This window comes from Streptomyces sp. NPDC058662, from assembly GCF_042716255.1.
Classification (GTDB): Bacteria; Actinomycetota; Actinomycetes; order Streptomycetales; family Streptomycetaceae; genus Streptomyces.
Map to the genome: position 1 here is coordinate 1 of NZ_JBHXRU010000030.1, position 56460 is coordinate 56460.

At 73.6% G+C, this 56460-nt stretch carries 48 protein-coding genes (1 of these 48 only partly in view); 35 read left to right on the forward strand and 13 right to left on the reverse strand.

The window, feature by feature from the left end:
- Positions 1-81 precede the first annotated feature (81 nt).
- Positions 82-1023 carry a DMT family transporter gene (locus tag ACFWUQ_RS13715; RefSeq protein WP_384537190.1) on the forward strand — a complete coding sequence of 314 codons (942 nt, stop codon included), beginning with the start codon at positions 82-84 and terminating at the stop codon, positions 1021-1023.
- A 79-nt stretch (positions 1024-1102) separates the two neighbouring features.
- On the opposite strand, the gene ACFWUQ_RS13720 is transcribed toward ACFWUQ_RS13715, so the two are convergent.
- The gene (locus tag ACFWUQ_RS13720; protein ID WP_384537192.1) at positions 1103-2107 is read right to left on the reverse strand and encodes a Gfo/Idh/MocA family oxidoreductase; all 1005 of its coding nucleotides are present in this window, start codon (positions 2105-2107) and stop codon (positions 1103-1105) included.
- 181 nt (positions 2108-2288) lie between these two features.
- Between ACFWUQ_RS13720 and ACFWUQ_RS13725 the strand changes: the two genes are divergently transcribed.
- The 12 genes from ACFWUQ_RS13725 (at position 2289) to ACFWUQ_RS13780 (ending at position 12378) form a co-directional block, all read left to right on the forward strand.
- Complete coding sequence (locus ACFWUQ_RS13725; RefSeq protein ID WP_384537194.1) at positions 2289-3269, forward strand: sugar ABC transporter substrate-binding protein; 981 nt, start codon at positions 2289-2291, stop codon at positions 3267-3269.
- Positions 3266-4297 (forward strand): ABC transporter permease, encoded by a 1032-nt coding sequence (locus ACFWUQ_RS13730; protein WP_384537195.1) that lies wholly within the window; start codon positions 3266-3268, stop codon positions 4295-4297. The genes ACFWUQ_RS13725 and ACFWUQ_RS13730 overlap by 4 nt, the downstream gene beginning before the upstream one ends.
- A complete protein-coding gene (locus ACFWUQ_RS13735) occupies positions 4267-5160 on the forward strand; it encodes an ATP-binding cassette domain-containing protein (RefSeq protein WP_384537198.1) in 894 nt (297 codons plus the stop codon). Before ACFWUQ_RS13730 ends, ACFWUQ_RS13735 begins: the two co-directional genes overlap by 31 nt.
- Positions 5161-5176: 16 nt before the next feature.
- Positions 5177-6355, forward strand: a complete 1179-nt coding sequence (locus ACFWUQ_RS13740; RefSeq protein ID WP_384537200.1) for an ROK family glucokinase — start codon at positions 5177-5179, stop codon at positions 6353-6355.
- Complete coding sequence (locus tag ACFWUQ_RS13745; protein WP_384537203.1) at positions 6352-6942, forward strand: hypothetical protein; 591 nt, start codon at positions 6352-6354, stop codon at positions 6940-6942. Before ACFWUQ_RS13740 ends, ACFWUQ_RS13745 begins: the two co-directional genes overlap by 4 nt.
- A 32-nt stretch (positions 6943-6974) precedes the next feature.
- A complete protein-coding gene (locus tag ACFWUQ_RS13750; protein ID WP_384537206.1) occupies positions 6975-7607 on the forward strand; it encodes an MBL fold metallo-hydrolase in 633 nt (210 codons plus the stop codon).
- 30 nt (positions 7608-7637) lie between these two features.
- The gene (locus ACFWUQ_RS13755) at positions 7638-8435 is read left to right on the forward strand and encodes an exodeoxyribonuclease III (RefSeq protein WP_384537208.1); all 798 of its coding nucleotides are present in this window, start codon (positions 7638-7640) and stop codon (positions 8433-8435) included.
- 146 nt (positions 8436-8581) lie between these two features.
- Positions 8582-9022 carry a DUF6278 family protein gene (locus ACFWUQ_RS13760; protein ID WP_384537210.1) on the forward strand — a complete coding sequence of 147 codons (441 nt, stop codon included), beginning with the start codon at positions 8582-8584 and terminating at the stop codon, positions 9020-9022.
- 105 nt (positions 9023-9127) lie between these two features.
- Positions 9128-9871 carry an amino acid ABC transporter ATP-binding protein gene (locus ACFWUQ_RS13765; RefSeq protein ID WP_384537212.1) on the forward strand — a complete coding sequence of 248 codons (744 nt, stop codon included), beginning with the start codon at positions 9128-9130 and terminating at the stop codon, positions 9869-9871.
- Positions 9872-9882: 11 nt separating this feature from the next.
- Positions 9883-10833 (forward strand): glutamate ABC transporter substrate-binding protein, encoded by a 951-nt coding sequence (locus ACFWUQ_RS13770; RefSeq protein WP_384537215.1) that lies wholly within the window; start codon positions 9883-9885, stop codon positions 10831-10833.
- A 16-nt stretch (positions 10834-10849) separates the two neighbouring features.
- Positions 10850-11494 (forward strand): amino acid ABC transporter permease, encoded by a 645-nt coding sequence (locus ACFWUQ_RS13775; protein WP_384537217.1) that lies wholly within the window; start codon positions 10850-10852, stop codon positions 11492-11494.
- Positions 11491-12378, forward strand: a complete 888-nt coding sequence (locus tag ACFWUQ_RS13780) for an amino acid ABC transporter permease (protein WP_384537219.1) — start codon at positions 11491-11493, stop codon at positions 12376-12378. The genes ACFWUQ_RS13775 and ACFWUQ_RS13780 overlap by 4 nt, the downstream gene beginning before the upstream one ends.
- A gap of 37 nt (positions 12379-12415) precedes the next feature.
- Here the strand turns inward: ACFWUQ_RS13780 and ACFWUQ_RS13785 are convergent, their stop codons facing one another.
- Both ACFWUQ_RS13785 and ACFWUQ_RS13790 read right to left on the reverse strand, forming a co-directional pair.
- Positions 12416-14002, reverse strand: a complete 1587-nt coding sequence (locus ACFWUQ_RS13785) for a CocE/NonD family hydrolase (protein WP_384537221.1) — start codon at positions 14000-14002, stop codon at positions 12416-12418.
- 155 nt (positions 14003-14157) lie between these two features.
- Positions 14158-15336 carry an Ig-like domain-containing protein gene (locus ACFWUQ_RS13790; protein ID WP_384537329.1) on the reverse strand — a complete coding sequence of 393 codons (1179 nt, stop codon included), beginning with the start codon at positions 15334-15336 and terminating at the stop codon, positions 14158-14160.
- A gap of 267 nt (positions 15337-15603) precedes the next feature.
- On the opposite strand from ACFWUQ_RS13790, the gene ACFWUQ_RS13795 reads away from it, so the two are divergent.
- The 6 genes from ACFWUQ_RS13795 (at position 15604) to ACFWUQ_RS13820 (ending at position 22681) form a co-directional block, all read left to right on the forward strand.
- The gene (locus ACFWUQ_RS13795) at positions 15604-16779 is read left to right on the forward strand and encodes a lipid II:glycine glycyltransferase FemX (RefSeq protein ID WP_384537224.1); all 1176 of its coding nucleotides are present in this window, start codon (positions 15604-15606) and stop codon (positions 16777-16779) included.
- 212 nt (positions 16780-16991) lie between these two features.
- The gene (gene murJ / locus ACFWUQ_RS13800) at positions 16992-18590 is read left to right on the forward strand and encodes a murein biosynthesis integral membrane protein MurJ (protein WP_384537332.1); all 1599 of its coding nucleotides are present in this window, start codon (positions 16992-16994) and stop codon (positions 18588-18590) included.
- 39 nt (positions 18591-18629) lie between these two features.
- Positions 18630-19313 carry a response regulator gene (locus ACFWUQ_RS13805; protein ID WP_384537227.1) on the forward strand — a complete coding sequence of 228 codons (684 nt, stop codon included), beginning with the start codon at positions 18630-18632 and terminating at the stop codon, positions 19311-19313.
- 9 nt (positions 19314-19322) lie between these two features.
- A complete protein-coding gene (locus ACFWUQ_RS13810; RefSeq protein ID WP_384537229.1) occupies positions 19323-20768 on the forward strand; it encodes an ATP-binding protein in 1446 nt (481 codons plus the stop codon).
- Positions 20765-21286, forward strand: coding sequence for a hypothetical protein (locus ACFWUQ_RS13815; protein ID WP_384537231.1), 522 nt, complete (start codon positions 20765-20767; stop codon positions 21284-21286). Before ACFWUQ_RS13810 ends, ACFWUQ_RS13815 begins: the two co-directional genes overlap by 4 nt.
- A 132-nt stretch (positions 21287-21418) precedes the next feature.
- Positions 21419-22681, forward strand: coding sequence for a cytochrome P450 (locus ACFWUQ_RS13820; protein ID WP_384537234.1), 1263 nt, complete (start codon positions 21419-21421; stop codon positions 22679-22681).
- Here ACFWUQ_RS13820 and ACFWUQ_RS13825 read toward each other — a convergent pair.
- Positions 22641-23363, reverse strand: a complete 723-nt coding sequence (locus tag ACFWUQ_RS13825) for a hypothetical protein (RefSeq protein ID WP_384537236.1) — start codon at positions 23361-23363, stop codon at positions 22641-22643. The two genes, ACFWUQ_RS13820 and ACFWUQ_RS13825, sit on opposite strands and share 41 nt — an antisense overlap.
- Before the next feature lie 101 nt (positions 23364-23464).
- Here ACFWUQ_RS13825 and ggt point away from each other — a divergent pair, with 101 nt between their 5' ends.
- Positions 23465-25264: a gamma-glutamyltransferase gene (ggt, locus tag ACFWUQ_RS13830; RefSeq protein WP_384537239.1), complete on the forward strand. Its 1800-nt coding sequence runs from the start codon at positions 23465-23467 to the stop codon at positions 25262-25264.
- Positions 25265-25377: 113 nt separating this feature from the next.
- Here ggt and map read toward each other — a convergent pair whose 3' ends face one another.
- Positions 25378-26145 carry a type I methionyl aminopeptidase gene (gene map, locus ACFWUQ_RS13835; RefSeq protein ID WP_384537242.1) on the reverse strand — a complete coding sequence of 256 codons (768 nt, stop codon included), beginning with the start codon at positions 26143-26145 and terminating at the stop codon, positions 25378-25380.
- Positions 26146-26209: 64 nt separating this feature from the next.
- On the opposite strand from map, the gene ACFWUQ_RS13840 reads away from it, so the two are divergent.
- The 10 genes from ACFWUQ_RS13840 to ACFWUQ_RS13885 all read left to right on the forward strand — a co-directional run bounded on the left by ACFWUQ_RS13840 (position 26210) and on the right by ACFWUQ_RS13885 (position 36595).
- Positions 26210-26461 (forward strand): helix-turn-helix domain-containing protein, encoded by a 252-nt coding sequence (locus ACFWUQ_RS13840; protein WP_384537244.1) that lies wholly within the window; start codon positions 26210-26212, stop codon positions 26459-26461.
- A gap of 49 nt (positions 26462-26510) precedes the next feature.
- Positions 26511-26891 (forward strand): PPOX class F420-dependent oxidoreductase, encoded by a 381-nt coding sequence (locus tag ACFWUQ_RS13845; protein WP_384537246.1) that lies wholly within the window; start codon positions 26511-26513, stop codon positions 26889-26891.
- A 45-nt stretch (positions 26892-26936) separates the two neighbouring features.
- The gene (locus ACFWUQ_RS13850; protein WP_384537249.1) at positions 26937-28889 is read left to right on the forward strand and encodes a hypothetical protein; all 1953 of its coding nucleotides are present in this window, start codon (positions 26937-26939) and stop codon (positions 28887-28889) included.
- 167 nt (positions 28890-29056) lie between these two features.
- On the forward strand, positions 29057-29899 hold the full coding sequence (locus ACFWUQ_RS13855) for a nitrilase-related carbon-nitrogen hydrolase (protein ID WP_384537251.1): 843 nt from the start codon (positions 29057-29059) through the stop codon (positions 29897-29899).
- A gap of 38 nt (positions 29900-29937) precedes the next feature.
- A complete protein-coding gene (locus ACFWUQ_RS13860; protein WP_384537334.1) occupies positions 29938-31191 on the forward strand; it encodes an aspartate aminotransferase family protein in 1254 nt (417 codons plus the stop codon).
- Between the two features lie 8 nt (positions 31192-31199).
- Positions 31200-32600 (forward strand): dihydropyrimidinase, encoded by a 1401-nt coding sequence (gene hydA / locus ACFWUQ_RS13865; protein ID WP_384537254.1) that lies wholly within the window; start codon positions 31200-31202, stop codon positions 32598-32600.
- A 15-nt stretch (positions 32601-32615) separates the two neighbouring features.
- Positions 32616-33614 (forward strand): TIGR03842 family LLM class F420-dependent oxidoreductase, encoded by a 999-nt coding sequence (locus ACFWUQ_RS13870; RefSeq protein ID WP_384537256.1) that lies wholly within the window; start codon positions 32616-32618, stop codon positions 33612-33614.
- 144 nt (positions 33615-33758) lie between these two features.
- Positions 33759-34583 (forward strand): inositol monophosphatase family protein, encoded by an 825-nt coding sequence (locus ACFWUQ_RS13875; RefSeq protein WP_384537259.1) that lies wholly within the window; start codon positions 33759-33761, stop codon positions 34581-34583.
- A gap of 72 nt (positions 34584-34655) precedes the next feature.
- Positions 34656-36074: a phytoene desaturase family protein gene (locus ACFWUQ_RS13880; RefSeq protein ID WP_384537262.1), complete on the forward strand. Its 1419-nt coding sequence runs from the start codon at positions 34656-34658 to the stop codon at positions 36072-36074.
- On the forward strand, positions 36074-36595 hold the full coding sequence (locus ACFWUQ_RS13885) for an O-acetyl-ADP-ribose deacetylase (RefSeq protein ID WP_384537265.1): 522 nt from the start codon (positions 36074-36076) through the stop codon (positions 36593-36595). The genes ACFWUQ_RS13880 and ACFWUQ_RS13885 overlap by 1 nt, the downstream gene beginning before the upstream one ends.
- 30 nt (positions 36596-36625) lie before the next feature.
- On the opposite strand, the gene ACFWUQ_RS13890 is transcribed toward ACFWUQ_RS13885, so the two are convergent.
- The gene (locus tag ACFWUQ_RS13890; RefSeq protein WP_384537267.1) at positions 36626-37102 is read right to left on the reverse strand and encodes an Lrp/AsnC family transcriptional regulator; all 477 of its coding nucleotides are present in this window, start codon (positions 37100-37102) and stop codon (positions 36626-36628) included.
- A gap of 135 nt (positions 37103-37237) precedes the next feature.
- Here ACFWUQ_RS13890 and ACFWUQ_RS13895 point away from each other — a divergent pair, with 135 nt between their 5' ends.
- A complete protein-coding gene (locus ACFWUQ_RS13895; RefSeq protein ID WP_384537270.1) occupies positions 37238-38227 on the forward strand; it encodes a DMT family transporter in 990 nt (329 codons plus the stop codon).
- Entirely contained in the window at positions 38220-39425 is a 1206-nt protein-coding gene (locus ACFWUQ_RS13900) for an aromatic amino acid transaminase (protein WP_384537273.1), read from the forward strand. Before ACFWUQ_RS13895 ends, ACFWUQ_RS13900 begins: the two co-directional genes overlap by 8 nt.
- A 45-nt stretch (positions 39426-39470) precedes the next feature.
- On the opposite strand, the gene ACFWUQ_RS13905 is transcribed toward ACFWUQ_RS13900, so the two are convergent.
- From ACFWUQ_RS13905 to ACFWUQ_RS13920, 4 genes are all read right to left on the reverse strand, one after another.
- Positions 39471-40538, reverse strand: a complete 1068-nt coding sequence (locus ACFWUQ_RS13905; RefSeq protein ID WP_384537276.1) for a trypsin-like serine peptidase — start codon at positions 40536-40538, stop codon at positions 39471-39473.
- 1 nt (position 40539) lies between these two features.
- Positions 40540-41700, reverse strand: coding sequence for a trypsin-like peptidase domain-containing protein (locus ACFWUQ_RS13910; RefSeq protein WP_384537279.1), 1161 nt, complete (start codon positions 41698-41700; stop codon positions 40540-40542).
- Between the two features lie 6 nt (positions 41701-41706).
- Entirely contained in the window at positions 41707-46047 is a 4341-nt protein-coding gene (locus ACFWUQ_RS13915) for a hypothetical protein (RefSeq protein ID WP_384537280.1), read from the reverse strand.
- Positions 46048-46110: 63 nt separating this feature from the next.
- Positions 46111-47163: a hypothetical protein gene (locus ACFWUQ_RS13920; RefSeq protein WP_384537283.1), complete on the reverse strand. Its 1053-nt coding sequence runs from the start codon at positions 47161-47163 to the stop codon at positions 46111-46113.
- A 257-nt stretch (positions 47164-47420) separates the two neighbouring features.
- On the opposite strand from ACFWUQ_RS13920, the gene ACFWUQ_RS13925 reads away from it, so the two are divergent.
- Positions 47421-48272, forward strand: a complete 852-nt coding sequence (locus ACFWUQ_RS13925) for a caspase domain-containing protein (protein WP_384537286.1) — start codon at positions 47421-47423, stop codon at positions 48270-48272.
- A gap of 150 nt (positions 48273-48422) precedes the next feature.
- On the forward strand, positions 48423-50489 hold the full coding sequence (locus ACFWUQ_RS13930; RefSeq protein WP_384537289.1) for a SpoIIE family protein phosphatase: 2067 nt from the start codon (positions 48423-48425) through the stop codon (positions 50487-50489).
- Between the two features lie 97 nt (positions 50490-50586).
- Here the strand turns inward: ACFWUQ_RS13930 and ACFWUQ_RS13935 are convergent, their stop codons facing one another.
- The 3 genes from ACFWUQ_RS13935 to ACFWUQ_RS13945 all read right to left on the reverse strand — a co-directional run bounded on the left by ACFWUQ_RS13935 (position 50587) and on the right by ACFWUQ_RS13945 (position 55930).
- Positions 50587-53400 carry a SpoIIE family protein phosphatase gene (locus ACFWUQ_RS13935; protein ID WP_384537292.1) on the reverse strand — a complete coding sequence of 938 codons (2814 nt, stop codon included), beginning with the start codon at positions 53398-53400 and terminating at the stop codon, positions 50587-50589.
- Between the two features lie 153 nt (positions 53401-53553).
- Complete coding sequence (locus tag ACFWUQ_RS13940) at positions 53554-54702, reverse strand: glycerate kinase (RefSeq protein ID WP_384537294.1); 1149 nt, start codon at positions 54700-54702, stop codon at positions 53554-53556.
- A gap of 205 nt (positions 54703-54907) precedes the next feature.
- A complete protein-coding gene (locus tag ACFWUQ_RS13945) occupies positions 54908-55930 on the reverse strand; it encodes a glycosyltransferase family 2 protein (protein WP_384537297.1) in 1023 nt (340 codons plus the stop codon).
- 180 nt (positions 55931-56110) lie between these two features.
- Between ACFWUQ_RS13945 and ACFWUQ_RS13950 the strand changes: the two genes are divergently transcribed.
- Positions 56111-56460: the 5' portion of an NUDIX domain-containing protein gene (locus ACFWUQ_RS13950; protein WP_384537299.1), read on the forward strand. 151 nt of this gene lie beyond the right edge of the window; 350 of the gene's 501 nt are visible here — the first part of the coding sequence; its start codon is at positions 56111-56113; the stop codon falls past the right edge of the window.

Sequence of the window (56460 nt, forward strand, 5' to 3'; positions counted from 1 at the left end):
GCCATGATCCGCTCCGGTACCGTGAGCGCCCCGTGCGAGCCGCCGAAGCCTCCACCCCGCTCCCGCCGTTGGAGACAGCCGGTGACCGTGACCCCGCCCGACCTCGCCGCCGCCGAAGTACGGGCCCCCGCCCCCGCCCCCGCCGCCCGCAGGGCCTGGCTCGCCGACCTGCCCGTGCTCGCCGTCGCCGTCGTCTGGGGCGGCAGCTACCTCGCCGCCAAGGGCATCACCACCGCCCACACCGTCATCGCGGTGCTCGTGCTCCGCTTCGCGCTCGTGCTGCCCGTCCTCGTCGCGACCGGTGGGCGCCGGCTGCGCGCGCTGACCCGCGCCCAGCTGCGCGGCGCCGCGGTGCTGGGCTTCGTACTCGGCGGGATCTTCCTCCTGGAGACGTACGGTGTCGTCCACACCTCCGCCACCAACGCCGGGCTGATCATCAGCCTGACCATGATCTTCACGCCGCTCGCCGAGTCCGCCGTACGGCGCCGGGCGCCCTCCGCGGCCTTCCTCGGCGCCGCCGCCGTCTCCGTCGCGGGCGTCGTGCTGCTCACCCAGGGGGCCGGGTTCGCCGCCCCCGGCCTCGGCGACCTGCTGATCCTCGGCGCCGCCCTCGCCCGGACCCTGCACGTCCTGCTGATGGCCCGGATCAAGGCGGTCCAGGACGCCGACTCACTCTCCCTGACCACGGTCCAGCTCGGCGCCGCCGTCCTGGTCTTCGCGCTGCTCGCCGCCCTGCCGGGCACCGGCGCCACGCCCTGGGCGGCCGCCGCAGACTTCGGGCCCGCCCAGTGGGCCGGGCTCGTGTTCCTCTCCGTCTTCTGCACCCTGTTCGCGTTCTACGTGCAGATGTGGGCCGTACGCCGCACCTCGCCCTCCCGCGTCAGCCTCCTGCTCGGCACCGAACCGCTCTGGGCGGCCGCCGCAGGCATCGCCATCGGCGGCGAGCACCTCGGCGCGGCGGGCCTCGCCGGCGTCGTCCTCGTCCTCGCGGGCACCGCCTGGGGGCGCCGCGCCGCAGCCTGAGGGTTGTCCGGAACACGTCCCCTGCGTACGCCGTACGCGGGTCTAGGGTGGCCGGATGCCCGCCCGTACACGGGCCTGCTCACAGGTCCGGCAGCTCCTCCAGCCGCACCGGCCGCCGCTCGCGGCGCGAGCGCTCGCACGCCTCCGCCACCCGGAAGGCGGCGAGTGCCTCCCGGCCGTCGCACGGGTTCGCGCCCTCGCCGCGCACCAGGCGCACGAAGGCCGCCAGCTCCGCCTCGTACGCGGGCCCGAACCGCTCCAGGAAGCCCGTCCACGGCTTGCTGGCCTTGGGCGGACCCTGCGGTTCCGTCGAGGCGATGGGTGTGCGGTCGTCCAGTCCGCAGGAGACCTGGTCCAGCTCCCCGGCCAGCTCCATGCGCACGTCGTAGCCCGCGCCGTTGCAGCGGGTTCCGCCGGCCGTGACCAGCGTCCCGTCGTCCAGGCGGAGCACCGCCGCCGCGGTGTCGATGTCGCCCGCCTCCCGGAACAGCGCCGGACCCGCGTCCGAGCCGGTCGCGTACACCTCGACCACCTCGCGGCCGGTCACCCAGCGGACCATGTCGAAGTCGTGCACCAGGCAGTCCCGGTACAGGCCGCCGGAGGTCGCGAGGTAGTCGGCCGGCGGCGGGGAGGGGTCGGCGGTCATGGTCCGCACGGTGTGCAGCCGGCCCAGCGCCCCCGAACGGACCAGGTCGCGGGCCGTCCCGTAGCCCGCGTCGAAGCGCCGCATGAAGCCCACCTGGAGCGTCCCGGCGGAGGCGGTCACCTCGCGCAGGACGGCCAGGCTCCGGTCCAGGTCCGCGGCGAGCGGCTTCTCGCAGAACACCGGGAGCCCGCCGCGCACGGCCCGGACGACCAGCTCCGCGTGGCCCGCGGTCGCGCAGGCCACCACCACCGCGTCCACGCCCCAGGTGAAGACCTGCTCCACGGAGGGCGCGGCGGTGGCCCCCAGCCGGTCGGCGAGGCGCGCCGCCCGCGCCGGGTCGGCGTCGGCGAGCAGGAGCGATCCCGCTTCCGGATGGCGGGCCAGGGCCGCCGCGTGGAAGGAGCCGATCCGGCCCGTGCCGATGAGCCCGATGCGCATGCACTCAACCTGGCCCCGTACGGGGGGCCTGTCAATCCGCGCGCGCCCGCCCCGATGACCCTCCATGGTCCACTGTGGCGGATACTGGGCGGCTGGAACCGGAATGACCGATTGATGACGGACGAGACCGACGAGGGAAGGGCACGGCGACGTGGCTAGGGTTCGGACAGGGGTACGCGTCGTGGGCGCCGTGCTCGCGGCGGTACTGGGAGCCTCGCTCGCGGGCTGCAGCAGCACGGGCGGCAAGCGTGCCGAGGAGCGGGCCAGGGCCGCCGAGCAGGGCCGGCCCGCCGTCTCCACCCCGCGCTGGACCTTCGCGATGGTCACGCACGCGGGCGACGGCGACACCTTCTGGGACATCGTCCAGAAGGGCGCCAAGGAGGCCGCGGCCAAGGACAACATCAACTTCGTCTACGCCCACGACGACCAGGCGCAGCAGCAGGCGCAGTTCGTGCAGAACGCCATCGACCAGAAGGTCGACGGCATCATCGTCAGCCTCGCCAAGCCCGAGGCCCTCAAGGACGTCATCGGCAAGGCCGTGAAGGCCGGCATCCCGGTGGTCACGGTCAACTCCGGATCCGCGCAGTCCGCCGCGTACGGGGCGCTGACCCACATCGGCCAGGACGAGGAGATCGCCGGCGAGGCGGTCGGCGCCGAGCTGACGAAGCGGGGCCGCAAGCGGGCCGTCTGCGTCCTGCACGAACAGGGCAACGTCGGCCACGAGCAGCGCTGCGCCGGGGCGAAGAAGACCTTCGGCGGCACGATGGAGAACCTGTACGTCGAGGGCACCAACATGCCCGCGGTCCAGGCCGCCCTGCAGGCCAAGCTCCAGGCGGACCCGTCCGTGGACGCGATCCTCACCCTGGGCGCGCCCTTCGCGCCCACCGCCGTCAAGGCGAAGGACGCGGCGGGCAGCACGGCCGAGGTGGACACCTTCGACCTGAACGACTCCGTCGCCCGCGACCTGAAGTCCGGCGCGCTGGGCTTCGCCGTGGATCAGCAGCCCTACCTCCAGGGCTACGAGGCCGTCGACCTGCTCTGGCTCCACCGCTACAACGCGGACGTGCTCGGCGGCGGCCGCCCGGTCCTCACCGGACCGCAGATCGTCACCGGCGCCGAGGCGGCGCAGCTGGAGGAGTACATCAAGCGGGGCACCCGATGAGCGCGGTTCCGGACCTGGACGAACGGCTCGCGCCCGCCTCCCTGGCCCGCAAGCTGCTGGGCCGACCGGAGCTGGGCGCGGTGGTCGGCGCCGCCGCCGTCTTCGTCTTCTTCTCCTTCGCCGCCGACAGCTTCCTGCAGGCCTCCAGCCTCAGCACGATCCTGTACTCGGCCTCCACCATCGGGATCATGGCGGTACCGGTGGCCCTGCTGATGATCGGCGGCGAGTTCGACCTGTCGGCCGGCGTCATGGTCACCACCTCGGCGCTGCTCAGCTCGATGTTCAGTTACCAGATGACCGCGAACGTGTGGGTCGGGGTGCTGGTCTCGCTGCTGGTCACGCTGGCCGTCGGCTTCTTCAACGGCTTCATGCTGACCCGGACGAGACTGCCGAGCTTCATCATCACCCTCGGCACCTTCCTGATGCTGACGGGCCTGAACCTCGGCTTCACCAAGCTCATCACCGGCTCGGTGTCCACGAAGACCATCGCCGACATGGAGGGCTTCTCCTCGGCGCGGGCCCTCTTCGCCTCGCAGTGGGACGTCGGCTCGGTCACCCTCAAGGTCACCGTCCTGTGGTGGCTGGTCCTGGTCGCCGTCGCGACCTGGATCCTGCTGCGCACCCGCGCCGGGAACTGGATCTTCGCGGTGGGCGGCGGGGCCGACGCGGCCCGCGCCGTCGGAGTCCCGGTCGTCAAGACCCGGATCGGGCTCTACATGGGGGTCGCCCTGTGCGCCTGGATCTCCGGGCAGCACATCCTCTTCTCGTTCGACGTGGTCCAGTCGGGCGAGGGCGTCGGCAACGAGTTCCTGTACATCATCGCGGCCGTGATCGGCGGCTGCCTGATGACGGGCGGCTACGGCTCGGCCATCGGCTCTGCCGTCGGCGCCTTCATCTTCGGCATGACCAGCAACGGCATCGTGTACGCCCAGTGGAACCCGGACTGGTTCAAGTTCTTCCTGGGCGCGATGCTCCTGCTGGCCACGCTGCTCAACGCATGGGTCCGCAAGCGGGCGGAGGCGAAGTGACCGTGACCGGAGTGACCGTGACCGAAGCACCCGCCCTGGTGAAGCTGACCGGCGTCAGCAAGTACTACGGCAACATCCGCGCCCTCCAGGAGGTTTCGCTGGAGGTCTCGGCCGGCGAGATCACGTGCGTCCTCGGTGACAACGGCGCCGGCAAGTCCACCCTGATCAAGATCATCGCAGGGTTGCACCGGCACGACGCCGGCACCTTCGAGATCGAGGGCCGCGAGACCGTGCTGGCCAACCCGCGCGCCGCCCTCGACCTCGGCATCGCCACCGTCTACCAGGACCTCGCGGTCGTCCCGCTGATGCCCGTCTGGCGGAACTTCTTCCTGGGCTCCGAGCCCACCAGGGGGCGGGGCCCCCTGCGCCGCCTCGACGTGGACCTCATGCGCGACACCACCCGCGCCGAGCTGCTGCGCATGGGCATCGACCTGCGCGACGTCGACCAGCCCATCGGCACCCTGTCCGGCGGCGAGCGCCAGTGCGTGGCCATCGCCCGCGCCGTCCACTTCGGCGCCAAGGTCCTCGTGCTCGACGAACCCACCGCAGCCCTCGGCGTCAAGCAGTCGGGCGTAGTGCTCAAGTACGTGGCCGCCGCCCGCGACGCGGGCCTCGGCGTGGTCCTGATCACCCACAACCCGCACCACGCCCACCTCGTCGGCGACCGGTTCGTGCTGCTCAAGCGCGGCTCCATGGCGGGCAGCCACACCCGCGACTCGATCAACCTGGACGAGCTGACCCGTCAGATGGCGGGCGGCTCCGAGCTCGACGAACTGAGCCACGAGCTGGAGCGGGTGGCAGAATCAGGACCGGACGCCGCGTCCGGCGAGGCCCGCCGGGCCCGCCGCACCACCGAACCATGAGGGACGGCACGACGCGATGAGCACGTACCGGGACTTCACGCTCGCCCACCGGGGGTCGGCGCGAGGCACCGTCCTGCGGACCATCGGGACCCGTGAGCGCCGGTCGCACCTGACCGCCCCGCGCGTTCCGACCGTCGGCATCGACATCGGCGGCACCAAGGTGATGGCGGGCGTCGTCGACGCCGACGGCGTCATCCTGGAGAAGATCCGCACCGAGACCCCCGACAAGTCCAAGAGCCCCAAGGTCGTCGAGGACACCATCGTCGAACTGGTACTGGACCTGTCCGACCGGCACGACGTGCACGCGGTGGGCATCGGGGCGGCCGGCTGGGTCGACGCCGACCGCTCCCGTGTGCTGTTCGCGCCCCACCTGGCGTGGCGCGACGAGCCGCTGCGCGACGCGCTCCAGTCCCGGCTCGCGGTCCCGGTCATGGTCGACAACGATGCCAACACCGCGGCCTGGGCGGAGTGGCGCTTCGGCGCCGGACGCGGCGAGGACCACCTCGTCATGATCACGCTCGGGACCGGCATCGGCGGCGCCATCCTGGAGGGCGGCCAGGTCAAGCGCGGCCGGTACGGGGTCGCCGGCGAGTTCGGCCACATGCAGGTCGTCCCCGGCGGGCACCGCTGCCCCTGCGGCAACCGGGGCTGCTGGGAGCAGTACAGCTCCGGCAACGCCCTGGTCCGCGAGGCCCGCGAGCTCGCCGCCGCGGACTCCCCGGTCGCGTACAACATCATCGCCAAGGTCGGCGGGAACGTCCACGAGATCACCGGGCCGCTCATCACCGAGCTGGCCCGCGAGGGCGACGCCATGTGCGTCGAGCTGCTCCAGGACATCGGCCAGTGGCTCGGCGTCGGCATCGCCAACCTGGCCGCCGCGCTCGACCCGTCCTGCTTCGTGATCGGCGGCGGCGTCAGCGCCGCCGACGACCTGCTGATCGGGCCCGCCCGCGAGGCCTTCCGCCGCCACCTCACCGGGCGGGGCTACCGCCCCGAGGCGCGCATCGCCAAAGCCCAGCTCGGGCCCGAGGCCGGCATGGTCGGCGCCGCCGACCTCTCCCGGCTCGTCGCCCGCCGCTTCCGCCGCGCCACCCGGCGGCGGGTCGAGCGGTACGAGCGCTACGCGCAGCTGGGCCGGCGCGACACCACCGGGTCCCCGGACCCGTCGGACCCCAAGGACACCGGAAGCCAGTGACACCGCCCTCCCTGCCCCACCAGGCCGCCGCTCCCGACGGGGGCGGCGCGCCCGCACCACCGGCCGAGGACCGCAGGCACGTCGTCCGGCGCCGCTGGATCACCGCCATCATCATCCTGCTGCTGGTCGGCGTCCCGGCGGGCTACCTCGCCGTCTCCGCCCAGCAGAGCCGCCAGAGCGGCCGCGACAAGGCCGCCAAGGTCGGCGCCACCAAGGTGCGCCCCGGCTGGCCCTCCAAGGTCCAGCGCAGCATCTACGAGGTGCCCATCCCGGACAAGGCCTGGCGGGTCGGCTTCCTGGAGACGAACAACTGGCGCACCAGCCGGCTGTACACCCAGTTCGCGGTCACGCCGACCGGGCTGGACCGGTTCCTGGCCTCCGTCGGCACCAGCCGGGAGGAGCTGACCCCGGGGGTCGCGATCTCCGAGCACGACACGTCCGTCGCCGGATGGGACTGGACCCCGCACACCGAGTGGGTCGGCACCACCCTGGAGCAGGACGACCCGCGCCCCACCCGGGACGTCACCGTCGACCTGACGGACCCCCGCATCGCCAAGGTCTACGTGGTGTCCTCGACCACTCCCTGACGGACCGCACGGTCCGGGGCTAGCCTTGGATCATGAAGCTCACCAAGCGGCTGCACTCCTGCGTCCAACTGGAGAAGGACGGGCGCACGCTCGTCATCGACCCGGGCGCCTTCAGCGAACCGGACGCGGGCCTCGGCGCGGACGCCCTGCTGGTCACCCACGAGCACCCCGACCACTTCGAGGAGGGCCGGATCCGGGCCGCCCTCGACGCGAATCCGGCGGCCGCGCTGTGGACCCTGCGCAGTGTCGCGGAGCGACTGGCCGCCGCCTACCCGGGCCGGGTGCACACCGTGGGCCACGGCGACACCTTCACCGCCGCCGGGTTCGAGGTCCAGGCGCACGGCGAACTGCACGCGGTCATCCACCCCGACCTGCCGAGGGTCACGAACGTCGGCTACCTCGTGGACGGTTCCCTCTTCCACCCGGGGGACGCGCTGACCGTGCCCGGAGTACCGGTCGAGACCCTGATGCTCCCGGTGCACGCCCCGTGGAACAAGATCTCCGAGGTGATCGACTACGTCCGCGAGGTGAGGCCGCGCCGGGCTGTCGACATCCACGACGCGTACCTCTCCGACATCGCCCGGCCGATCTACGACGGCGCCCTGGCCGCCCTCGGCGGCTCCGACCACAGCCGACTCACCGCCGGGGAAGGCACCGAACTGTGACTGTCGGTGGCGGGCGGTAGGTTGGGACGCATGCGTATCGCCACGTACAACGTCAACTCGATCACCGCCCGGCTGCCGCGCCTGCTGGCCTGGCTGGAGAGCTCCGGCACGGACGTCCTGTGCGTCCAGGAGACCAAGTGCTCCGCGGAGCAGTTCCCGCACGCCGAGCTGCGCGAGCTGGGCTACGAGTCGGCCGTCAACGCGACCGGCCGGTGGAACGGCGTGGCCCTGCTCTCGAAGGTCGGTCTGGAGGACGTGGAGCTCGGGCTGCCCGGCGGGCCCGACTACGAGGGGGTCCAGGAGCCGCGCGCGATCTCCGCCACTTGCGGCGGGGTCCGCGTCTGGTCGGTCTACGTGCCCAACGGCCGTGAGGTCGGGCACGACCACTACGGGTACAAGCTGGACTGGTTCCGCTCGCTGGCCGGAGCCGTCGCGCAGGACGCCGCAGGTGGCCGCCCCTTCGCGGTGCTCGGCGACTTCAACGTGGCCCCCACCGACGAGGACGTCTACGATCCGGCCGTCTTCGCCGGCGCCACGCACGTGACCCCCGCCGAGCGGGCCGCCCTGGAGGCGCTGCGGGCCGCCGGGCTCCACGAGGTGCTGCCGCGCGCGCTCAAGTACGACCGCGCCTACACCTTCTGGGACTACCGGATGCTGGCCTTCCCGAAGAACAGGGGTATGCGCATCGACCTGGTCTTCGGCAACGAGCCCTTCGCCAAGGCGGTCACGGACGCCTACGTGGACCGCGAGGAGCGCAAGGGCAAGGGCGCGTCCGACCACGCCCCGGTCGTCGTGGACCTGGACCTCGCCCTGGACCTCGACCGGTAGGTCCCGCTCCGGGACCTCGACCGGTGGGTCCCGTTCCGGGCCGCCCACGGGGCCCCGGAAGCGGGCGGGGGTGCGGCCCGGGATCCGGGCCGGGACGCAGGCGCGCCCTGTGGCCAGCGGCGGATCCTGGTGCGAGTCTGGTCGGTATGAACATCCCTTTCTTGGGCAACTGGCTGAACCGGCACGAAACGGAACAGGGCGCGGGCCTCGCCGCCGCCCTCGCGGACGACCCCGAGGGCGTCGTCGAGTTGTTCTCGGAGTGCGAGCTGCTGCGCGTCCAGGCGAGGGCGACCGGACTCGAACTCGACGAGACACAAGGGTCGTTGGAGGCGCTCGACCAGCTGATGCCGCGCTGGCGCCGGGATCCGGAGATCGTGCCGTGGCTCGGCAACGACGCCGGCTTCTACCTCGGAACCGTGATCATCCGGACCATCCCCGGCGCCGCCTGGCAGGTGTGGCCGAACGGGCAGCCCGTGATCAGGCTGGCCTCGGGCCGGGAGCTGAACGTGATCGAGTCGGGGGTGTCCTGGGCGATGACGGGCTCCCCCGAACTCAGTCAGGCGTACGCCGAGGCCTCCGAGGGCTGACGCCCGGCGGCTTTATGCCACCTTTAGGCGTGTCGACGCGAAGTGCCTTTCCGTGACTGGATAGTTTGCGCTGACCTCGACACCGACAAGTGGGCAGGGCAGCGCATGGCCGTCGATCCTCTGATCGAGCTGCGGGACGTCAACAAGTACTACGGGCAGTTGCACGTACTCCAGGACATCAACCTCACCGTCGGCCGCGGGGAGGTGGTGGTGGTCATCGGCCCCTCCGGCTCGGGCAAATCGACCCTCTGCCGGGCCATCAACCGGCTGGAGACCATCGAGTCGGGCACGATCACGATCGACGGGAAGCCGGTGCCCGACGAGGGCAAAGAGCTGGCCCAGCTGCGCGCCGAGGTGGGGATGGTGTTCCAGTCCTTCAACCTCTTCGCGCACAAGACCGTCCTGGCGAACGTCTCGCTCGCGCAGACCAAGGTCCGCAAGCGCGGGAAGGCCGAGGCGGACAAGCGCTCGCGCGAGCTGCTGGAACGCGTCGGACTCGCCGACCAGGCGGCGAAGTACCCCGCCCAGCTCTCCGGCGGCCAGCAGCAGCGCGTGGCCATCGCCCGCGCCCTGGCCATGAACCCCAAGGCCCTGCTCTTCGACGAGCCCACCTCGGCCCTCGACCCGGAGATGATCAACGAGGTGCTGGAGGTCATGCAGCAGCTCGCCGCCGAGGGTATGACCATGGTCGTGGTCACCCACGAGATGGGCTTCGCCCGCTCGGCCGCCAACAGCGTCGTGTTCATGGCGGACGGGAAGATCGTCGAGAACCGGACCCCGGAGGAGTTCTTCACCGCCCCCGAGAGCGACCGGGCCAAGGACTTCCTCTCCAAGATCCTGAAGCACTGAGGGGGCGCGCGATGATCCCCGCCCGCACCCCGGCCTCCGCCCGCACCCCTGCCCCCGCCCGCACCCCCGCGCTGGCCCTCGCCCTGGTGCTGCTCCTCGCGGCCGCCGCCGGGTGCGGCAGGCCGGGCAGCCCCCCGGTCAAGGGCCCGCAGCCCGAGGACCTGCCCGCGTACAAGGTGGCGACCGGCTTCGAGCTGCCCGGATCGCCGACCTGGGAGCGGGCCGAACGGCGCGGCCACCTGGTGGTCGGCGCCAAGGAGGACCAGCCGTACATGGGGGAGAAGGACCCCGCCGGCGGCCGCTACTCCGGCTTCGACATCGAGATCGCCAAGATGATGTCGGCCTCGCTGGGCTTCGACCCCGCGACGATCGAGTTCAAGACCATCGCCTCGGCCAACCGCGAGACAGCCCTGCAGAACGGCCAGATCGACTACTACGTCGGCACCTACACGATCAACGACAACCGCAAGAAGCAGGTCGGCTTCGCCGGGCCCTACTTCATGGCCGGCCAGTCCCTCCTGGTCCGGCGGGACGAGGAGGACATCAAGGGCCCCGAGGACCTCGCGGGCAAGAAGGTCTGCTCGGCCGCCGGCTCCACCCCGTACCAGCGGCTCCAGAAGGAGTTCCCGAAGGCGGAGCTCGTCGCCTACGACACCTACTCCGCCTGCCTGGACAACCTCCTGACCTACCAGGTCGACGCCGTCTCCACCGACGACTCGATCCTCCTCGGCTACGCGGCCAAGGTCCCCGAGGAGCTCAAGGTCGTCGGCGAGCCCTTCTCCGAGGAGCCCTACGGCATCGGAGTGCCCCGGGGCGACAACGCCCTGCGCTTCGCCCTAGACGACGCCCTGCGGGCGCAGGAGGAGAACGGGAACTGGAAGAAGGCCTACGAGGCCACGCTCGGCCTGTCCGGCGTGCCCGCCCCGACGCCTCCCGCCATCGACCGCTACCCGGCGAGCTGAGTAAGAGGCCACCGCCATGAACGTACTCACCGACAACTTCGCGCTCTACGGGGAGGGCTTCCTCGGCACGGTCGAACTGACCGTCTACTCCTCCCTCCTCGCCCTGGCGCTGGGCTTCCTGATGGCCTCCTTCCGCGTAGCCCCCGTCGGCTCCTTCCGGGTCTTCGGCACCGTCTGGGTCACCGTCCTGCGCAACACCCCGCTCACCCTGCTCTTCTTCGCCGTGCTGCTCGGACTGCCCCGCTTCGGGCTCGTCCTGCCCTTCCAGCTCTTCGCCGTCCTCGCGCTCGGCTGCTACACCTCCGCCTTCATCTGCGAGGTGCTGCGCTCGGGCATCAACACCGTGCCCAAGGGGCAGGGCGAGGCGGCCCGGAGCCTGGGCATGTCCTTCGGCCAGACCCTGGGCGCGGTGATCCTGCCGCAGGCCTTCCGGTCCGTGATCCCGCCCGTCGGCTCCACCCTGATCGCGCTCGCCAAGAACTCGGCGATCGCCGGCGCCTTCAGCGTCACCGAGCTGCTGGGCACCTACAAGACCCTCAACGAGCTGGGCTACAGCATCATCTGGACCTTCGTCTGGATCGCCGTCGGCTACCTGATCATCACCCTGTCCATCAGCGCGCTCTTCAACGTGCTGGAGAAGCGCTGGGGGATCGCCCGATGACCGCGCACGCCCTCCAGGGGAGCCCGGAGTCCACCGCCCTCTACGACATCCCCGGCCCCCGGGCCCGGCGCCGGCACCTCCTCTACGGGATCGCCTCCACGGCGGTGATCCTCGCCATCGCCGGCTGGATCCTCTACCTATTGTTCGACACGGAGCAGTTCACCGCCGAGAAGTGGGCGCCCTTCACCTACGAGGGCATCCAGGAGCTGCTGCTCACGGGCCTGGGGAACACCCTCAAGGCCTTCGCGTACGCCTCGGTTCTCTCTCTCGCGCTCGGCGCCGTGCTCGCCACCGGCCGGCTCTCGGTGCACCGGCCGGTGCGTTGGACCGCCACGCTGTTCGTGGAGTTCTTCCGGGCCATGCCCGTGCTGGTGATGATCTTCTTCATCTTCGTGGCGCTGAAGGTCCAGCCGCTGCCGGCCCTGGTGGCCGGTCTGACCCTCTACAACGGCTCGGTGCTCGCGGAGGTCTTCCGCACGGGCGTCAACGCGGTGGAGAAGGGGCAGCGGGAGGCGGCGTACGCCCTCGGCATGCGCAAGACGCAGGTCATGTCCTTCATCCTGGCGCCGCAGGCCGTCCGGGCGATGCTGCCCGCCATCATCAGCCAACTGGTGGTGGCACTGAAGGACACCTCGCTCGGATACCTCATCACCTACGAGGAGTTCCTGCACGCGGGCAAGCTCATCGCCTCCAACCTCGACTACGACCTGCCTTTCATCCCGGTCGTGATGATCATCTCCCCGATCTACATCGGGATGTGCATGCTGCTCTCCTGGTTCGCCACCTGGGTGGCCAGGCGGGAGCGGCGCAACCCGAAGACGGTCGCGGTGGAGGTGGCCCCGGCGGCCGGACAGGAGACGGTCCTGCCGGGCGGCCCCCGGTAGCGCCGACGAGCCACCCCCACCCGGCGGCAGCCGTGGATCACTGCTCGCGCAGCGGCACCGAGACGTAACTGGGGTCGTTGCGGGGCGAGGAGAAGGTCAGCTGCGCGCCGGTGGGGTTGTGCTCGATGTAGAGCGGGTCGACGGTGTCGACGACCAGGGCGAGCCGGTGCCCCGCGGGCACGTCGTAGGCGGTCGAGAAGAGCTCCAGGTCCACCCCGAACGCCTGGCCGGGGGCGCGGCCGTGGAAGGTGTACGGGGCGTTGCTGACCAGCTTGCCGATGCCGAGCGGACCGACGTCGTAGAGGTACGCGACGAAGGTGCCGTCGGACTTCGTGGGCGTGACGGTGGTGTGCAGCTTCACCGTGCCGCGGATCGCGCGCGCGGTCGGCTGGCGCTCGGACTGCCAGACGGCGGCGAAGGCGCGGGGCAGGAGGGGGATCGAGGCGACCGGGGGTGCCTGGAAGAACTGGTCGAGGACGCTGGAGAGCAGGACGACGCCGCCGTTGGCGCCGGAGTCGACATTGGCGAACAGGTGCTCGCTGTCGGCGAGCGGGACCTTCAGCGTGGCGCCGGCGCCGACCGACTTCCAGTCGGCGTAGCCCTCGTACCCCCCGTCGCCGCGGGACTTGACCTGCACCGGAGCCTCGGTGTCCACGCCGTTGCGCTCGCCCTTGAGGTAGCGGTCGAACCAGCGGTGGGCATTGGTCCAGGTGTCGTTGGGCAGGCCGAGCAGGCCGGACCCCTCAGCGGTGGCGTGGTCCCCGGGACGGAACTCCAGCCGCTTGGGGCCGGTCAGCCGCTCGAAGAACGCGGCGTACTGGTTGGGCGGGAAGATGGTGTCGCCCCAGGCGTTGCCCAGCATGACCGCGGGGCCGTTGGCGTTGATCCGGTCCACCTGCTCGGAGGCGGAGCGCTTCTTGCCCCAGTCGATCATCTGCTGCTCCCGGTCCAGTCGGGAGCCGAGGAAGTCGCCGAGGATCGACTGGAGTTCGGGACCGGGGCGGCCGGTGAGGAAGCCCGCGGCGCCGAGCAGGCCGGCGGCCTGCAGGTGCTGGGTGCGGCCCGAGTAGATCGACTCGATGAGGTCGGCCCAGCCGCTGAGGGCGACCACGGCCTTCACGCGCGGATCGTGCGCGGAGGCCAGCAGGCTGATGCCCGCCCCGTACGAGACCCCGCCGAGGCCGATCAGGTCCGGGTCGGCGGGGGTGCGGGCGAGGGCCCAGTCGATGACGGCGGAGACGTCGGCGACGTCCGGCGGGCCGGCGACCTCGATCTGGCCGCCGGAGAGCCAGAAGCCGCGCGAGGTGTAACTGACCACGACGTAGCCGGAGTCGGCGAGCTTCTTCGCCTGGACGATGTATTCGATCTGCGGCATGCCCCAGCTGGTCGGGAGCACGATGAGCGGGTACTTCCGGCCGGCCTCGGCGCCCGCCGGGGTGAACACGTTGCCCTTGAGGGTGACGCCGCCGGAGCCGGGGATGTCGTGGAAGCGGAGCTCCGGGGAGGCCTGCTCGGCGACGACCGCCGCGGGGACGGGTGCCGCCTGGGCCTGGTGGGGGGCCAGGCCCAGGGCGGCAGCCGCCAGCACGGCCGCAACGGCCGCGGCGGTGGTGGTGCGTTCCATCTCTCGCTCCTCGCGTGAGCCGGGTTGTCAAAGTGACCCGACGGTAACGGGAGCGTGTTACCGAAAGTAACCCATCGGTAAGTTACGCGCTGGTAACGATTGAACGAAGGTCAGTGAAAGCGGCCGCGGATCCGCTGCCGTACCGAAAGCCGAGGTCAGCCGTTCTGCGGCGCGCCGTGCAGGGCGCTCTTGGCCTTCCACTGGTCCCAGGAGAGGTTCCATTCGCCGTAGCCGTTGCCGATGTCGGCGTTGCCCTTGGAGCCCTCGCCGACCACCTCGAAGGGGTCGCCCACCTGGACCTGCGCGTAGAAGGACGCGGCGTCGGCGTCGCTCATCCCGACGCAGCCCGAACTGGCGTTGGCGCGGCCGAAGTTCGCGGCGTTCCACGGAGCGGCGTGCGCGTACATGCCCGACCATGTCAGCCGCATCGCGTAGTCGACCATCTTGTCGTAGGCGTCGCCCAGGCCCACCGTCTGGGAGTCCATCCGGATGGTGCCCTCCTTCGACATGAGCACCATCTTCCCGGACCACGAGGCCTTCTTGCCGCCCGGTGTGCCGGACGAGACCGGGATGGTCCGGACCGTCTGGCCGTCCTCGACGACCGTCATCCTCTTGGTGTCGAGGCTGACCTCCATCCGGCGGTCCTTCCCGATCCTGAACTCCGTGGTGTAGTCCTTGGCGAAGAGACCGCCGCCCTTCCCGGAGTCCACCCCGTTCAGGTTCATGTCGACCTTCACCTCGGTGCCGGACTTCCAGTACTCCTTCGGCCGCCAGTCCACCCGGTCCTTGCCGCTGTAGTCCTTGAACCAGCCCCAGGAGCCCTCGGTGCTGTTCGAGGTGGTGACCTTCAGCTGCTTCTCGACCTCGGCCTTGTTGGCCACCGGGTTGTCGAAGACGATCGAGACGGGCATGGCCACGCCCGTGGTGCTGCCCTTGGGGATGTTGATCGAGACCTTGTTCACCTTGTCCGCCGCGCCGGTCCTGAACTGCGCCGCCGCGCTCTGGCTGTCGGTGTTCTGGGCCTCGACCCTGTAGTCCGTCCCGGGGGAGGCGTTGCGCTCCGACGTCCAGGTCCTCCCGTCGTCGGCTATCTTCCCGGGAAGCTCCCCGCCCTTGCCGTCGGTCACCTTCACCAGCGCGAGCTTGCCCTCGGCCAGGGTCACGGTGACCGGCTCGCCGGCCTTCACCTGATCACCCGTGAGGTTCACGGCTATCGCCATGTCCGGCTTCGGCTTCATCTCCGCCTCCCCCTTGCCGGTCCCGCTCCCGGCGCCGCCGGACCCGCCCGCGCAGGCGGTCAGGGCGGCGGCCAGGAGCGCGGCGCCCGCCAGCATGGCGTGGCGGCCCCGACGGCGCGGCAGTGCGGTACGGCGTGTGCGGCTCAACGAAACCCCTCCAAGTAATGATCTTTCGCGAATAGAGAGCGAACGGGACGACTCTAGGTTGCGCATTCCGGGGAAAAACTCCTTCTCCCCGTTGTGACGTGGACCGCAGCGAAACGGTCATCGTCCGGTCACAATCGCCGCTCACTCCGGTCATCGACCCCTGTGAAAGTCCTGTGCAGCCACCACCTCGCCCGACGCACAGGAAGGCCGACAGCCATGTGTGCACTGCTCGTGACCACTGCCCGGCAGCACCACTCCCAGGACCGGAACCAGGAGCTGACGGTGCGTGAGCTGTCTGTAGCGGAATACCGGACTTTCCTTTTCCGGCACGGGAGGGCGAGCTTCCTCCAGTACCCGTCCTGGGGCGAGGTGAAGGACCTCTGGCGCTCCCAAAGGGTCGGATGGCACTACCCGGGCGGTGAAGTCATGGGGGCCGCCCTCGTCCTCTACCGCCAATTCCCGGGCACCCGGTTATACTTCGCCTACCTTCCCGAAGGGCCCGTCGTCGACTGGTCCGACCCGCACATAGACCACTGGCTGACCCCGCTGCTGCGCCACCTGCGGTCCGCGGGCGCCTTCGCCGTCCGGATGGGCCCCACCCCCGCCTACCGCCGCTGGGACGCGGCCACCGTCAAGTCCGCGACCGGGCCCGGCCGGCAGCTCTCCGACGTCCTGGCCACCGAGGTCGACCCGGTCGGCTCCGCCCTCGCCGACCGGCTGCGCACCCGCGGTTGGAAGCGCTGCGGCGGCGAGGACGACGGGGACGCGCAGCCCCGCCACGTCTTCCGCGTGCCGCTGGCGGGCCGCTCCCGCGACGACCTGTGGTCGGGGCTGAACCAGGAGTGGCGGCGCAATGTGCGCAAGGCCGCGAAGGCGGGTGTGGAGACGGTCCTCGGCAGCGCCGCCGACCTTCCGGAGTTCTACCGGCTGCTGCGGATCACCGAGGAGCGCGACGGATTCCGGCTCGGCCGCTCCCTCGCGTACTACGAGCAGCAGTACCGCGTCCTCAATGCCGAGCAGCCCGGCCGGATGCGGCTCTACCTGGGCATCCACCAGGGCGAGATCCTCGCCGCCCACACGATGATCGTCGCGGGGAGCCGGGTCTGGTACCAGACCGGCGCCTCCGCCGACCACCGGCGCGAAGTGCGTCCCAGCAATGCCCTGCAGTGGCGCATGATGGGCGACGCCCACGCCCTCGGCGCGGACGAGTACGACATGCGGGGGGTACCCTCCACCCTTGACCCCGACGAACGTTCTTTCGGGCTGCTGCGCTGGAAGCTCGGCACCGGCGGGCAGGTCGTCGAGACGCTCGGCGAGTGGGAGACCCCGATGGACGGACACACCAACACGGCGTTGTACAAGGCCTTCCAGGCGTACCTGGCCCGCCGGTGAGCCACGGCACCACCGCCGCGGCGTCCGTCACGGCCGGGCACCCGTCGGCCGAACACGTCACGGCCGACGGCACGCCGGCTGAACACGTCACGGCTGAACACGTCACGGCCGAACACCTCGCAGTCGAACACGTCGCGGCCGAACACCTCGCGGCCGGGCACACCGCCGCCGGCGCCCCGGCCGGACCGGCCGCGGCGCCCCGCAAGACCTCGGTGCTGCGCAGCGGCGCGCTCATGGCGGCCGGTTCCATCGTCTCCCGCGCCACCGGCTTCGTCCGCTCCGCCGTCGTCGTCGCCGCGCTGGGCGTCGGTTTGCTCGGCGACGGCTACGCGGTGGCCAACACGGTCCCGAACATCATCTACATCCTGCTCGTGGGCGGCGCCCTCAACGCCGTCTTCGTGCCGGAGCTGGTCCGGGCCGCCAAGGAGCACGAGGACGGCGGCGCCGCCTACACCGACCGGCTGCTGACCGCCTGCACGGTCGTGCTCGTGGCGATCACGGCCGCCGCGGTCCTCGCCGCCCCGCTGATCGTCTCCGCGTACACCGGATACAGCGGCGCCCAGGAGAGCACCACCGTCGCGCTGGCCCGCTACTGCCTGCCGCAGATCCTCTTCTACGGGCTCTTCACCCTGCTCGGCCAGGTACTGAACGCGCGCGGCCGGTTCGGCGCCATGATGTGGACCCCGGTCCTCAACAACTTCGTCGTCATCGGCGTGTTCAGCCTCTTCCTCTACGTCTCCCACGACGCGGAGCAGGGCCTGACCGCCGCCGAGACCCGGCTGCTCGGACTCGGCACCACCGCCGGCATCGTCCTCCAGGCCCTCGCCCTCCTCCCCTCGCTGCGCGCCGCCCGCTTCCGCTGGCGCCCCCGCTTCGACTGGCGCGGCAGCGGCCTCGGCCGCCCCCTGCGCAACGCGGGCTGGCTGGTCCTGCTCGTCCTCACCAACCAGCTCGCCTACTGGGTCGTCACCCGCCTCTCCACCACCACCGGCGCCCAGGCCGACCTCGCCGGCCTCCCGGGCGCCGGGTACACGGCCTACAGCAACGCCTACCAGCTGTGGATCGTCCCCCAGGGCATCATCACCGTCTCCCTCGTGACCGCGCTGATGCCCCGGATGAGCGCCGCGGCCTCCGACGGCGACCTCGCCTCCGTCCGCCGCGACGTCTCGTACGCACTGCGCTCCAGCGCCGTCCTCGTCGTGCCGGCCGCCGCGCTCTTCGCCGCCCTCGCGCCCTGGGTGATGGGCTCCGTCTTCGAGTACGGCCGCACCGGCGCCGCCGACATCGAGGTGATGGCGGGCATCCTCCTCGCCTTCGCGCCCGGCCTGATCGCCTTCTCCGCCCAGTACGTCCTCTCGCGCGGCTTCTACGCCCTCTCCGACACCAGGACCCCGTTCTTCCTGAACCTGGTCGTCGCCGCGCTCAACGCGGGCCTGTCCGCCGCCGCGTACTTCCTCCTCTCCCCGCGCTGGGCGGTCACCGGGATGGCCGCCGCCTCCTCGGTCGCCTTCTTCGCCGGCGCGGTCGCGACCGGCTGCGTCCTCGCCCGCCGGCTCGGCCCGCGCGCGGGCACCCGTACCGAGCGCCGTGCCACAGCCGTACGGACCCACCTGCGCGTCCTCGCCGCCTCGGTCCCGGCGGCCGTCGCCGGGTACGCCGCCGCGCGGGCCGTCGAGCGGTGGGGCGACTTCGCCGCGGTGGGGGCGGGAACCGCGGCCCTGCTGATCGTCGTCGTCCTCCTCGCCGGGCCGCTGCGCCTGACGGAGATCACCGACCTGCTGGCCTCCCTGCGGCGCAGGACCGGCTGTTAGGGTGAGGACCCGCCCCCGACCCTCTTGGACGATGACCGCATGCCACGCGTACTGCTGATCGAGGACGACCCTTCCATCAGGGAAGGGGTGGGACTGGGCCTGCGCCGGCGCGGCCACGAGGTGAGCGCCGCCGAGACCGGCGAGGCGGGGCTCGCCCTGATGGCCGGCTTCCGGCCCGAGCTCGTCCTGCTCGACCTGATGCTGCCCGGGATGAACGGCGTGCAGGTCTGCCGCCGGATCCGGGAGACCAGCGAGGTCCCGATCATCATGCTCACCGCGCGCGGCGACGACTTCGACATCGTCATCGGCCTGGAGGCCGGGGCCGACGACTACATCGTCAAACCCGCCCGCACCGAGGTCATCGAGGCGCGTGTCAAGGCCGTCCTGCGCCGGCTCGCCGACCCCGTCGGGATCCGCCCCGAGGTCGCGCACCACGCGGAGCTGGCCATCGACCGGGCCGGGCTGACCGTCTCCAAGAACGGCGAGCGCGTCGCCCTCGCCCCCAGCGAGATCAAGCTCCTGCTGCACCTGTCGGCCTCGCCCGAGCAGGTCTTCTCCCGCCAGCAGCTGCTGGAGTACGTGTGGGACCACAGCTACCACGCCGACGCCCGGCTCGTGGACGCCTGCGTGCGCCGGCTGCGGCACAAGATAGAGGACCCCGACGGCGCCCCCCGCTACATACAGACCGTGCGGGGCTTCGGCTACCGCTTCGGCCCCCTGTAGGGGCGCCGGATGAGAAGGATGGCGCCGCTCGGCCTGCGCACCCGGCTGATCGCGGCCTTCCTGCTGGTCGCCGCGATCTGCGCGGTGACCACCGCCGCGTTCACCTACCAGCAGGCGCGCAACGCGATCCTCAAACAGACCCAGGACATCGCCGTCAACGCCCTGCGCGACCAGGTGGCGCAGCAGGAGCTGCGCCTGCCCCTCACCCAGCAGGAGCTCCAGACCGCCGTCAACGAGCTGGGCAAGCGGGGCAAGCCGCACGCCTGGAACATCTTCGGCGAGTACGCCGAGCTGCGCGCGTCCACCAGCCTCGACTCGCCGACCTCCGCCGTGATCACGGACGAACTCCGCACCAAGGTCCGGGAGAAGGGGTACGGGGCGTTCCAGCGGGTCGAGGACCGCGTCGGGAAGCCGTACCTCACGTTCGGCGTCGCCGTCACCTTCCAGCACGACGGGGTCCAGGAGCCCACGGGCGCCGTCTTCTTCGCCAGCATGCCGCTGGTCACCGAGAAGCAGACCGTGCAGGCCCTGGTGGCCGCCGCCCAGCAGGGCGCCGTCCCCGGCCTCGCCATCGCCGTCATCCCCGCGCTGCTCGCCGCGCGCAGCGTGCTGCGGCCCGTCCGCGACATGCGCCGCGCCGCCCAGCGGCTCGGCCGGGGCCGCCTGGACACCCGGATCGAGGTCAGGGGGGCCGACGAGCTCGCCGGCCTCGCCCGTACGTTCAACGAGACGGCCCGCGCCCTCGAACAGTCGGTGGCCGAGCTGCGCGAGGCGGAGCAGCGGGCCCGCCGCTTCGCCTCCGACGTCTCGCACGAACTGCGCACCCCGCTCTCCGGCATGCTGGCCGTCACCGAGGTCCTCGACGAGGACGCCGTACGGCTCGACCCCGACACCGCCAAGGCCCTCCACCTCATCAGCGCGGAGACCGGCAAGCTCGCCGTCCTCGTCGAGGACCTGATGGAGATATCCCGCTTCGACGCCCGCGCCGCCGAGTTGAACCTGGACGACGTCGACATCGCGGAGGCCGTGCGCAAGACCCTCGAACTGCGCCACTGGGACGACCACCGCGTGCACACCGTGCTGCCGGACGGGGTCCGCGCCCGGCTGGACCCCAGGCGCTTCGACGTGGTCCTCGCCAACCTGGTCGGCAACGCCCTGCGCCACGGCGGCGCCCCCGTACGGGTCGCCGTGGGAACCGCCCCGCACCCGGAGGGGGAGCGGCTGGTCATCGAGGTCGCCGACAGCGGGCCCGGGATCGCCCCCGAGGTGCTGCCGCACATCTTCGACCGCTTCTACAAGGCGGACGCCGCCCGTACCCGCTCCGCCGGCAGCGGCCTCGGCCTCGCGATCACCCAGGAGAACGTCCACCTGCACGGCGGTGTGCTCCGCGCGGCCAACGGGCCCGCGGGCGGCGCCGTGTTCACCCTCGACATGCCGCTGGAGGCGCGGGTATGACCGCCGCGAAGGCCAGAACCGCCACCCTCGCGCTGGTGGGCGCCCTGCTGCTGGGCGGCTGCGGGATCAAGCCCACCGGGGTCATCGAGGCCGGTCACGCCGCCGAGGTGACCGTACCGGGCGCGACCGGCGGGGTCGTCGTCTACTTCGTGGCCCAGGACAGCACCCGGCTCGTGCCGGTCCCCTTCTTCATGAACGGCTACACGCTCGCCCCCACCCCGCTCGTGCGGCTGCTGCTGGCGGGCCCGACCGGGCGGGCGCGGGAGGCGGGCCTGGTCACGGAGCTGCCGGTGGTCCCCGAGGAGGACGAGGAGAAGGTGGTCGTCGAGATCACCGCCGGGGACGTCGTGAACGTGCGGCTGCCGGTCAAGGTGGGCGGCCTGTCCAAGACGGCCGTCGCGCAGATCGTGTGCACGGCCCGCTTCTCCGTCAAGGCGGACACGGACACCGTCAGCGACGTCTCGATCACCGGCACCGACACGACCCTCGCACCCACCCCGTGCGACATGGGGCGCTGACCGCCGGCCCGCACCGCGGGAACCGGGGGAGACGGCGGCGACGCCGCCGCCGGGCCGACACCCGCCGCTGCCGCCGGCCCGCACCGCGGGGCGCTCTTGCGGCGAGGGCGGCCCACCGGCCACGGTGGCCGCATGGACCTCGCCACGGGCGGCGCGCCCGACGTCTTCGACCCCCGCGTCTACGCCGAGGGTGTCCCGTACGAGCGCTACCGCCTCCTGCGCGACACCGTCCCGGTGGCCTGGCAGCCCGAACCGGAGGTGCTGGGATGGCCCGCCGGACCAGGCTTCTGGGCCGTCACCCGGCACGCCGACGTCGTACGGGTCCTGCGCGACCACCGCACATACTCCTCCTGGCTCGGCGCCACCCAGATCCGCGACCCCGACCCCGCCGACCTGCCCTTCCTGCGCCACACCATGCTCAACCAGGACCCCCCGGACCACGGACGGCTGCGCCGGCTCGTCGCCCGCGCCTTCACCCCCGCCCGGGTGGACGCCTTCGCCGGACGGGTCCGCGCCCGCGCCCGCACGCTGCTGGCCGGCGCCCGCGAGAGGGCCGAGGACGGCGCCGTCGACATCGTGCGCGCCGTCACCGACGAGTACGCGCTGCTGAACCTCACCGACCTGCTGGGCGTCCCCGCCTCCGACCGGGCGCTGCTGCTGGAGTGGACCGTACGGATCATCGGCTACCAGGACCCCGACGACGCGCCACAGCCCCCGGCGGGCCCGGACGGCACCCCGCTCAACCCGCGCTCGCCGGCGCTGCTCGGGGAGATGTTCGCGTACGCCCGCGACCTGGCCGCCCACAAGCGCGCGCACCCGGGCGACGACGTGATGACCGCCCTCGCCCGGGGCGGACTCGACCCGGCCGAGCTGGAGATGTTCTTCTTCCTGCTGACCGTCGCGGGCAACGACACCGTGCGCGGCGCGGCCCCCGGCGGCCTGCTCGCCCTCGCCCTCGACCCGGACGCCTACCGGGGCCTGGCCGACGGCCGGGTGGCGGTGGACACCGCCGTCGAGGAACTCCTGCGGGTCCACCCGCCGGTGCTCAGCTTCCGCCGCACCGCGGCCGTGGAGACCGTACTGGCCGGGCAGCGGGTGCGGGCCGGCGACAAGGTGGTGGTCTTCCACGCCTCCGCCAACCACGACGAGCGCGTCTTCGCCGCCCCCGGACGCCTCGACCTCGGGCGCTCGCCCAACCCGCACGTCTCGTTCGGGGACGGGCCGCACGTGTGCCTCGGCGCGCACTTCGCCCGCCTCCAGCTGCGCACCCTCTACGAGGAGTGGCGGGCCGCCCTGCCCGCGCCCGAACTCGCTGGCCCGCCGCGCAGACTGGTCTCGAACTTCATCAACGGGATCACACGGTTGCCGCTGCGGGTGTCCGGGCCGCCGCGGTGACGTCCGCCTCCAGCTCCGTCACGTCCGGCCCGTAGGCGTCGGAGTTGACGACTTTCAGGACGAGGCAGAAGGACGCGTCCTTGTACGTGCGGGCCAGCGACCGGTGGTGGCGGGCCAGGTAGCGGGCCCCGGCCTGGTTGCTGTTGGCGGTCTGCCCCGACAGCAGGAACACCGGCCGGGCGCCGCGGCCCGTCGTCAGCCGCGCCAGCAGCACGTACTCGGCGACGCCCTTCTCCCATCGGTACGTCTCGGCGCCCACGCCGATCGCGCCCCGGTCCGGTCCGGGCTCACCGGACACGTCGACCCGCACCCCCGGGAGCATGGAGCTCAGGTGCGCCGCGGTACGGGCGTTGGAGACCGGGCCGCCGACACAGAACTCGGCGCGCTCGCCGAAGCCCTGGCGGGCCTCGTGGGTGATGATCTGCACGGTCGCCCCGCAGTCCTTGATCAGGGCGGAGATCTCCAGCAGCGCGAAGGCGTCGTTGCGGTGCAGCGAGGAGTCGGTGCCGCCCATCTGCCGGTTGACCACGAAGAGGCAGTCGGATCCGGTCGGCAGCCCGAAGAACGCCTGCTTGCGGCGCAGCGCACGGCGCCACAGGTAGGTCCGGGCACACCAGCCGACCCCGCCGCTGAGAGCGGTGGCTATCACCCCGAGCACGATGTTGCGCACGTCGTCGTTCATGCGGCGGATGGTAGCCGTCACGCGGCCTTCCTGACGCGGGGGGTGCGGTGAAGTTACAGTGCCGCAGCCGGGCCTGACCGGCCGTCGACTGGAGGAAACGGATGCGTCGTCCCGCCGTACGTCAGTTAGCGCTCGTCGCCCTCGCCGGGGCGCTCGTCTCCACGGGGGCCGCCGCTCCGCCGTCGGGAGCCGCCGCCCCGCCCAAGGTCCCCGTCGCCGCCGGCTACGGCGGGGCGGTGGCCAGTGTCGACGCCGACGCCTCGGCCGCGGGCATCGCCGTCCTGCGCGCCGGCGGCAACGCCGTGGACGCCGCGGTCGCCACCGCCGCCGCGCTCGGGGTCACCGAGCCGTACTCGGCGGGGATCGGCGGGGGCGGCTACTTCGTGTACTACGACGCCGGGACCCGCCGGGTGCACACCATCGACGGCCGGGAGACCGCCCCGGCCTCGGCCACCCCCGCGCTGTTCCAGGAGAACGGGGCCGCCATCCCCTTCGCGGAGGGGCAGACCAGCGGCCTGGGGGTCGGCGTCCCCGGCACCCCCGCGACCTGGAAGAGCGCCCTCGACGCCTGGGGCACCCGCCCGCTGCGCCGACTTCTGGAACCCGCCCGGAAACTGGCCCGCGAGGGCTTCACGGTGGATTCCACCTTCCGCGCCCAGACCGAGGCCAACGAGGCCCGGTTCAGGGACTTCCCCGACACCCGCGAGCTGTTCCTGCCGGGTGGCGCTCTGCCCGTCGTCGGCTCCACCTTCAAGAACCCGGACCTGGCCGATACGTACGAGGAGCTCGGCCGCAAGGGGGCCGGAGCGCTCTACCGGGGGCCGATCGCCGAGGACATCGTCCGGACCGTGCGCACCCCTCCGGTGGACCCGGCCGCCACCCGCACCGTCCGCGCCGGCGACCTGACCCCCGGCGACCTGCGCGCCTACGCGACCAAGCGGCAGGCCCCGACCCAGGTCCGCTACCGGGGCCTGGACGTCTACAGCATGGCGCCCTCCTCCTCCGGCGGCACCACCGTCGGCGAGGCGCTGAACATCCTGGAGCGGACCGACCTGTCGGAGCTGTCCGAGGCGCAGTACCTGCACCGCTTCATCGAGGCCTCGCGGATCTCCTTCGCCGACCGCGGCCGGTGGGTCGGCGACCCGGCCGCCGAGGACGTGCCGACGCGGCAGCTGCTCTCGCAGCGCTTCGCCGACTCGCGGGCCTGCCTGATCGACCCGGACCGGGCGCTGACCAGCCCGCTGGCCCCCGGGGACCCGCGCGATCCGCGGCCCTGCGCCACGACGGGGAAGGCGGCGCCGACCACGTACGAGGGGGAGAACACCACCCATCTGACCGTCGCCGACCGCTGGGGCAACGTCGTCTCCTACACCCTGACCATCGAATCCACCGGCGGCAGCGCGATCACCGTTCCGGGCCGCGGCTTCCTGCTGAACAACGAGCTCACCGACTTCTCCTTCGTCCCGGCCGCGGCGGGCGTCCCGGACCCGAACCTGCCCGGCCCCGGCAAGCGGCCGCGCTCGTCCATGTCCCCGACCATCGTGCTGGAGCACGGGCGGCCGGTCCTGGCCCTCGGCTCACCGGGCGGCGCGACCATCATCACCACCGTGCTGCAGACACTGACCGGGCACCTCGACCGCGGCCTCCCGCTGGTCGAAGCCATCGCCGCGCCGCGCGCCAGCCAGCGCAACCAGACCACCACCGAGCTGGAGCCGGGCCTGTGGAACAGCCCGGTACGGGCCGAGCTGGAGGCGATCGGCCAGGGCTTCCGGCAGAATCCGGAGATCGGGGCCGCCACCGGAGTGCAGCGGCTGCCGGACGGCCGCTGGCTCGCGGCGGCCGAGACCAGCCGGCGGGGCGGCGGCTCGGCGATGGTCGTCCACCCGCACGGGAGGCCGTAGCGGCGTCGACCGCGTCCGCCGGCGGTGCGCCGTGCGCCTGTGCGCCTGTGCGCCTGTGCGTCGGGCGTCCGCCGGCCGTGCGCCGTGTGCCCTTCGGGCGTGCCGGGGAACGGCTACGGGAGCGTCAGGACCCTCGGTCCGCCGGCGGTGATCGCCACCGTGTGCTCCGCGTGGGCGGCCCGGCTGCCGTCGACCGTCCGCAGGGTCCAGCCGTCGCCGTCGCAGCGGTAGTCGTCCGTACCGCCCGCGATGACCATCGGCTCGATCGCGATCACCATGCCGGGGCGCAGCTTCATACCGCGCCCCGGCGGGCCCTCGTTGGGCACGCCCGGGTCCTCGTGCATGCTGCGGCCGATCCCGTGGCCGCCGAAGCCGTCGGGGATGCCGAATCCGGCGGCTCGGCAGACGGTGCCGACTGCGTGCGCGATGTCCCCGATCCGGTTGCCCGGCACGGCGGCGGCGATCCCGGCGGCGAGGGCCGCCTCGGCGGTCTCGATGAGCCGCAGGTCGGCGGGGCGGGCCCGGCCGACGGTGAAGCTGACCGCCGCGTCGCCGACCCAACCGCCCAGTCTCGCCCCGCAGTCGATGCTGACCAGGTCGCCGTCGCGGAGCCGCGCGCCGTCGGGGATGCCGTGCACGATCGCGTCGTTGACCGAGGCGCAGATCACCCCCGGGAACGGCACGGGCGCGAAGCGCGGCCGGTAGCCGAGGAAGGGCGAGGCCGCACCGGCCCCGCGGAGCACCCCGCGGGCCACCCGGTCCAGGTCCAGCAGCGAGCTGCCGACGCGCGCGGCCTCCCGTACGGCCGCGAGGGCCTGTGCCACGACGCGGCCCGCGGCGCGCATCTCGTCGATCGACTGTTCTGTCTTCAGTTCCACCATGCCAATAACTATACCGGTATAACTTTAACGGGATAGTTATTGGCCCGGGGGGTAGGATGGACGCATGGTCCGTACCCCACTCACCCCGGAAGAGCGCGAGCGCGGCGAGCGCCTGGGCGCGCTGCTGCGCGAGGCGCGCGGCGCGCGCACCATGGTCGAGATCGCGGCCGGCGCCGGCCTCTCGGCCGAGACGCTGCGCAAGATCGAGACGGGTCGGGCGCCCACCCCCGCCTTCTTCACCGTCGCCGCCCTCGCCGAGGTGCTCGGGCTCTCCCTCGACGAAGTGCTGCGGCGGTGCGCCCTCGTGCCCGCCTGAGGGGGCCCGCGAGCGCGGCCTGCGGGCCCGGGGCCGTAGGGTCGGCGGCATGGATCTCGAAGAGCTGGGCAGGGCCCGGTACGTCAGCCTCACCACGTTCCGCAAGGACGGCACGCCCGTGGCGACGCCGGTCTGGGCGGTGGCCGACGGCGGCGAGCTGTACGTGTGGACGCGCAGCGATTCGTGGAAGGTCAAGCGGATCCGCAACGACGGTCGGGTCCAGGTCACTCCGTGCGACGTGCGCGGACGCGTCGCGCCGGGGGCACCGGCGCGGGAGGGGCGGGCCCGGCTGCTGGACGAGTCGGGGCTGCGGCGGGTGCGGAAGCTGATGACGCGCAAGTACACCTGGCAGTTCTGGGCGGTGGACGTCCCGGCCACGCTCGCGCGGCGCGGGAAGCGGCCGCACACCGCGATCGCCGTCCAGCTTTGAGGCGCCCGTAGCCCGCCTGTAACACGCGTGCGGTGCAATGCGGTCATGGAGACCGCGACTGCGCTGATGATCGGTCAACTGGCCGACTACTTAAAGGGACTGACGCGGAGACTGGACCCCGGGGCGGGGTGGTACGGGGAGTTCCTGCGGCGGGACCCGGACGGTATGGCGGCCGCTCTGGCCGGCGCGGCGATGCCGCCGTGGGACGTGGTGGAGTCGCTGCTGCGGGACCTGGAGGCGACGGTCGGCACGGAGGCCGCGACGCGGGAGGCCGTGTACGCGGCCCGGCTGCGGGCCGCGGCCGCCGCCGCGTGGGACAGGCTGCCGGGCGGGGCCGAGGAACTGAGGTCCCTGCACGCGCTGTCGGCGTCCCAGCGGGCGGAGACGGCGGCGGCCCTGCGCGCACTGACGGCCGAGCTCGGCGGCGCCGCCGACCCGCGGGTCGCGGCCGCCCTGGCCGGGGAGCTCGCGTGGGCCCAGGACGACGCCGTGCGCGCCGCTGCCCGCCACGACGACCTGACCGCCCGGCTGGCCTCCCTCCACACCGCCGCCCCCGGTGCGACCGCCCGGGGCGAAGCCCCCTACGGCAGCACCGCCACCCCCGACCGCGGCCGTGGGGTGCGGGGCGAAGCCCCCTCCGGCGCCACCGCCCCCGCCTCCGCCGGGCAGGGCGCCGCCTACCCCGGGCACGGCGCCGCCGCGTGGGATGCAGCCCCCGACGGCGCCACCGCCCCCGCCGGGCACGGCGCCGTCGCGTGGGGCGACGCCCCTTCCGGCGCCACCGCCTACCCGGAGCACGGCGCCGCGACGTGGGGCGAAACCCCCTCCGCCGCCGCCCCCGCCCGGCCCGGCGCCGCCGCGTGGGGTGTGGCTCCCGCCGCCGACCCCCTGCCGGCCGTTCCGCGCCAGCGCAGCACCACCGCCACCGCCGCCACCGAATGGCCGGCCGCCGGTCGGGAGCCGGAGCCGGAGCAGACAGGAGGGTGGGCCGCGGACGCGCCGTCCGCGTCGACCGCGCAGGCGCCGGCCGGGCCGTTCGAACACGCCCCGGACGGGGCGTCCGCGGCCGACCCGTCCGCGTCGACCGCGCAGGCGCCGGCCGGGCCGTTCGAACACGCCCCGTCCGGGTCGGCCGCGCAGGCCCCGTCCGGGTCGGCCGGGTCGGCCGCGCGGGCGCCCGTCGGGACATCCGCGCAGGCGCCCGTCGGGCGGGCCGAGGGGCGGTGGTCGCGCGGGGGCCGGCGTGCCGGGGGTGCCCGCTACGCGGGCGCGGTGGCTCCCGAGGGCGCGGGTGCCCCGCGGCCGGGGCGGGACGCCGAGCCGGTACCGGCACTGCCGACGCCGCGCGGGGCCCGCTTCGGCCGCCCCGCGGCGGATGCCCGGGCGGATCCCCCCGCCCCGAGCGGGGACCGTTCCCGGCGCAGCGGTCCCGCGGGGGAGCCGGCCTCCGCCGCGGACACGACCGCCCCGCCCGGGGGGAGTACCCGGGGACTCGTCGGGGAACTGGTCGCGCTGCGTGCGCGGGGCCGCAGCGGTGAGGCGCACGGGCTGCTGTGCGAGGCCGCCGCCTGGCCCGCCGAGCGGTGGCCCGGGCTCGCAACCGAGCTGGCCCGCGCCGGGCTCGCCGCCGACTGGGCCACCCTGCTGTGGGAGGCGGCCTCGCTGCCGCCCGGACAGCTCGCGGCGGCCGCGGCCGCCCTCGGCGAGGCCGGTTGGGAGGCCGACTCCGACCGCCTGCTGCGCCAGGGCATGGCCCGGCCCCCGGCCGAGATCGCCGCCGCGGCCCTCGCCCTCGGCGAGGCCGGCCGGACCCGTGAGACGGCGGCCCTGCTCGGCGCCTTCGTCCGGGTCCGCACCGCGGAGGAGGCCGCCGTGACGGCCCGGCGGGACCCGGGGTGGTTCGTGCCCCGCCTGCTGCACGCGGCCCGCGCACTGCCCGGCTCCCGGCACCGCGACCTGGTCCACGCGCTTCGGGTGGCCGGCATCGTGGCGGCGTAAACCGCCCGCCCGGCGACCGCATCTGATCGCCGGGCGACCTGTCGTGATCGACTACTCCAACCGCGCACGGCGGTCTTGCCCCAGGCTGGACCGAGGCCTACGTTCTACTCCCTACGTACTCCGTCTACGTGCGTAGAACTCGGCGTTCCCGTCGCGAGGAGCAGCTCATGGCCCAAGTCGTCCGCGCCGCGCTGGTCCAGGCCACCTGGACCGGAGACACCGAATCGATGATCGCCAAGCACGAGGAGCACGCCCGGCGGGCCGCCGCCCAGGGGGCGAAGATCATCGGCTTCCAGGAGGTGTTCAACGCCCCCTACTTCTGCCAGGTCCAGGAGCCCGAGCACTACCGCTGGGCCGAGGCCGTCCCCGACGGCACGACCGTCCGCCGCATGCGCGACCTCGCCCGCGAGACCGGCATGGTGATCGTCGTACCGGTCTTCGAGCTGGAGAGCGAGGGCTTCTACTACAACACCGCCGCCGTCATCGACGCCGACGGCAGCTACCTGGGCAAGTACCGCAAACACCACATCCCGCAGGTCAAGGGATTCTGGGAGAAGTACTACTTCCGCCCGGGCAACCTCGGCTGGCCGGTGTTCGACACCGCGGTCGGCCGGGTCGGCGTGTATATCTGCTACGACCGCCACTTCCCCGAGGGCTGGCGGCAGTTGGGCCTGGCCGGAGCCCAGCTGGTCTACAACCCCTCCGCCACCCACCGCGGGCTCTCCGCCTACCTCTGGCAGCTGGAGCAGCCCGCCGCGGCCGTCGCCAACGAGTACTTCATCGCCGCGATCAACCGCATCGGCCAGGAGGAGTACGGCGACAACGACTTCTACGGGACCAGCTACTTCGTGGACCCCCGCGGCCGGTTCGTCGGCGAGCCCGCCAGTGACAAGGAGGAGGAACTCCTGGTCCGCGACCTCGACTTCGACCTGATCAAAGAAGTCCGCGACCAGTGGGCCTTCTACCGCGACCGCCGCCCCGACGCCTACGGAGGGCTCGTACAGCCGTGAGCAACCCCATTCCCCTGCACAGCCGCCACCGCACCGTCATGCCCGACTGGCTCGCGCTCTACTACGACCGCCCCATCGAGCTCACCCACGGCGAGGGCCGCCACGTCTGGGACGCCGACGGCAACCGCTACCTCGACTTCTTCGGCGGCATCCTGACCACGATGACCGCCCACGCCCTGCCCGAGGTCACCAAGGCCGTCGCCGAGCAGGCCGGGCGCCTCATCCACTCCTCGACCCTCTACCTCAACCGGCCGATGATCGAGCTGGCCGAGCGGGTCGCGGCGCTGTCCGGCATCCCCGACGCCCGGGTCTTCTTCACCACCTCCGGCACCGAGGCCAACGACGCGGCCCTGCTGCTCGCGACGACGTACCGCCGCTCCAACCAGATCCTGGCGATGCGCAACAGCTACCACGGCCGGTCCTTCTCCACCGTCTCCGTCACCGGCAACCGGGGCTGGTCCCCGACCAGCCTCTCGCCGCTCCAGACGTACTACGTCCACGGCGCGGTCCGCACCCGGGGCCCCTTCGCGGAGCTGTCCGACCGCGACTTCACCGCGGCCGCCGTCGCGGACCTCCAGGACGTCCTCGGCCAGGCACGCGGGGGAGTGGCCGCGCTCATCGCCGAGCCGATCCAGGGCGTCGGCGGGTTCACCTCGCCGCCTGACGGCCTGTACGGGGCCTTCCGCGAGGTCCTCGACCGGCACGGCATCCTGTGGATCAGCGACGAGGTGCAGACCGGCTGGGGCCGTACCGGCGAGCACTTCTGGGGCTGGCAGGCGCACGCGCAGAACGGCCCGCCGGACATCCTCACCTTCGCCAAGGGCATCGGCAACGGGATGTCCATCGGCGGGGTCGTCGCCCGATCCGAGGTCATGAACTGCCTGGACGCCAACTCCATCTCCACCTTCGGCGGCTCCCCGGTCACCATGGCCGCCGGCGTCGCCAACCTCTCGTACCTGCTGGAGCACGACCTCCAGGGCAACGCCCGCCGCGTCGGCGGCCTGCTCCTGGAGCGGCTGCGCTCCGTCGCCGCCCACGCGCCCGCCGTACGGGAGGTCCGCGGCCGGGGCCTGATGGCCGGACTGGAACTGACCCGGCCCGGCACCGACCAGGCCGACCCGGAGGCGACCGCCGCCGTCCTGGAGGCCGCCCGCGAGGGCGGGCTGCTCCTCGGCAGGGGCGGCGGCCACGACACCAGCGTGCTGCGCATCGCGCCGCCGCTCTCCCTCACCGTCGCCGAGGCGGAAGAGGGCGCCGAGATCCTCGAACAGGCGCTCCGCAGCATCGAGTAGGGGGACCCATGAGCATCCGCACCCTGATCCGCGGCGGCCTCGTCGTGACCGCCGCCGACGAACTGCACGCGGACGTCCTCATCGAGGACGGCCGCGTGGCGGCCCTGGCCACGCACGGCTCGGAGCCCGCCGAGGCCTGGACCGCCGACCGCGTGATCGACGCGAGCGGCAAGTACGTGATCCCGGGCGGGGTCGACGCCCACACCCACATGGAGCTCCCCTTCGGCGGCACCTCCGCCTCGGACACCTTCGAGACGGGGACCAGGGCCGCCGCCTGGGGCGGCACCACCACCATCGTCGACTTCGCGGTGCAGAGCGTGGGCCGCAGCCTGCGCGAGGGGCTCGACACCTGGTACGACAAGGCCGACGGCAAGTGCGCCGTCGACTACGCCTTCCACATGATCCTCTCCGACGTCAACGAGGGCACCCTCAAGGAGATGGACCTGCTGGTCGGGGAGGGCGTCACCTCCTTCAAGCTGTTCATGGCCTACCCCGGCGTCTTCTACAGCGACGACGGCAGAATCCTGCGCGCGATGCAGCGCGGCACCGCCAACGGCGGGCTGATCATGATGCACGCGGAGAACGGCATCGCGATCGACGTGCTCGTCGAACAGGCCCTGGCGCGCGGGGAGACCGACCCCCGCCACCACGGCGAGGTCCGCAAGGTGCTCCTCGAAGCCGAGGCCACCCACCGCGCCATCCAACTCGCCCGGGTGGCGGGCGCGCCCCTGTACGTGGTGCACGTCTCGGCGGAGGAGGCGGTCGCCGAGATCGCCGCCGCCCGGGACAAGGGGCTGCCCGTCTTCGGGGAGACCTGTCCGCAGTACCTGTTCCTGTCCACCGACAACCTGGCCGAGCCCGACTTCCAGGGCGCCAAGTACGTCTGCTCCACCCCGCTGCGTCCCCGCGAGCACCAGGCGGCCCTGTGGCGGGGACTGCGGACCAACGACCTCCAGGTGGTCTCCACGGACCACTGCCCCTTCTGCTTCCGCGGCCAGAAGGAGCTCGGCCGCGGCGACTTCTCGAAGATCCCGAACGGGCTGCCGGGCGTGGAGAACCGGATGGACCTCCTCCACCAGGCCGTTCTGGACGGGCACATCAGCCGCCGCCGCTGGATCGAGATCGCCTGCGCGACCCCGGCCCGCATGTTCGGCCTCTACCCCCGAAAGGGCACCATCGCGCCGGGCTCCGACGCCGACATCGTCCTCTACGATCCGCACGCCGAGCAGGTCATCTCCGCCGAGACGCACCACATGAACGTGGACTACTCGGCGTACGAGGGCAGGCGGATCACCGGACGCGTCGACTCGGTCCTCTCGCGCGGCGAACTCGTCGTCGACCGGCGCGAGTACACCGGAAGGGCCGGACACGGGGCCTTCGTCCACCGCTCCACCTGCCAGTACCTGTAAGGAGAGTCCCCCTTCATGGACTTCGGCCTCGTCCTGCAAACCGACCCGCCGGCCTCCCAGGTCGTCAGCCTGATGAAACGCGCGGAGCGCAACGGCTTCCGCTACGGCTGGACCTTCGACTCGGCGGTCCTGTGGCAGGAGCCGTTCGTCATCTACAGCCAGATCCTGGCCAACACGCAGAAGCTGCGCGTCGGCCCGATGGTCACCAATCCGGGCACCCGCACCTGGGAGGTGACCGCCTCCACCTTCGCCACCCTCAACGACATGTACGGCAACCGCACGGTCTGCGGGATCGGCCGCGGCGACTCGGCGATGCGGGTCGCCGGGCGCGCACCCAACACGCTGGCCCGCCTCGGCGAGGCCATCGGCGTCATCCGCGACCTGGCGGAGGGCCGCGAGGCGGAGGTCGACGGCAAGCCGCTGCGGATCCCGTGGATCAAGGACGGGAAGCTGCCCGTCTGGATGGCCGCGTACGGGCCCAAGGCGCTGGCCCTGGCCGGGCAGAAGGCGGACGGCTTCATCCTCCAGCTCGCCGACCCCTACCTCACCCAGTGGATGGTCAAGTCGGTCCGCCAGGCCGCCGAGGAGGCCGGCCGGGATCCGGCGGGGATCACCATCTGCGTCGCGGCCCCGGCCTACGTGGGCGACGACCTCGCGCACGCCCGCGACCAGTGCCGCTGGTTCGGGGGGATGGTCGGCAACCACGTCGCCGACCTGGTCTCCCGCTACGGCGAGCACTCCTCGATGGTCCCCGACGAGCTCACCGAGTACGTCAAGTCCCGCCAGGGCTACGACTACAGCCACCACGGCCGCGCCGGGAATCCGTCCGCGGACTTCGTCCCCGACGAGATCGTCGACCGGTTCTGCCTGCTCGGCCCCGCCGAGGCGCACATCGAGAAGCTGCGGGCGCTGCGGGCCCTCGGCGTCGACCAGTTCGCCGTGTACGCCATGCACGACGCCCGCGAGGCCACCATCGACGCGTACGGCTCGGCCGTCATCCCACTGTTCAGCTGACGGCCCCGGCGGCGGCGCGGCGGCGCTACGACGGGGCGAGGCGCCGCCCGGTCGCCCGTGCTTCACCCCCCGGCCATCCGGTGTCCGGTGGTCCGTCGGGGGCTGTCGGTGGGGTTCGGGGGGCGGGCGTGCTTTGCTGGAGGCATGATCGATGACTTCCTGGCCCATTCGCTGCCCGACGTGGAGGAGGCCGTCCGCAAGGCGGCGGCCGTCGAGGTCATGCCGAGGTTCCGGCAGCTCGCCGACCACGAGGTGGACCGCAAGAGCGGTCCGCACGACCTGGTGACCATCGCCGACCGCAGGGCCGAGGAGTACCTCACGGCCGCCCTCACCCGGCTCCTGCCCGGCTCCGCCGTGGTCGGGGAGGAGGCGGTGCACGCCGACCCGGGCGGGTACGGGGCGCTGCGCGCCGACGCGCCGGTCTGGATCGTCGACCCGGTGGACGGGACCCGCCAGTTCGTCGCCGGCGACCCGCACTTCTGCACCCTGGTGGCGCTCGCCCACCGCGGCGAGCTCCTCGCCTCCTGGACCTTCGCCCCGGCGCTGGAGGAGATGGTGACCGCCGTGCGCGGGCAGGGCGCGTACTGCGGGGGCGAGCGGATCATCAGCGGTTCCCCCGCGCCGGGCGCGGACCTGCGGGTGGCCACGGCCGACCCGCTGTACACCTCCGAGGAGGACGAGCGCGTCCTGGCCCGGCTGAGCGTTCCCGGTGTCGCCCCCCGGCCGTGCGGCTCCGCGGGCCTGGAGTACCTCAGGGTGGCCCGCGGGGAGATGGACGGCCTCGCCTTCACCTGGCCCTCGGCCTGGGACCACGCGGCGGGCCTGCTGCTGGTCACCGAGGCCGGTGGAACGCACAGCACGGTCGACGGGGTCCCCTTCCGGGTGGACCGCGACAACGCCCTGCCGTTCGCCGTCGGCCGGGACGAGGCCACCACCGTACGGATCCGCGAGCTGCTGCGCGGCGCGTGAGCCCCGGCCCGTCCGCGACGGCGGGCGCCATATCCTGAGGGCGCAGCCCGCCATCGGACGAAGGAGTCGCAAGTGCCGCCGATTCTCGACGCGGTCGTGGTGGGGGCGGGGCCCAACGGCCTGACGGCCGCCGTCGAACTGGCCCGCCGCGGCTTCTCCGTGGCCGTCTTCGAAGCCGCCGACACCGTCGGCGGCGGGGCCCGGACCGAGGAGCTCACCCTCCCCGGCTTCCGGCACGACCCGTGTTCCGCGGTGCACCCGCTCGGCGCCGGCTCCCCGGTGTTCGCCACGATGCCGCTGGGGCGGTACGGGCTGGAGTGGCTCCACGCCCCGCTGCCCATGGCCCACCCCTTCGACGACGGCACGGCCGCCGTGCTCTCCCGCTCGGTCGCGGAGACCGCCGCCTCCTTCGGCCCGAGCGACGCGGGCACCTACCGGCGGCTGGTGGAGCCCTTCCTCGGCAAGTGGGACACCCTGGCCCGGGACTTCATGTCGCTGCCGGCCACGGCGCTGCCCCGGGACCCCCGCACCCTGGCCCGGTTCGGGCTCACCGGACTGCCGCCCGCCACCTGGCTGCTGCGGCGCTTCCGCGAGGAGCCGGCCCGCGCACTGCTCGCCGGGCTGGTCGCGCACGTCATCGCCCCGCTCGGCGGCATCGCCACCGGCGCCGTGGGCCTGGTCTTCGCCCTCGCCGCGCACGCGAACGGCTGGCCGATGCCGCGCGGCGGCTCGCAGGCGATCTCCGACGCCCTCGCCGGGTACCTGCGCGACCTCGGCGGCACGGTCCACACCGGCTTCGAGGTCAAGCGCCTCGACGACCTGCCGCCGGCCCGCGCGTACGTCTTCGACACCTCCCCGACCGCGCTGGCCCGCATCGCCCGGCTGGGGCGCGTCTACGACGGCTACCGGTACGGCGCCTCCGTCTTCAAGATCGACTACGCGCTGGACGGCCCGGTGCCGTGGACGGCCGAGGCGCCCCGCCGCGCCGGCACGGTCCAGGTGGGACCGCGCACCCGCGACATCGACGCCGCCCTGCAACTCGCTTCCGGCGGCCGGGCGCCCCGTACCCCCTTCCTGATCACCGCCCAGCCCAGCCTGGCCGACCCGGGCCGGGCCCCCGCGGGCAAGCACGTGTTCTGGGCGTACGGCCATGTGCCGGCGCGCTGGGACGGCGACCTCACCGAGGCCGTCGAACGCCAACTGGAACGCTTCGCACCGGGTTTCCGCGACCTGGTACTGGCCCGTGCCACGGCCGGCCCGCCGCAGCTCGCCGCCCGCAACCCGAACTACGTGGGCGGGGACATCGCCTGCGGCGCCGCCTCGGGGCTCCAGCTGCTGCTGCGCCCCAAGCTGTCCCTCTCCCCGTACACCACGGCGCACCCGGCGGTGTTCCTGTGCTCCTCCGCGACCCCGCCCGGGCCGGGCGTGCACGGCATGTCCGGGCACAACGCCGCCAAGGCGGTCTGGCGCCACCTGCGAAAGGACTCCTGATGGTCCGCATCACCCTGGTCCTCGGCGACATCACCGCCGAGAAGGCGGACGCGATCGTCAACGCCGCGAACTCCTCCCTGCTCGGCGGCGGCGGGGTGGACGGGGCCATCCACCGGCGCGGCGGCCCGGAGATCCTCGCGGCCTGCGAGGACCTGCGGCGCTCGCACTACGGCAAGGGCCTGCCCACCGGGCGGGCCGTCGCCACCCCGGCCGGCCGGCTGCCCGCCGGGCACGTGATCCACACCGTCGGCCCGGTCTGGTCGCGCGAGGAGGACCGCTCGGAGCTGCTCGCCTCCTGCTACCGCGAGTCCCTGCGGGTCGCCGACGAGCTGGGGGCCCGTACGGTCGCCTTCCCGGCCGTCTCCACCGGGGTCTACGGCTGGCCCATGGACGACGGCGCGCGGATCGCGGTGGAGACCGTCCGCGCGGCCCGGACCGGGGTGGACGAGGTCCGGTTCGTCCTCTTCGACGAGGCGGCCTACGCGGCCTTCGAGGCGGCGGCCGGGGCGCCGTCCTCCTGACCGGGTCCCGGCCGCGGCCCGGCGGCGGGCTCAGCGCCCGCGCCCGCCCGGGGCCGGGCGCGGGTAGGTCCGGGACTGCTTGACGCTGCCGTAGGCGAAGCTCGACTCGATCGAGGCGATGCCCGGGATGGCGTGGATCCGGTGGCGCACCAGGGCCTCGTACGCCTCCAGGTCCTCGATGACCACGCGCAGCAGGTAGTCGCTGCTGCCCGCCATCAGGTAGCAGTCCTGGATGTGCTCGATGCCCGCCACGTGCCCCTCGAACACCGCGACCGCCTCCGCGGTGTGGCGCTCCAACCGGATGCGGACGAACACGGTGACCGGCAGGCCGAAGGCGACCTGGTCGACCATGGCGGTGTAGCCCCGGATCAGGCCCGCCTCCTCCAGCCGCCGCACCCGGCGCAGGCAGGGGGACGGCGAGAGGCGGACGCGGTCGGCCAGATCCTGGTTGGACAGGCGCCCGTCGGCCTGCAATTCCCGGATGATCTGCAGATCGACTGCGTCCATGGCCACTCCTTGGCAGATTCTGCCCCAAACGTATGTCCGAGAGGCAGAACTGGCAATCGGCTGCCCCGGGCCAGGCCCTAGCGTTGCCGGGAACGGACCGACCGGTCCGGGACCTAGAGGCTGGAGTACGACTTCGTGGTCGCGACGCACACCACCGAGGCGACCACGCCTCCCCCCGAGGCGGGCCCGCGCGCCGGACACCCCGGCCGCCGCGGGCTCTCCCCCCAGGCCGAGGGAATGCTGGCGCTGCTGTTCACGGTGGCCATCTGGGCCGCCTTCGCGCTCAGCGCCCGCGCGCTCGGCTCCTCCTCGCTGCTGCCCGCCGACGCCGCGCTGCTGCGGTTCGGCGTCCCGCTCATCGTCCTGTTCCCCGCCCTGTGGCGGCGCCGCCGCCGCATCCTGGCGGTACGGCCGGGCGCCGCCGCCAAGATCGTCTGCGGTGCCGGGGTCCCGTTCTTCCTCGCGGCCATGCACGGCGGCGCCCTGACCTCGGCGGCGTTCGTCGGCTCGATCGTGCCCGGCATGGTCCCGCTGTTCGTCTCCGCGCTGATGGTCGCCCGGGGGCGCGCGCTGCCCCGCGGCACCCAGGCGGCCGGGCTGGCACTGATCGCGGCCGGCGTGGTCGCCCTCGTCTGGCGCTACGCGGTCCCCGTGGACACCGACGTGCTCGCGGGCGCCGGCACCCTGCTCGTGGCGAGCGGGCTGTGGGCCCTCTACACGGTCGGACTGCGGGAGGTCGACCTCGATCCCGTCGGCTCGATCGGCCTGCTGTGCCTGCCCTCCTTCGCCGTGATCGCGCTCCTGGTCCTGACCGGGCTGTTGCCCACGGGCATCGCCCACGCCGCCGGCGCCGACATCGCCCTGTTCCTGGTGGTGCAGGGGCTCGGCGTGGGGCTGTGCGCGGGGCTGCTGTACGCCTTCGCCATCCGCAGACTGGGCGCCGAGCGCAGCTCCGTCGTCGGAAGCCTCAGCCCCGTCGCCGTCGTCCTGCTCGCCGTCCCCCTGCTCGGTGAGTCGCCGACCGCCGCCGTGCTGGTCGGCGTACCGCTGATCACCGCCGGCGTCGTCCTCGCCAACCGTCCCTCCCGTTCCCGCCGCAGCCCCGAGGTTCCCGCAGATGCTTGAGCTCCTCCCCCCGCCGCCCGCCGACCCGCTGTGGGAGCTGACCCGCGCGTTCGGTACCGACGAGCGGCCCCAACGCTTGGACCTCGTCCTCGGCGTCTACCGCGACCGGACCGGGAGCACGCCCGTGATGGCGGCCGTGCGCGAGGCCGAACTGCGGCTGGCGGAGCGGTCGGAGTCCAAGGAGTACCGCGGCCTCTCCGGCAACACCGCCTTCAACCGGGCCCTGCTGGACCTGGTCCTGGGGGCGGGCCGGCCGGGGCCGGCCGACCGGGCCGCGGCCGTCCAGACCGTCGCCGGCTCCGGAGCGCTGCGCCTGCTGGCCGACCTGGTCTGCCGGACCCGTCCCGGCACCACCGTGTGGATCAGCGACCCGGCCTACGTCAACCACCGGCCCATCCTGGAGGCCGCCGGGCTGCGGGTGCGCCCCTTCGCCTGGCGGGACGCCGACGGCGGTTTCGACACGGCCGCGGTGATGCGGGACCTCGGCGGCGCACGGCGCGAGGACGTGGTCCTGCTCCAGGGGTGCTGCCACAACCCCTCCGGGGTGGACCCGTCGTGGGAGGACTGGGAGGCACTGGCCGACCTCGCCGCCCGCGACGGCTGGGTGCCGTTCGTCGACCTGGCCTACCACGGGCTCGGGGACGGGCTGGAGGCCGACCTGCGGGCCACCCGGATGCTGGCGGAGCGCGTGCCGGAGATGCTCGTCGCCGTCAGCTGCTCGAAGAACTTCGGCCTCTACAGCGACCGCACCGGCTGCGCCATCGTGCTCGGCGCGTCGGCCCGCGCGGTGCGGCACGCCGAGACCGCCCTGCAGAACGCGGCGCGGACGCTGTACTCGATGCCGCCGGAGCACGGCGCCGCCGTCGTCGCGACCGTACTCGGCGACGAGGGGCTGCGGGCCGCCTGGCGGGCCGAACTCGACGTGATGCGGGGCCGGATCGCGGCCAACCGGACGCACCTGACCGCACGGCTGACCGCGCTCGGCCTGGACGCGCCCGCGCGCGCCCTCGCCCGCCAGAAGGGCATGTTCTCCATGCTGCCGCTCGACGCGGCGCAGATGCTGCGCCTGCGCGAGGAGTTCGCCATCTACGGGACCACCTCGGGCCGGGTCAACATCGCGGGCCTCCCCTCCGACCGCGTCGCCTGCCTGGCCGAGGGCATCGCGGCGGTCCTCGACCCCTCCGGCCGCGGGCGCTGAGGGGGCGGGGCGGACCGCCCGCGGCGCGGGCAGTGCCGAGTCGCGTCACACCCAGTTGACCTCGGCGCGCTCCAGCAGCGGGTCCCGCGTCAGGCGGAACAGCGGCACGGCGAAGTTGCCGGACCGGAAACGGCCGCCGAAGTGCAGCCCGAGCACCCGGTGGTCGGCGAGGTCGAGCACCGGGGAGCCGCTGTTGCCGCCCAGCGTCGAGCAGTCGTGCCCCATCGTGAACCCGTCCGGCCCCAGCGCCGTCGCCGTGCCCGGCTGGAGCCGCTTCACGTTGTACACGTCCATGAAGATCCGGCTCATGGCCTCCGGTTCGTTGCGCCGGCCGTCCGCCGCCGGATAGCCGACCACGTACACGGGCCGGCCGGCCAGGTCCGGCGGGGCGTCGGCCGCCACCGCCAGCGGTGCGGGCAGGGTGCCGCCGCCGGCCGCGGCGGGCGAGACCCGCAGCAGGGCCATGTCGACGTCGGGGTGGATGCCGATCACCCCGGTGACCTCGAACTCGGACGTGCCGTCCGGGGCGGGGACGCCGAACTCCTCGGCGGTGTCGACGCGCGCCCCCATGCCCTGGCGGAAGGTGAACCCGCCGGCGCCGTCGGCGCGGGTGAACTCGGCGGCGACATGGCGGTTGGTCATCACCGCGAACGGCGAGACGAGGAAGCCGGTGCCCAGCCAGTCCAGGTCCGCGTGCCCGGACACCTCCACCCGCCCGACCCGCGCGATCGACTCCCTGATGCCGGCCCGCTGCCCCTCCAGCACGGCCCAGTCGCCGAGCTGGGGGGCGAAGTCCTGGTTCTGCACCAGGATCGCCGGTCTGCCTTCGAGCAGGACGATCGCCTCCACCCCGAAGTACTCGTCCTCGTCGATGTCGTCGGCGCGGCCCGAGGCCAGCTTCTCCAGCCCGCGCACCCCCGCCCGCAGCACCCTGGCCCGTTCCTCGCCGGCGGCGCGGCCTATCTGCGCCGCGGTCGCCTCCCGCGCCGGGAGGTCCTCACCGGATTCGAGGACCTCCGCTTCCAGTCCCTTGCGCACGCGTGCGGCGACCTCCGCCAGGTCTTCCGAGAAGACCTGTTCGGGGCCCGTCGCCACCGGGGAACCACCGCGCATGTCACACCTCCTGTGGTGTCGTCCGCGGGGTCAACGCGGACTGCGCCGCCGTGATCTCCTCGTGGGTCCGCGGGCTGTGCTCCCGCAGGTGCCCCATGACGGCGCTGAGTTGCGTACCGACGTTGACGAAAGCACTGCTCCTGCCCTGGAAGCTGACGTCCGAGACGCGCCGCGTGCCGCGGTGCAGGGCCACCACCGTCCAGTCGTCGGTCAGGACGGGGGAGCCGGACGAACCGCCCCGGGTGTCGGTGAAGTAGCGCACGTCCCGGTCGTCCGCCTCGAAGACCAGGTTGTTGCGCAGCGCGATCCGCTTCGGCTCGCCGCCCGGGTGCTGGATGATGTTGACGGCCACCGGCAGGTCCGGGGTGACCCGCAGCGGTTCGGCGGCGACCCGCAGGTAGGGCCGGGGCGAGGCGTCGGCCAACCGCACCACCGCGTAGTCGAGCTCCTCGTCGAGGGCCACGAGCTCGCGAGCGGTCACCTCGACCGCCGCCGGGTCGTCCTCGGTGAGGTAGTCGAACCGGGACGTCGAGCCCCGCGCCTGGAGGGCCAGGTCCGCCGGGTCGACCGGCACCGGTACGCCCGGACCGCGCTTGCGGGCGGTGATCACATGGTGGTTCGTCAGGAGCAGCCCGGGGGCGATCAGCCAGCCCGTGCCGTGGTGCGGCAGCGCCACCGGCAGCAGCGGCGCGCCCCCCTGGTACGGGAGGACCTTGACGCGGGCGACCGAGGCGCCCGCCAGCACGCCGCCGCCGAGGAAGTCGAAGGGCACGGTGTCGTCCTGGAAGACGATCTCCTCCTTGGCCTCTCCCGTGGGGACGTCGGGGGCCACGTCGGGCTCGCCCGCCGCGTCCCGCACCACCCGGTCGAGCGCGCGCAGGAACACGTCCCGGGCCGCGGCGTCGGTGAGCTGGGCGGTGGCGTTCCCCAACCAGAGGGCCAGCGGCACCTTGCCGTCGATCAGCCGCTCCGTCCGGTTCATCTCGTTCAGGTCGGAGTGGATCTGCTGCCCGGGCGCGGGGAGCTGCGGGAGCGAGCCGCGGTACTGGGGCAGGACCCCCTCGAACAGCAGCCTGCGGAGCATCGGGTCCGCTATCCCCTGCTCCACCGCCGTGTCGCGCAGCAGCACGATCTCGTCCTGCGGGAGGTAGGTGTCGGTCATCGTCGCTCAGGCCGCTCTGCGGCCGCTCCCTTCGCCCGCCGGGCCGGTGCCCGGGGCCGGAACCGGGTCCGGCGCGGCCGCCAGGGCGACCCCGCCCGCCACAGGGGCGGCGGGGGCGCCCGCGCCCATCGCCGCCGCCACGCCCGAGACGAGCCCGCCGCTGGTGTCGTCCAGGCTCAGCAGCCGGCGGGCGAGCCGGTCGAGGGTGCCGCGGCGGCGCGCCTCACGCAGGATGCCCGTCATCCCGGTGTGCGTGCTCCCGGTGTGCGCGCCCCCCGTGTGCGTGATCCGGTTGGAGGTGCTCCCGGTGGGCTGGGGCGCGGCCGCGGTGGGCGTGCCTGCGGGCCAGGTGCCGTCCGTTCCTGTGCCGCCGATTCCCGTGCCGTCAGGTCCCGTGCCGCCGGTTCCTGTGCCTCCGGCTCCCGTGCCGCCCGTTCCCGGGCTCCCGGCCGGGGCGGGCCCGTCCGGCGGGCCGACCGCGTTCGCCAGCAGGTCGCGCAGCGAGGAGCGGAGCTCGGGCCGGCCGGCCACCGCGCGGTCGATCGCCTCCGCGAGCGCGGACAGGACCGCCTCCTCCGTCTCCGGGAGGCCCACCACGTCCAGGGTGTGCTCCAGGACCCGGGGGTGGTCCCGGGAGACCTCGGCGGCCGCCGCCCGGACCAGCGCGGGCCGGCGGGCCAGTTCCGCGTCCGGCAGCCGCCGCAGCCGCTCGGCGAGCCGGTCCTCCACCCCGCCGTCCCGGTCCTCCGAGGCCGAGGCCAGGCGGGCCCGGGCGAGCAGCGCGCCCAGGGCCTCGAAGTCGCGGCCCAGACCCGCCGCGAGCTCCTCGGCCTCGGCGAGGTCGCGCCCCGCCTCGGCGAGGTCGCCGTCCGACTCGGCCAGCCGGGCCGACAGGAGCAGTAGTTCCAGCCGCGGTTCGGGGAGGCCGGCCCCGTCGGCGCCGGCCGCGGCCGCGGCGGCCGCCGCCCTGGCCTCCTTGCGGCGGCCCAGCCGGTCCAGGGTCTCCGCCCACAGGGGGTGCAGCGGGCTGCCCGGGGTCCACGGCCGCCGCTGCGCGAGGCGTTCGGCGGCCACCTCCGCGTACCCCTGGGCCAGCAGGTCCTCCACCTCCCGGGCGGTGATCCGCTCCCAGTCCTCCTGGTCGGCCTGGGCCATCACCTCGTCCGGGGTGTGCCCGCCGAGCTGCCCCGAGAGGTAGGCGGCGGACCGCCCCGCCATGTCCTGGGCGGCGCCGTCCAGGAACCGCTCCACGCCGGGCAGCCACCGCCGGTCCACCTCGCGCGGGTTCTCGTTCAGGCGCAGCCGGTGGTAGATCTCCTCCGCCCGCGCCTCCGGACCCTCGCACGCCGCGAAGTGGACGACCGCGCGCTGCCCCACCGCACGCATCAGGTCGGCCCGGGCCCGGTCGGCCAGCCGCAGCATGATCGCCCGCAGGTCGGCGCGGTGCCGCACGGCGCCCGGGCCGGCGCTCTCCACCAGGTCGAGCCGGGACAGCCGGCCGAAGAGGCGGCCCGCCTGCTCCGCGGACTCCACCCGCAGCCCGCACGGCGCCGCGAGGACCGTGCGGATCAGTTCGGGGGTGATGGTCCGCAGGGCGAGTCCCGCCTGTGCCAGGGCGCGCACCTCGTCCCCGGGGATGCGGTCGAGGATGCGCTCGTACAGGATCCCCTGGATCAGCATCTGGTCGACCTTGCGGAAGAAGTCCCGGCGGCGGGCGGGCAGGCTGTCGATCAGCCCGTCCGGCGATCCGGTCCCGTCCTCCTCCCGCACCGCGGCCCGCGCGGCCAGCCGCAGGCTCAGCGGATGACCGCCCACGCGGTCCGCCAGCTCCGTCGCCAGCCGCTCGTCGGTCACCCCGCAGGACATCAGCAGGGCCACGGCCGCCTCCCGGTCCAGATCGCCCAGCTCCATGCCCGTGGGCCGGACCGCGCGCGCCGGATGCTCGATCGGGGCCCGCCCCGCCACCACGGTCCGCAGCCGGGGGTGGGACTCCTGGAGCGCGGACCAGACCGCCCACATCCGGCCGAGGATCGGGGAGGCGCTGTACTGGGCCTCCTCGAAGGAGTCGATCACGATCACCAGCGGCGCCTGCCCCGGCCCACCCGCGGGCGCGGTCCCCTGCGCCCGTACGACGAGCTCCGCCAGCCGCCGCGCCAGCTCGGCCTCCCGGGCCGCGGCCCGGGAGTGCAGCCCCGACGAGGAGAGCCGTCCGAGGGTCGCGCGCGTCGTCGACAGCTGGTAGAGCTCGTCGACGGCGCCCTGACCGGCCCGGTGGGTACCGGCGGCCTCCTCGCACTCGCCGGCCAGAGCGTCGAAGGCGGCGCGCTCGCCGGGGAACTGGATGCCCAGCTGCCGGGCCATCTCGGCGACCAGTGTGGCCGGCTCGTGGACCGAGAGGGTGGGCCGCTCGAAGTCGACGTAGGCGAAGGGGAATCCGGCCGGGAACTCGCGCAGGCCGTCCAGGAGGAACTTCGCGAGCAGGGTGCTCTTGCCGACCCCGCCCGGCCCGTGGACCAGTACCGGCGGCGCGGTCGAATCCGGCGGCGCGGACGGAGCCGGTCCGTCCGCGGCGGCCGGGTGCGCATCGTGCGGCCGCGGCGGCGCCGGCCCCTGGACGGGGTCCGCGGGCAGGCCGATGTACGAGCGCAGTCGCGCGAGTTCGCCGGTCCGGCCCTGGAACGCGCCGCGCACCAGGCGTTCGAGGGGGTGCAGCAGCCGCGCGCGCTCCAGCAGCCGCTGCACCTCCGCCGGCCGGGGAATCCCGGTGACGCCGGGGATCTCCGCGAGCCACAGCACCGCCTGCAGGACGTGCGGCAGCTCGTCCGCGCCCGCGCGGGCCAGGTCCGGGGGAGTGCCCGCGAGGTAGGCCAGCGCGGTGCGCTCGGGGCCCGGTCCCGGCGGGATCTGGTGCGCGTTGGCCAGCAGCGCGAGACGGGCCCGCTCCGGTCCGGCCAGGCCGCGCAGGGCCGCGTGGCGGACCTCCGGTTTGAGCACCCAGTCGCACGTGTCGCGCGTACCCAGGGTCCGGCAGTCGCCCACCAGCTCCAGGTCGGCCCGCCCGGTGGGCTCCGCCTCGCCGGGCAGCGTCAGGCGTTCCGGGTCGAACCGGGTGAGCAGGGACGCGGCCTCCCGGTAGGCGGCGCGCAGGGCGGGGACCGGAGCCGGCCCGGGGGAGGCGGCGCTCAGCCGCCGGCGCAGCAGCGCGCCGAAGTCGGCGTCCGGGCCCTGGGAGCCGTAGAGGCGGACCGCCTCCTCGGTCGCGGTGCAGACCTTGCGCATGTAGCTGTCCGGCCCGGGGGCCCCGGCCGCCCCCAGGACGGCGGACACGGCCGCGTCCACGAGGGCGGCGGTCCGCCGCGTGTCCGGGGGAGGCCGGTCCGGGTGCGGCGGAGCCTGTGCGAGGAACTCCTCGAAGAACTGCCGGAGGTCGTCGGCGCCGGCCGCGCGCGCGGTGTCGTGGAGCTCGTTCTTCCTTATCTCGTACGGCAGTTGGCGCGTCGTGGCGGAGTAGCCCAGCAGCACGAGCCGAGGAGCGGTCTCCCGTCGGACCGGGGTGTGCTCGTAGATGGTCAGGGCGAGCTTGCCGATGCAGTCCCAGACGTCGGAGTTGACGTCGAGCTCGTCGCACTCGTCGAGGACGAGCCAGAACCGCTCGTCCGCGGCGGTGGCCCGGCTGACGATGCGGTGCACGGCCGCGTCGATCGCGGGCAGTGGATCGTTCAACTGTGTCGGATTCAACGGTGAGATGCCGGTGCGCGGGTCGGCGACGAACTCGGCGAGCCGCCGCACCACCCGCTCGGCCGTCGCGGTCCGGTCGAGCGTCACCCGCACCGGGCGGAACCCGCAGTGCACGCCCAGGTGCCTGATCAGGGTGTAGGTGTAGGAGCGACCGCTGTCCGGATCGCCGTCCACCACCAGGACGGTCTTGTCGGGATCGTCGACGAACTCGCGCAGTGTGCGGCGCAGGTCCGTCCGGTCGATGAACACCTCGGCGCCGTTCTTCAGCACTCCGGTGAGGAAGTGGTCCTGCGCGGACCTGCCCAGCCGCGCCGCCTCGTCCAGTTCCCGCTTGAGCCGCAGGACCACCACGCCGGCGGGTATCGCGCTCAGCGAGTCGAGCCGGGTGAGGGTGTCGAGCAGCTGGAGCTGGAGGGTGACGTCCCTGTTCCTGACCGCCTCGACCAGGGCCACGGCGTTGTCGCTGCTGACCGCCGAGAGGGGGATACCCCCCACGAACTCCGGCGGGAACCCGAACTGGACCAGCCGGGGTCGGGGTTCACCCGCGATGAAGAGGTGGTCGCGCACCCATTCGGTGACGAGGTCCCATTCGGTATCGGTGAGCGGCATAGCGCACCTGCACGGCCGCCGGGTCGCGGCGGGGAGACGGACTGCCTGATACCTGTCATGGTTTCACCGCGTCCCACCGCCTGCAAGGCGGCCGAGCACGGCCCGGACCGCCCCGCGGACCGGCGCGCAGGCGAGGTACTCGTCGATTCCGTGGTGATGGGCGCCGCGGTTCGCGACGAGATGGTCGGTGACGCGCTCGGGCGGGCGGTAGTCGGGCCGCAGCCAGTGGTCGAGCGCCACCAGGTCCCGCAGGTCCGAGACGTTGCACCAGGCCGCGACACCCTCGGGGACGGCGGCCGGCAGAGCCAGCCGGTCCTTGATCTCGGAGATCCCCAGCGGGGACCCCGCCGTGACGAAGAGCCCGACGTCGCGCCGCCGCTCGCGCAGCACCTCGTACGCGACGACCGAGCCGAGGCTGTGTCCCACCACGACGAGCGGAGCGGAACGGCCGCCGGGGCCGCCGCCGCCCGACCCGGCCAGCTCCGCGCGGACCACCTCGCGCATCGCCTCGCCCGCCCCGCCGAAGAAGTACGCGTGCACGTCCGCGAAGGTGCGCTTGACGAGCAGCCGGAAGACCGGGGAGCGCAGGAAGGCGGGCAGCGGCAGGGCCTCGGCCAGGTACGGGTCGGCCGAGCCGGCCGGCGGGGAGGCGGGGGCGGGCGGCGTGGAGGCGGGGGCGGGCGCGGGGGGCGCCGGGGACGCGGACACGGCCCGCTCGCCCCGCTCCAGGGTCTCCGCCGCGTACGCCATCCGCGCCAGCCAGTGCGCCAGCTCCTCCTCCCCGGCCCGGTCCGCCGCGCCCTCCGGGCGCGGACCGCCCGCCTCCCGGCGTACCTCACGGAGGGTCTCCTCGATGAACTCCTCCGGGGTCGGCGCCGCGGTGTCCGGGATCTCCTCGTCGCCGCTCGGCAGGTCGGCCGCGCCGTCGGGCAGCGGGGCGGGGTACCGCAGCGGGGCCCAGTAGGCCATCCGCGAGACCGGTCCCAGGTCCGCGCCGAACAGGGCCCGGTCCCACTGGGACTTGAGGAGCTCCCGGCGGACCTTGTTGCCGATCCCGTGGACGTAGACGACCGAGGCGCCGTCGGAAACGGCTTCCCGGAGCGGCGCACTCTCCATCGCGTTCACCCCATGCGGATACCGTGCGCGGCGCGGCATTCACGGATCGGCCCCGCGGGCCACCCGAACAGCGGCCCCCTCCGCGCGGCCCGCGGCAGACCCGATCGGGCGGCGTCCCGGGCGGCCCGGTTCAGCCGCGGCCGGTCACGGAACCCATGCTGTCGACCCCCGAACCGCCTCCACCGCCCCGTGCCCGCGGCGTCCCGCGCCGCGCCGGGCGGCGTCCCTCCCCCTCCGCACCCTCCCGAGGAGCCCCCGTGCCCACAGGTCTCTCCCTCCACGTCGGTCTCAACACCGTCGATCCCGCCCGCTACGAAGGCTGGGACGGGCAGCTCCAGGCCTGCGAGAACGACGCCCGCGACATGGCCGCCCTGGCCCGTGCCCGAGGGTTCTCCGACACGGTGGTCCTGACCGCCGACGGCACCGTGGAGAACGTCACCGCGGAGCTGCGCCGGGCGGCCGGGCGGCTGGGCGACGGGGACATCCTGCTGTTCACCTACTCGGGCCACGGCGGGCAGCTCCCCGACACCGCCGGCCCGGACCGCGAGCGCGACCGCAAGGACGAGACGCTGGTCCTCTTCGACCGGCAGTTCCTCGACGACGAACTGCACCGGGAGTTCCAGCGCTTCCAGAACGGCGTCAGGATCCTCGTGCTGCTCGACTGCTGCCACAGCGGCACCGGCATCGAGTCGCTGGCGAACCTGCTGACCCCGGACGCCCTGCGCGCGCAGTTCGGCACCCCCGACCCGGGCGGGGTGGAGGCCGCCTCCCGGCTGATGCCGGTACTCCAGCAGGACCGGGTGTTCGCCCGGGACCGGGCCTTCTACGAGGAGCTGCGGCGCGAGGTCCGCGAGGACGGGGCGGGACCGGGGCCCGGCGCGGTGCTGATCGGCGCCTGCCAGGACAACCAGCTGGCCTCCGACGGCGACGTCAACGGGCTCTTCACCGCGCGCGTGCTCGACGTGTGGGGAGGCGGTGCCTTCGAGGGAGACCTGCGCGGCTTCCACCGCGCCGTCCAGAAGCGGATGCCCGCCATCCAGAGCCCGAGCTTCCACACGACGGGCGCCCCGTCCCCGGACTTCCTGGGCCAGCGGCCCTTCACCGTCTGAGCGGACCCCGGCACAGGACCGGACCCCGCCCCGCCCGGCAGTCCGCGACCCGGGCCCCGAAACCGGCCGCGCCCGACACAGAGCCCCGTGCCGGTGCCTCGGATAGGGTGAATCGGTAGGAATCAGGCCCGCCGGGGTGAGGTCGGTGCGTTGGACACTTACCAGTCGACGAACGAGGTACCGGAACAGCCGGTCGGGGCTGTCGGGTACGCGGGCGTCCTGCGCGAGCTGCTGCCGATCGCCCTGTGGCGGGAGGACGCCGACGGCCGCGTGGTGGAGTGGTCGCTGGCCGCGCAGGACCTCCTCGGACACCGCCCCGAGGACATCATCGGCCTCTCCGGGGCGTCCGTCCTGGTCCCCGAGGCAAACCACGAGCTCGCCGAACAGCTGACCCGGCGCGTCCAGGCGGGCGAGACCGTCGTCGGGACCCTCCCCGTACGCCACCGCGACGGCCACCGGGTGCCGATGGAGATGTGGATCGTCCCCGCCGCCGACCCGCAAGGGCGTACGGGGGCGCTCCTCATCGCCGTGGAGACCACCGAGGTGCTCCACATGAGGGACTCGCTCGCCGCCCTCCAGAGCCTCTTCACCCAGTCGCCCATCGGCCTCGCCACCCTCGGCCCCGACCTGCGCTTCCTGCGCGTCAACGACGCGCTGGCCCGGATGAACGGCGTCTCCGCCGCCGCGCACCTCGGCAGACGGCTCACCGAGGTGGTCCCGGGCGTGAACGCCGCCGCGCTGGAGGCGACGATGCGGCAGGTCCTCGACGGAGGGACCGCCGTCGTCGACGTCCGGCGCACGGGGCGGACCCCCGCCGACCCCGACCACGACCGGACCTGGTCCTGCTCGTACGCCCCCCTGCTCGACGGCGCGGGGCGCCCGCTCGGCCTGATCGCCTCCCTCATCGACATCACCGAGAGCCAGCGGGCCCAGCTCGACGCCGAACGCGCCCGCCACCGCTTCGCCCAGCTGGCGGAGGCGGGCGCCCGCATCGGGACCACCCTGGACCTGCGGCAGACGGCCCAGGAGATCGTCGACCTCCTGGTGCCCCAGCTCGCGGACTCGGCCGACGTACAGCTGCTGGAAGCGGTCCTGGACCCCGACGAGGGCGCGGCCGCCCGGGCGTCCACCCAGGGCCTCCTGCGCCGTATCGCCGCCCGCTTCCCCGACCCGACGGCCCCCACCGCGCGGCTGGCCGCGGGCCAGACCTTCCAGATCCCGACGGACACGGTCTACGAGCGGGTCATCGCCGAGGGCCGGCCGATGAACCTCTACCAGTCCGACATCCCGGCCCTGATCAGCGACCCCCGCGCGCAGAAGCTGCGCAGCTACCTCTCCACCCTCGGCTCCGCGCGGCTGATCCCCCTCGTCGCACGGGGCACGGTGCTCGGCGCCGTGGCCGTGACCCGGGTCCGCGACCGGGAGCCCTTCGACGAGGAGGACTGCGTCCTGGTCGACGAGCTGGTCGCCCGCGCGGCCCTCAACATCGACAACGCCCGGATGTACACCCGCCAGCGCCAGGCCGCCCTGACGCTCCAGCACAGCCTCACCAACAGCGCCCTGCCCCGGGTCACCGGCCTCGAACTGACCGGCCGCTACCTCCCCGCCAGCGACCACGACGTCGGAGGGGACTGGTTCGACGTGATCCAGCTGCCCGGCGGGCGGACCGGGCTGGTCATCGGGGACGTCATGGGGCACGGGATCCACGCGGCGGCGGTCATGGGGCAGCTGCGCACCGCGGTACGGACCCTGGCGCGCCTGGACGTGCCCCCGGAGCGGATGCTCCGCTCGCTCGACGCCGTCGTGGCCGATCTGGGCGAGGACGAGATGGCCACCTGCGTCTACGCCGTCCACGACCCGGCGACGGGCGTCTGCGTGATCGCCCGCGCCGGCCACCCGCCGCCCGCCGTGGCCACCGCCGACGGGACGATCACCTTCCTGGACGGCCCGCCCGGGACCCCGCTGGGCACCGGCGGGCAGGACTTCCGCACCGAGGAGGTGCCGCTGCCCCCCGGGAGCCTGCTCGTGCTCTACACCGACGGGCTCATCGAGGCCCGCGACCGGGACCTCGACCAGGGCATGGACGAGCTGGCGCGGGCCCTGCACGGGGCGGACCAGCCGCTGGAGCAGCTGTGCGACGGGATCCTGGAGCACCTGCTGCCCTGCGCGCCGCAGGACGACGTGGCGGTCCTGCTGGCCCGCACCCGGCCGCGCTGACCGGCCGTCTGTCGGGCCTCGCGTCCGGTCGTCCCGCCCGCCGCGCGGCCGACCGGCCGTTCGGGGAGCCCGGCCGCTACGACCGCCCTCCGGCCCGTCACCAGGCCAGGTCCTCCAGCGCGTCCAGGTCCAGCGGGGCCGGAGCCGGCGGTTCCGTGCCCGCGGTCAGCGGCAGCTCGGCCCAGATGACCTTGCCGCGTTCCGTGTAGCGCGTGCCCCACCGGTCGGCGTACTGGGCGACGAGGAACAGCCCCCGCCCGCCCTCGTCCGTGGTGGCCGCGTACCGCAGGTGCGGCGAGGTGCTGCTGCCGTCGGAGACCTCGACGATCAGGCTGCGGTCGCGCAGCAGGCGGACCCGCACCGGCGCGGACCCGTACCGGATGGCATTGGTGATCAGCTCGCTGAGGATTAGCTCGGTCGTGAAGGAGATCTCCTCCAGGCCCCAGGCGGACAGCTGCGCCGCGCCCGCGTTGCGGACCCGGGAGACCGCCGAGGCCTCGCCGGGCACCTCCCACTCCGCGATCCGGTCCGCCTCCAGCCGCCGGGTGTCCGCGATCAGCAGGGCGATGTCGTCGTTGGGCACGGGGAACAGCAGCGCCGCCAGTACGTCCGCGCAGGCCTGCTCGGGGCTGCGGCCGGGCCGGGACAAGGTCTCGCGCAGCAGGCCCAGCCCGGTGTCGAAGTCCCGGTCCCGGTCCTCCACCAGCCCGTCGGTGAACAGTGCCAGCCGGCTCCCCTCGGGCAACTGGAGCGTGACGGCCTCGAACGGCATGCCGCCCACGCCGAGCGGGAGCCCCGAGGGCAGCTCGGGGAACTCCACCCGGCCGTCCGGGTGGACCAGGGCCGGTCCGGGATGCCCGGCGCTCGCCATGACGCACCGCCCCGAGACCGGGTCGTACACGGCGTACAGGCAGGTGGCGCCGGTGATCCCGGCCGCCGCTTCGCCGACCGGGTCCGTCACGGTCCCGACCTCGTCCGCGTCTCCGCCCGTGGCGGACAGGCAGCCGGTCTCGTTCTGGTCGATCCGGTTGATCAGCTCGTCCAGGTGCCCGAGCAGCTCGTCGGGCGGCAGGTCCAGGGTGGAGAAGTTGTGCACGGCGGTCCGCAGCCGCCCCATCGTCGCGGCGGCGTGCACCCCGTGCCCGACGACGTCGCCGACGACCAGCGCCACGCGGGCGCCCGGAAGCGGGATCACGTCGAACCAGTCCCCGCCCACACCCGCCTTCGCGGGCAGGTAGCGGAAGGCGACCTCCACCCCCGACTGGTCGGGCAGCACCCGGGGCAGGAGGCTGCGCTGGAGCGTCACCGCGGTCGCGTGCTCACGGGTGAAGCGGCGCGCGTTGTCGATGGAGACGGCCGCGCGCGCCCCCAGCTCCTCGGCGAAGGACAGGTCCTCCTCGTCGAAGGCCTCCGGGGTGTCGCCGGCCCGCCAGAAGTTGGCCATGCCGAGGACCACGCCGCGGGCCTGGAGCGGTACGGAGATCAGCGAGTGCAGCCCGTAGTCCAGCGCCACCCGGGTGCCGTCGGCGTCCTGGGCCCGCCAGCCCATGGCGGCGTTCAGGTCTGCCGCCAGCACCGCGTGCCCGGCGTCCAGGGCCGCGGACATCGGCGCCGTCGGCACCACGAACCGGATGACGTCGCCGACCGGCTGGAGCGGCTGGTCGCCGCGGACCCCGCTCACCGCGGCCCGCCGCATCTCGGTGTACCTCCCGGCGGCCTCGGAGGGCTCGTCGCCGCGCAGCACCGGTTCCAGCAGCTCGACGGTGACGAAGTCCGCGAAGCGCGGGACCGCGACCTCCGACAGCTCCTCGGCGGTGCGCACCACGTCCAGCGTCGTACCGATGCGCACCCCGGCGTCGTAGAGCAGTTGGAGCCGTTCGCGGGCCACCTCGGCGCGGCCCGACAGGGCGGCCAGCTCGGTCGAGTCGCGCAGGGTCATGACGCTGCCGGAGGGCCGGCCGGCGTACGGCTGTGTGGGGCGCACGTTGACGGCGAGGAGCCGGTCGCCGGCCAGGTGCACCTCGTCCGTCGCGACCCGGCCGGAGGCGAGCAGCTCGGCGGTGCGGCTGTCGAGCCCGAGGTCGGACACGTGCCGCCGTTCGGCGTCGGGCGGCAGGTCCAGGAGCCGGCGGGCCTCGTCGTTGGCGAGGACGAGCCGCTGGTCGGCGTCGATGATCAACACGCCCTCGCGCACGGCGTGCAGCACCGCCTCGTGGTGCTCGTTCATCCTGGTCATCTCGGCGGCGCCCATGCCGTGCGTCTGGCGCCGCAGCCGGCGGCTGACGAGGGCGGCCCCGCCCGTGCCGAGCAGCAGGGCGCCCGCGGCCGCCCCGACCATCAGCGGGAGCTGGTCCTCGACCACGTCGGAGACGTTCTCCACCTCGATGCCGGTGCCGACCAGGCCGATGACCGCGCCGTCGGCGTCCCGTACGGGGACCACGGCCCGGACCGCGTCGCTGGGCTCCCCGACGTAGGTCTCCGTGAAGGAGGTGCCGGCGACGGCGCGGGACAGGTCCCCCGTGGCGCGTCGGCCGATCAGCTCCGGCCGCGAGTCGGTGTAGCGGATCCCGTCCGTGGTCATCACCGCGATGAAGTCGAGGCCCGAGGCGCGGCGGGCGGCGTCGGCCAGCGGCTGGAGCGCGGCGCTCGGGTCGGGGGAGGCCAGTGCCGCGGGGAGGCCGGGGGCGTGCGCGAAGGCCTCGGCGGCCGCGAGCGAGCGGTTGCGGGCGTCGCGGTGGCTGTCGTAGCGGGCCTGCAGCACCAGGGCGACCGAGGCCGCGGTGATCAGCAGCAGCACGATCACCGCCTGGAGGGCGAAGACCTGACCGGAGACGCTGTGGGCCCCGAGGGACAGGCGCGCGAGCAAGCGCCCACCCCACCCGGTCGGCTCGCGACCCGTACGTCCGGTCATGAGCCCTTTCTAACACTGTCCCGGTGGTTTGGGAGTGGCTGCGGTGACAACTGCTGCCGCCCGGGACCCGGGCGAGCGGTGCCGGAGGGCGGCAACGGCCCGGCGCCCGGAACCCCGCACGGGGCTCCGGGGCCGGCGCGGCGGCCGTGACGGTCAGAGGACGTCGGCGGCGATCCTCGCCGCGACCTGCTCCAGCAGGGGGCCCGCGTTCGGGATGGACTTGGCCGGGTCGGGCTCCAGGTCCGAGAGCGGATACGCGCGGCGGATGCCGGCCTCCCGCAGCGCCTCCTCGGTCAGCAGCAGCCGGCCGCAGACCGCGACGACGGGCTTGCCGGCCGCCCGCGCGGCCGCGGCCACCCCGGCCGGAGCCTTGCCGTGCAGGGTCTGCTCGTCCAGCGAGCCCTCACCGGTGATCACCAGCGTGGCCCGCTCCAGCGCCGGGGCGAAGCCCAGTACGTCCAGCATCAGCTCGATGCCGGGCCGGAACGTCGCACCGAGCAGCAGCGCCCCGTACCCGATGCCGCCCGCGCCGCCCGCGCCGGGGAGTACCGCGCACTCGGCGGCCTTGGCGCCGATCGACTTCTCCAGCACCACCGCGAAGTGGGCCAGCGCCGCGTCGAGCGCGGCCACGTCCTCGGGCGAGGCCCCCTTCTGCGGGCCGTAGACCGCCGGGGCGCCCTTCGGGCCGGTCAGGGGGTTGTCCACGTCGCTGGCGAGGACGAACTCCACATCCGCGAACCGCGCGTCGACGCCGGACAGGTCGGCCGAGGCCAGCTGGGCCAGCGCGCCGCCGCCGGGGCCGACCGGTTCGCCGTTCGCGTCCAGGAACACCGCGCCCAGCGCCGCGAGCATGCCGGCGCCGCCGTCGGTGGTGGCACTGCCGCCCACACCGAAGACGATCGACCGCGCGCCCGCGTCAAGGGCGGCCCTCAGCAGCTCGCCCGAGCCGTACGTGGTGGCCGTCAGCGGGGCGAAGGTGCCCGCCGGCAGCAGCTGGAGGCCGGAGGCCTCCGCCATCTCGACCACCGCGGTGTCCCCGCGCAGCGCGAAAGCGGCCGTGACCTGGTCGCCGAGGGGTCCGGTGACCCGTACCTCCCGGCGCTCGAACCCGGCCGCCACCGCGGCCGCGACCGTGCCGTCGCCGCCGTCCGCGACGGGGAGGGTCTCGATCTCCACGTCCGGTGCGGCCCTGCGAAGGCCGGCCGTCACCCGCTCCGCGACCTGAACGGCCGTGAGCGAGCCCTTGAATTTGTCCGCGGCGATGAGCACGCGCGCGGTCTCAGTTACTGCTCCGTCCGTCACCTTGCTAATCCCTTGCTATCGAACAGTGCAGTCGCGCCCCCATGAGCGTATCCGGAGGATCCTCCTATGCCCATGCGTGGCCTGGGCCACAGTCGGCACGCGATGCCCATAAATGCAGACATAACTCCGCACAGTGTGACCGCACGCGCACGGATTCCCCGGAACAAGCACGTCCGGATCTCCCCGCGGGGGCGTACGTCCCCGATCAGACCGCCCGCTCGGAGACGCGGGATCCGCGCTCCTCGGTGTCCGCGGTGTCCTCGGACGAGTCGTAGCCGACGAAGTAGGCGGGCCTGGCCTGGACGGCGGAGTAGATCCGGCCGATGTACTCGCCGAGCAGGCCGACGCAGATGAGCTGGACACCGCCGATGAAGTGCATGCCGATGAACAGCGAGGACCAGCCGGGCACCGTCGAGCCGAGCGCGTACTGGACGGTCGTGTAGACGGCGAGCAGCAGGCAGACCAGGAAGCTCGTCAGGCCCAGCCAGGTGGCCAGGCGCAGCGGGCTGGCGGAGAAGTTCGTGATGCTGTCGAGGGCGAGCCGCACCATCTTCGACACGGGGTAGTGGGTGCTGCCGGCCACCCGCTCCTCGCGGACGTAGGCGACCTCGCCGCTGCTGAAGCCGAGCCACGGCACGAGCAGCCGGTAGACCGGCTGGTGCTCGGGCAGGGACTTCAGCGCGTCGACGGCGGCCCGGCTGAGCAGGCGGAAGTCACCTGCCTGGTTGGGCATGTTCGTCCCGACGAGCTTGCGCATCAGCCAGTAGTACGCGCCGGCCGTGCGCCGCTTGAAGAAGGTGTCGGTGCCGCGGTCGCCGCGCACGCCGTAGACGATGTCCAGGTCCCGCTCGCGCGCCAGCGCGTACATCTCCGTGATCTTCTCCGGCGGGTCCTGGAGGTCGGCGTCGATGCTGACGACGTAGTCGCCGAGGGCGCGGTGGATGCCGGCGGTCAGGGCGGCCTGGTGCCCGGAGTTGCGGGCGAAGCGCACGATGCGCAGCTCGGGCCAGTCCTGCCGGATTTTCTGCATGATCACGGGGGTGGCGTCGGTGCTGCCGTCGTCGACGCCGACGACCTCGTAGCCGATGCCCATCCCGTCCAGGATCGGGCGCAGCCGCGCCACGGTCAGCGGCAGCGCCTCCTGCTCGTTGTAGATCGGGACGACGACCGACAGCACGGGAGCCGGCCGTTCGGACTCCTCGCGTGCCGGGTCTGCTGCGTGGCGCATGGCTGTCTGCCTGCCTTCGATCTCCGTGAGCGGAGGACGGCCGGTCGGGCGTGTGGGGATACCACAGGCGGGCGGTAACAATATCACCTGAAAACAATCATGGAAGGTGTCGACTCGGGCGCCTCTGGCCGCCCGACCGCGCCGCCCCGGCCGCCGCGGGCGCCTGGGTAGGGTGGCCGGGTGACGACCACGGATGACTACGCCACCTACATCGCGAGCCTGCCCCGGGTACTGGCCGGCGCGGCCGCCCTCTACCGGGACGCCGAGGGCCGGGTCCTGCTCGTCGAGCCCAACTACCGTGAGGGCTGGGCCCTGCCGGGCGGAACCATCGAGTCCGACCTGGGCGAGTCGCCCCGTACGGCCGCCCGCCGCGAGAGCGCCGAGGAGATCGGCATCGACGTTCCGCTCGGCCGGCTGCTCGCCGTCGACTGGACTCTCGGCGCGGGCCGGCCCCCGCTCGTCGCCTACCTGTACGACGGCGGGGTGCTGGACGCCGCGCAGTTGGCCGGCATCGCACTCCAGGAGGACGA

What these genes read in the sequence shown, in the direction of transcription:
- ACFWUQ_RS13720 (WP_384537192.1), bottom strand. Translation starts at nt 2,107, where the DNA reads ATGCGCATCGGGCTCATCGGCACGGGCCGGATCGGCTCCTTCCACGCG.
- ACFWUQ_RS13730 (WP_384537195.1), top strand. Translation starts at nt 3,266, where the DNA reads ATGAGCGCGGTTCCGGACCTGGACGAACGGCTCGCGCCCGCCTCCCTG.
- ACFWUQ_RS13735 (WP_384537198.1), top strand. Translation starts at nt 4,267, where the DNA reads ATGGGTCCGCAAGCGGGCGGAGGCGAAGTGACCGTGACCGGAGTGACC.
- ACFWUQ_RS13740 (WP_384537200.1), top strand. Translation starts at nt 5,177, where the DNA reads ATGAGCACGTACCGGGACTTCACGCTCGCCCACCGGGGGTCGGCGCGA.
- ACFWUQ_RS13750 (WP_384537206.1), top strand. Translation starts at nt 6,975, where the DNA reads ATGAAGCTCACCAAGCGGCTGCACTCCTGCGTCCAACTGGAGAAGGAC.
- ACFWUQ_RS13755 (WP_384537208.1), top strand. Translation starts at nt 7,638, where the DNA reads ATGCGTATCGCCACGTACAACGTCAACTCGATCACCGCCCGGCTGCCG.
- ACFWUQ_RS13760 (WP_384537210.1), top strand. Translation starts at nt 8,582, where the DNA reads ATGAACATCCCTTTCTTGGGCAACTGGCTGAACCGGCACGAAACGGAA.
- ACFWUQ_RS13765 (WP_384537212.1), top strand. Translation starts at nt 9,128, where the DNA reads ATGGCCGTCGATCCTCTGATCGAGCTGCGGGACGTCAACAAGTACTAC.
- ACFWUQ_RS13770 (WP_384537215.1), top strand. Translation starts at nt 9,883, where the DNA reads ATGATCCCCGCCCGCACCCCGGCCTCCGCCCGCACCCCTGCCCCCGCC.
- ACFWUQ_RS13775 (WP_384537217.1), top strand. Translation starts at nt 10,850, where the DNA reads ATGAACGTACTCACCGACAACTTCGCGCTCTACGGGGAGGGCTTCCTC.
- ACFWUQ_RS13780 (WP_384537219.1), top strand. Translation starts at nt 11,491, where the DNA reads ATGACCGCGCACGCCCTCCAGGGGAGCCCGGAGTCCACCGCCCTCTAC.
- ACFWUQ_RS13785 (WP_384537221.1), bottom strand. Translation starts at nt 14,002, where the DNA reads ATGGAACGCACCACCACCGCCGCGGCCGTTGCGGCCGTGCTGGCGGCT.
- ACFWUQ_RS13790 (WP_384537329.1), bottom strand. Translation starts at nt 15,336, where the DNA reads ATGCTGGCGGGCGCCGCGCTCCTGGCCGCCGCCCTGACCGCCTGCGCG.
- ACFWUQ_RS13795 (WP_384537224.1), top strand. Translation starts at nt 15,604, where the DNA reads ATGTGTGCACTGCTCGTGACCACTGCCCGGCAGCACCACTCCCAGGAC.
- ACFWUQ_RS13805 (WP_384537227.1), top strand. Translation starts at nt 18,630, where the DNA reads ATGCCACGCGTACTGCTGATCGAGGACGACCCTTCCATCAGGGAAGGG.
- ACFWUQ_RS13810 (WP_384537229.1), top strand. Translation starts at nt 19,323, where the DNA reads ATGAGAAGGATGGCGCCGCTCGGCCTGCGCACCCGGCTGATCGCGGCC.
- ACFWUQ_RS13815 (WP_384537231.1), top strand. Translation starts at nt 20,765, where the DNA reads ATGACCGCCGCGAAGGCCAGAACCGCCACCCTCGCGCTGGTGGGCGCC.
- ACFWUQ_RS13820 (WP_384537234.1), top strand. Translation starts at nt 21,419, where the DNA reads ATGGACCTCGCCACGGGCGGCGCGCCCGACGTCTTCGACCCCCGCGTC.
- ACFWUQ_RS13825 (WP_384537236.1), bottom strand. Translation starts at nt 23,363, where the DNA reads ATGAACGACGACGTGCGCAACATCGTGCTCGGGGTGATAGCCACCGCT.
- ggt (WP_384537239.1), top strand. Translation starts at nt 23,465, where the DNA reads ATGCGTCGTCCCGCCGTACGTCAGTTAGCGCTCGTCGCCCTCGCCGGG.
- map (WP_384537242.1), bottom strand. Translation starts at nt 26,145, where the DNA reads ATGGTGGAACTGAAGACAGAACAGTCGATCGACGAGATGCGCGCCGCG.
- ACFWUQ_RS13840 (WP_384537244.1), top strand. Translation starts at nt 26,210, where the DNA reads ATGGTCCGTACCCCACTCACCCCGGAAGAGCGCGAGCGCGGCGAGCGC.
- ACFWUQ_RS13845 (WP_384537246.1), top strand. Translation starts at nt 26,511, where the DNA reads ATGGATCTCGAAGAGCTGGGCAGGGCCCGGTACGTCAGCCTCACCACG.
- ACFWUQ_RS13850 (WP_384537249.1), top strand. Translation starts at nt 26,937, where the DNA reads ATGGAGACCGCGACTGCGCTGATGATCGGTCAACTGGCCGACTACTTA.
- ACFWUQ_RS13855 (WP_384537251.1), top strand. Translation starts at nt 29,057, where the DNA reads ATGGCCCAAGTCGTCCGCGCCGCGCTGGTCCAGGCCACCTGGACCGGA.
- ACFWUQ_RS13860 (WP_384537334.1), top strand. Translation starts at nt 29,938, where the DNA reads ATGCCCGACTGGCTCGCGCTCTACTACGACCGCCCCATCGAGCTCACC.
- hydA (WP_384537254.1), top strand. Translation starts at nt 31,200, where the DNA reads ATGAGCATCCGCACCCTGATCCGCGGCGGCCTCGTCGTGACCGCCGCC.
- ACFWUQ_RS13870 (WP_384537256.1), top strand. Translation starts at nt 32,616, where the DNA reads ATGGACTTCGGCCTCGTCCTGCAAACCGACCCGCCGGCCTCCCAGGTC.
- ACFWUQ_RS13875 (WP_384537259.1), top strand. Translation starts at nt 33,759, where the DNA reads ATGATCGATGACTTCCTGGCCCATTCGCTGCCCGACGTGGAGGAGGCC.
- ACFWUQ_RS13885 (WP_384537265.1), top strand. Translation starts at nt 36,074, where the DNA reads ATGGTCCGCATCACCCTGGTCCTCGGCGACATCACCGCCGAGAAGGCG.
- ACFWUQ_RS13890 (WP_384537267.1), bottom strand. Translation starts at nt 37,102, where the DNA reads ATGGACGCAGTCGATCTGCAGATCATCCGGGAATTGCAGGCCGACGGG.
- ACFWUQ_RS13900 (WP_384537273.1), top strand. Translation starts at nt 38,220, where the DNA reads ATGCTTGAGCTCCTCCCCCCGCCGCCCGCCGACCCGCTGTGGGAGCTG.
- ACFWUQ_RS13905 (WP_384537276.1), bottom strand. Translation starts at nt 40,538, where the DNA reads ATGCGCGGTGGTTCCCCGGTGGCGACGGGCCCCGAACAGGTCTTCTCG.
- ACFWUQ_RS13910 (WP_384537279.1), bottom strand. Translation starts at nt 41,700, where the DNA reads ATGACCGACACCTACCTCCCGCAGGACGAGATCGTGCTGCTGCGCGAC.
- ACFWUQ_RS13915 (WP_384537280.1), bottom strand. Translation starts at nt 46,047, where the DNA reads ATGCCGCTCACCGATACCGAATGGGACCTCGTCACCGAATGGGTGCGC.
- ACFWUQ_RS13920 (WP_384537283.1), bottom strand. Translation starts at nt 47,163, where the DNA reads ATGGAGAGTGCGCCGCTCCGGGAAGCCGTTTCCGACGGCGCCTCGGTC.
- ACFWUQ_RS13935 (WP_384537292.1), bottom strand. Translation starts at nt 53,400, where the DNA reads ATGACCGGACGTACGGGTCGCGAGCCGACCGGGTGGGGTGGGCGCTTG.
- ACFWUQ_RS13945 (WP_384537297.1), bottom strand. Translation starts at nt 55,930, where the DNA reads ATGCGCCACGCAGCAGACCCGGCACGCGAGGAGTCCGAACGGCCGGCT.